General features: G+C 55.6%; 43 protein-coding genes and 1 riboswitch (1 of these 44 running past the window's edge). Of the genes, 21 read left to right on the forward strand and 22 right to left on the reverse strand.

Going from position 1 to position 48,054, the window contains the following annotated elements:
- Positions 1–80, reverse strand: partial view of an envelope stress response regulator transcription factor CpxR gene (gene cpxR, locus BJP35_RS07045; RefSeq protein WP_014172213.1) — the 5' portion only. It extends 619 nt beyond the left edge of the window; 80 of the gene's 699 nt are visible here — the first part of the coding sequence; it begins with the start codon at positions 78–80; its stop codon lies beyond the left edge, outside the window.
- Positions 81–230: 150 nt separating this feature from the next.
- Between cpxR and cpxP the strand changes: the two genes are divergently transcribed.
- From cpxP to BJP35_RS07075, 6 genes are all read left to right on the forward strand, one after another.
- A complete protein-coding gene (cpxP, locus tag BJP35_RS07050) occupies positions 231–737 on the forward strand; it encodes a cell-envelope stress modulator CpxP (protein WP_020883960.1) in 507 nt (168 codons plus the stop codon).
- Between the two features lie 153 nt (positions 738–890).
- On the forward strand, positions 891–1,784 hold the full coding sequence (fieF, locus tag BJP35_RS07055) for a CDF family cation-efflux transporter FieF (protein ID WP_020883958.1): 894 nt from the start codon (positions 891–893) through the stop codon (positions 1,782–1,784).
- Positions 1,785–1,957: 173 nt separating this feature from the next.
- A complete protein-coding gene (pfkA, locus tag BJP35_RS07060; RefSeq protein ID WP_014172210.1) occupies positions 1,958–2,920 on the forward strand; it encodes a 6-phosphofructokinase in 963 nt (320 codons plus the stop codon).
- A gap of 209 nt (positions 2,921–3,129) precedes the next feature.
- Positions 3,130–4,119, forward strand: coding sequence for a sulfate ABC transporter substrate-binding protein (locus tag BJP35_RS07065; RefSeq protein ID WP_032680073.1), 990 nt, complete (start codon positions 3,130–3,132; stop codon positions 4,117–4,119).
- Between the two features lie 109 nt (positions 4,120–4,228).
- Positions 4,229–4,972 carry a CDP-diacylglycerol diphosphatase gene (locus BJP35_RS07070; RefSeq protein ID WP_047742302.1) on the forward strand — a complete coding sequence of 248 codons (744 nt, stop codon included), beginning with the start codon at positions 4,229–4,231 and terminating at the stop codon, positions 4,970–4,972.
- Between the two features lie 73 nt (positions 4,973–5,045).
- Positions 5,046–6,350 (forward strand): SLC13 family permease, encoded by a 1,305-nt coding sequence (locus BJP35_RS07075; protein WP_047742296.1) that lies wholly within the window; start codon positions 5,046–5,048, stop codon positions 6,348–6,350.
- A 33-nt stretch (positions 6,351–6,383) separates the two neighbouring features.
- Here the strand turns inward: BJP35_RS07075 and tpiA are convergent, their stop codons facing one another.
- Entirely contained in the window at positions 6,384–7,151 is a 768-nt protein-coding gene (tpiA, locus tag BJP35_RS07080; RefSeq protein WP_014172206.1) for a triose-phosphate isomerase, read from the reverse strand.
- A 111-nt stretch (positions 7,152–7,262) separates the two neighbouring features.
- A complete protein-coding gene (locus BJP35_RS07085) occupies positions 7,263–7,859 on the reverse strand; it encodes a DUF1454 family protein (protein ID WP_020883954.1) in 597 nt (198 codons plus the stop codon).
- 112 nt (positions 7,860–7,971) lie between these two features.
- Here BJP35_RS07085 and BJP35_RS07090 point away from each other — a divergent pair, with 112 nt between their 5' ends.
- Complete coding sequence (locus tag BJP35_RS07090; protein ID WP_025202755.1) at positions 7,972–8,391, forward strand: DUF805 domain-containing protein; 420 nt, start codon at positions 7,972–7,974, stop codon at positions 8,389–8,391.
- On the opposite strand, the gene fpr is transcribed toward BJP35_RS07090, so the two are convergent.
- The 4 genes from fpr to BJP35_RS07110 form a co-directional block, all read right to left on the reverse strand.
- The gene (gene fpr / locus BJP35_RS07095) at positions 8,392–9,138 is read right to left on the reverse strand and encodes a ferredoxin--NADP(+) reductase (protein WP_014172203.1); all 747 of its coding nucleotides are present in this window, start codon (positions 9,136–9,138) and stop codon (positions 8,392–8,394) included.
- A gap of 96 nt (positions 9,139–9,234) precedes the next feature.
- Entirely contained in the window at positions 9,235–10,245 is a 1,011-nt protein-coding gene (gene glpX / locus BJP35_RS07100; RefSeq protein WP_086462986.1) for a class II fructose-bisphosphatase, read from the reverse strand.
- A gap of 109 nt (positions 10,246–10,354) precedes the next feature.
- Positions 10,355–11,863, reverse strand: coding sequence for a glycerol kinase GlpK (gene glpK, locus BJP35_RS07105; protein WP_014172201.1), 1,509 nt, complete (start codon positions 11,861–11,863; stop codon positions 10,355–10,357).
- A gap of 21 nt (positions 11,864–11,884) precedes the next feature.
- On the reverse strand, positions 11,885–12,730 hold the full coding sequence (locus tag BJP35_RS07110; protein ID WP_014885705.1) for an MIP/aquaporin family protein: 846 nt from the start codon (positions 12,728–12,730) through the stop codon (positions 11,885–11,887).
- A 398-nt stretch (positions 12,731–13,128) separates the two neighbouring features.
- Here BJP35_RS07110 and zapB point away from each other — a divergent pair, with 398 nt between their 5' ends.
- A complete protein-coding gene (gene zapB / locus BJP35_RS07115; RefSeq protein WP_008501806.1) occupies positions 13,129–13,368 on the forward strand; it encodes a septal ring assembly protein ZapB in 240 nt (79 codons plus the stop codon).
- A 59-nt stretch (positions 13,369–13,427) separates the two neighbouring features.
- On the opposite strand, the gene rraA is transcribed toward zapB, so the two are convergent.
- The 7 genes from rraA to priA form a co-directional block, all read right to left on the reverse strand.
- Entirely contained in the window at positions 13,428–13,913 is a 486-nt protein-coding gene (gene rraA / locus BJP35_RS07120; RefSeq protein ID WP_014172197.1) for a ribonuclease E activity regulator RraA, read from the reverse strand.
- A gap of 92 nt (positions 13,914–14,005) precedes the next feature.
- Positions 14,006–14,926 (reverse strand): 1,4-dihydroxy-2-naphthoate polyprenyltransferase, encoded by a 921-nt coding sequence (gene menA, locus BJP35_RS07125; protein WP_014172196.1) that lies wholly within the window; start codon positions 14,924–14,926, stop codon positions 14,006–14,008.
- Positions 14,927–14,994: 68 nt separating this feature from the next.
- A complete protein-coding gene (gene hslU, locus BJP35_RS07130; protein ID WP_014172195.1) occupies positions 14,995–16,326 on the reverse strand; it encodes an HslU--HslV peptidase ATPase subunit in 1,332 nt (443 codons plus the stop codon).
- Positions 16,327–16,335: 9 nt separating this feature from the next.
- Positions 16,336–16,866, reverse strand: a complete 531-nt coding sequence (hslV, locus tag BJP35_RS07135; RefSeq protein ID WP_014172194.1) for an ATP-dependent protease subunit HslV — start codon at positions 16,864–16,866, stop codon at positions 16,336–16,338.
- 94 nt (positions 16,867–16,960) lie between these two features.
- Complete coding sequence (gene ftsN, locus BJP35_RS07140) at positions 16,961–17,971, reverse strand: cell division protein FtsN (RefSeq protein WP_047356277.1); 1,011 nt, start codon at positions 17,969–17,971, stop codon at positions 16,961–16,963.
- A gap of 93 nt (positions 17,972–18,064) precedes the next feature.
- On the reverse strand, positions 18,065–19,090 hold the full coding sequence (gene cytR, locus BJP35_RS07145; RefSeq protein ID WP_020883949.1) for a DNA-binding transcriptional regulator CytR: 1,026 nt from the start codon (positions 19,088–19,090) through the stop codon (positions 18,065–18,067).
- A 119-nt stretch (positions 19,091–19,209) separates the two neighbouring features.
- Complete coding sequence (priA, locus tag BJP35_RS07150) at positions 19,210–21,405, reverse strand: primosomal protein N' (RefSeq protein WP_047742291.1); 2,196 nt, start codon at positions 21,403–21,405, stop codon at positions 19,210–19,212.
- A 200-nt stretch (positions 21,406–21,605) separates the two neighbouring features.
- Between priA and rpmE the strand changes: the two genes are divergently transcribed.
- Positions 21,606–21,818 (forward strand): 50S ribosomal protein L31, encoded by a 213-nt coding sequence (rpmE, locus tag BJP35_RS07155; RefSeq protein WP_003862040.1) that lies wholly within the window; start codon positions 21,606–21,608, stop codon positions 21,816–21,818.
- Positions 21,819–21,866: 48 nt separating this feature from the next.
- Here the strand turns inward: rpmE and metJ are convergent, their stop codons facing one another.
- A complete protein-coding gene (gene metJ / locus BJP35_RS07160; RefSeq protein ID WP_007369220.1) occupies positions 21,867–22,184 on the reverse strand; it encodes a met regulon transcriptional regulator MetJ in 318 nt (105 codons plus the stop codon).
- Between the two features lie 276 nt (positions 22,185–22,460).
- On the opposite strand from metJ, the gene metB reads away from it, so the two are divergent.
- The 4 genes from metB (at position 22,461) to katG (ending at position 29,563) form a co-directional block, all read left to right on the forward strand.
- Positions 22,461–23,621: a cystathionine gamma-synthase gene (gene metB, locus BJP35_RS07170; RefSeq protein ID WP_014172189.1), complete on the forward strand. Its 1,161-nt coding sequence runs from the start codon at positions 22,461–22,463 to the stop codon at positions 23,619–23,621.
- Between the two features lie 2 nt (positions 23,622–23,623).
- Positions 23,624–26,056, forward strand: coding sequence for a bifunctional aspartate kinase/homoserine dehydrogenase II (locus tag BJP35_RS07175; protein WP_020883947.1), 2,433 nt, complete (start codon positions 23,624–23,626; stop codon positions 26,054–26,056).
- Positions 26,057–26,282: 226 nt separating this feature from the next.
- Positions 26,283–27,173 carry a methylenetetrahydrofolate reductase gene (metF, locus tag BJP35_RS07180; RefSeq protein WP_014172187.1) on the forward strand — a complete coding sequence of 297 codons (891 nt, stop codon included), beginning with the start codon at positions 26,283–26,285 and terminating at the stop codon, positions 27,171–27,173.
- A 209-nt stretch (positions 27,174–27,382) separates the two neighbouring features.
- Positions 27,383–29,563 (forward strand): catalase/peroxidase HPI, encoded by a 2,181-nt coding sequence (gene katG, locus BJP35_RS07185; RefSeq protein ID WP_025202761.1) that lies wholly within the window; start codon positions 27,383–27,385, stop codon positions 29,561–29,563.
- 49 nt (positions 29,564–29,612) lie between these two features.
- Here katG and BJP35_RS07190 read toward each other — a convergent pair whose 3' ends face one another.
- The 5 genes from BJP35_RS07190 to argE all read right to left on the reverse strand — a co-directional run bounded on the left by BJP35_RS07190 (position 29,613) and on the right by argE (position 36,421).
- The gene (locus BJP35_RS07190) at positions 29,613–30,716 is read right to left on the reverse strand and encodes a glycerol dehydrogenase (RefSeq protein ID WP_032679239.1); all 1,104 of its coding nucleotides are present in this window, start codon (positions 30,714–30,716) and stop codon (positions 29,613–29,615) included.
- A 12-nt stretch (positions 30,717–30,728) separates the two neighbouring features.
- Positions 30,729–31,391 (reverse strand): fructose-6-phosphate aldolase, encoded by a 663-nt coding sequence (gene fsa, locus BJP35_RS07195; RefSeq protein WP_047742283.1) that lies wholly within the window; start codon positions 31,389–31,391, stop codon positions 30,729–30,731.
- A 128-nt stretch (positions 31,392–31,519) separates the two neighbouring features.
- On the reverse strand, positions 31,520–32,284 hold the full coding sequence (locus BJP35_RS07200; RefSeq protein ID WP_040018280.1) for an AraC family transcriptional regulator: 765 nt from the start codon (positions 32,282–32,284) through the stop codon (positions 31,520–31,522).
- 63 nt (positions 32,285–32,347) lie between these two features.
- The gene (ppc, locus tag BJP35_RS07205; RefSeq protein WP_014172182.1) at positions 32,348–34,999 is read right to left on the reverse strand and encodes a phosphoenolpyruvate carboxylase; all 2,652 of its coding nucleotides are present in this window, start codon (positions 34,997–34,999) and stop codon (positions 32,348–32,350) included.
- A 270-nt stretch (positions 35,000–35,269) separates the two neighbouring features.
- Positions 35,270–36,421 carry an acetylornithine deacetylase gene (argE, locus tag BJP35_RS07210; RefSeq protein WP_020883942.1) on the reverse strand — a complete coding sequence of 384 codons (1,152 nt, stop codon included), beginning with the start codon at positions 36,419–36,421 and terminating at the stop codon, positions 35,270–35,272.
- Positions 36,422–36,509: 88 nt separating this feature from the next.
- Between argE and argC the strand changes: the two genes are divergently transcribed.
- The 4 genes from argC (at position 36,510) to oxyR (ending at position 40,994) form a co-directional block, all read left to right on the forward strand.
- A complete protein-coding gene (gene argC / locus BJP35_RS07215; protein WP_047742281.1) occupies positions 36,510–37,514 on the forward strand; it encodes an N-acetyl-gamma-glutamyl-phosphate reductase in 1,005 nt (334 codons plus the stop codon).
- 6 nt (positions 37,515–37,520) lie between these two features.
- Positions 37,521–38,297, forward strand: coding sequence for an acetylglutamate kinase (gene argB, locus BJP35_RS07220; RefSeq protein WP_086462987.1), 777 nt, complete (start codon positions 37,521–37,523; stop codon positions 38,295–38,297).
- A 78-nt stretch (positions 38,298–38,375) separates the two neighbouring features.
- The gene (argH, locus tag BJP35_RS07225; protein ID WP_014172177.1) at positions 38,376–39,749 is read left to right on the forward strand and encodes an argininosuccinate lyase; all 1,374 of its coding nucleotides are present in this window, start codon (positions 38,376–38,378) and stop codon (positions 39,747–39,749) included.
- Between the two features lie 327 nt (positions 39,750–40,076).
- Positions 40,077–40,994 (forward strand): DNA-binding transcriptional regulator OxyR, encoded by a 918-nt coding sequence (gene oxyR, locus BJP35_RS07230; RefSeq protein WP_014172176.1) that lies wholly within the window; start codon positions 40,077–40,079, stop codon positions 40,992–40,994.
- On the opposite strand, the gene sthA is transcribed toward oxyR, so the two are convergent.
- Positions 40,977–42,377, reverse strand: coding sequence for a Si-specific NAD(P)(+) transhydrogenase (gene sthA, locus BJP35_RS07235; protein WP_014172175.1), 1,401 nt, complete (start codon positions 42,375–42,377; stop codon positions 40,977–40,979). The two genes, oxyR and sthA, sit on opposite strands and share 18 nt — an antisense overlap.
- Before the next feature lie 196 nt (positions 42,378–42,573).
- Between sthA and fabR the strand changes: the two genes are divergently transcribed.
- Together fabR and BJP35_RS07245 are read left to right on the forward strand one after the other, a co-directional pair.
- Positions 42,574–43,212 carry an HTH-type transcriptional repressor FabR gene (fabR, locus tag BJP35_RS07240; protein WP_008501784.1) on the forward strand — a complete coding sequence of 213 codons (639 nt, stop codon included), beginning with the start codon at positions 42,574–42,576 and terminating at the stop codon, positions 43,210–43,212.
- A 9-nt stretch (positions 43,213–43,221) separates the two neighbouring features.
- Positions 43,222–43,581, forward strand: coding sequence for a YijD family membrane protein (locus BJP35_RS07245; protein WP_025202767.1), 360 nt, complete (start codon positions 43,222–43,224; stop codon positions 43,579–43,581).
- 41 nt (positions 43,582–43,622) lie between these two features.
- On the opposite strand, the gene trmA is transcribed toward BJP35_RS07245, so the two are convergent.
- Positions 43,623–44,723, reverse strand: a complete 1,101-nt coding sequence (gene trmA / locus BJP35_RS07250) for a tRNA (uridine(54)-C5)-methyltransferase TrmA (protein WP_041162909.1) — start codon at positions 44,721–44,723, stop codon at positions 43,623–43,625.
- A 104-nt stretch (positions 44,724–44,827) separates the two neighbouring features.
- A riboswitch (cobalamin riboswitch) is annotated at positions 44,828–45,004 on the forward strand.
- 65 nt (positions 45,005–45,069) lie between these two features.
- Between trmA and btuB the strand changes: the two genes are divergently transcribed.
- Both btuB and murI read left to right on the forward strand, forming a co-directional pair.
- Positions 45,070–46,917: a TonB-dependent vitamin B12 receptor BtuB gene (gene btuB / locus BJP35_RS07255; protein ID WP_047742278.1), complete on the forward strand. Its 1,848-nt coding sequence runs from the start codon at positions 45,070–45,072 to the stop codon at positions 46,915–46,917.
- Positions 46,862–47,713, forward strand: a complete 852-nt coding sequence (murI, locus tag BJP35_RS07260; RefSeq protein ID WP_020883936.1) for a glutamate racemase — start codon at positions 46,862–46,864, stop codon at positions 47,711–47,713. The genes btuB and murI overlap by 56 nt, the downstream gene beginning before the upstream one ends.
- Positions 47,714–48,054 lie beyond the last annotated feature (341 nt).

Here is a 48,054-nt window from a genome sequence, read left to right on the forward strand (position 1 = left end):
TTGAAACCTTCCATGTCGAGCAACTCCTTTAAAAGGGATGTGAGCTCTCGGTCATCATCAACTAACAGGATTTTATTCATTGTTTAAATACCTCCGAGGCAGAAATTACGACATCAAGGCTATCTAATCCATGACTTTACGTTGTTTTACACCCCCTGACGCATGTTTGCAGCCTGAATCGTAGACTGTCTCTCGTTGAATCGCGACACGAAAGATTTTGGGAGCAAGTGATGCGCAAAGTTACCGCTGCCGTCATGGCCTCAACGCTGGCGTTCAGTACATTAAGCCAGGCCGCTGTAGCTATCCCCGGCGATAACGGGCCCTCAACGGAGGGGGCAACGCAGCACAGCAGCCAAAGCCATATGTTTGATGGCATAAGTTTAACCGAACATCAGCGTCAACAGATGCGAGATCTGATGCAGAGGGCACGACACGACCAGCCCCCTGTTAATGTTAGCGAAATGGAGACAATGCACCGCCTTGTCACCGCAGAAAAATTTGACGAAAGCGCTGTACGCGCTCAGGCCGAAAAAATGGCACAGGAGCAGGTTGCCCGCCAGGTAGAGATGGCGAAGGTCCGCAACCAGATGTTCCACCTGCTAACGCCCGAGCAGCAAGCGGTTTTGAACACAAGACATCAGCAGCGAATGGACCAGTTGCGTGAGGTTGCACGGATGCAGCGAAGCTCAGAAACAACGTTTTTCAGTAGCAATAGCAGTACCCGTAGTAACCAGTAAACCCTGTTTTCCTTGCCATAGACACCATCCCTGTCTTCCCCCACATGATGTGGGGGTTTTTTTTGCCCTTCATTCTGCTTTGTTAACCGTTTATTCATCCTTTGACTCCCCATGCTTCCGTTATACTAGCGGCATGACATGACAGGAGCGTTTATGAATCAATCCTATGGAAGACTGGTAAGTCGGGCAGCGATTGCAGCGACCATCGTGGCTTCAAGCCTGTTAGTGATTAAAATTTTTGCGTGGTGGTATACCGGCTCAGTCAGTATTCTCGCGGCGTTGGTGGACTCGTTGATGGATATTGCCGCCTCGCTGACGAACCTGCTGGTTGTGCGTTACTCGCTGCAACCGGCGGATGAAGAACACACGTTTGGGCACGGGAAAGCCGAATCGCTGGCCGCGCTGGCGCAAAGCATGTTTATTTCCGGCTCCGCGCTGTTTCTGTTTTTAACCGGTATTCAGCATCTCGTCTCGCCGTCACCGATGAACGATCCCGGCGTGGGCGTGGTCGTGACGATTGTGGCACTTATATGCACACTTGTTCTGGTAACGTTCCAGCGCTGGGTTGTTCGCAAAACGCAAAGCCAGGCTGTACGGGCGGATATGCTTCATTATCAATCTGATGTTATGATGAATGGCGCTATTCTTATTGCGCTCGGTCTGGCCTGGTATGGCTGGCATCGGGCCGATGCGTTGTTTGCGTTAGGGATTGGCATCTATATTTTATATAGCGCCTTACGGATGGGGTATGAAGCGGTGCAATCGCTTCTGGACCGCGCCCTCCCGGACTCAGAACGTAATGAAATTTTTTCTATCGTGACCTCCTGGCCTGGTGTCAGAGGTGCACACGATCTTCGAACGCGGCAGTCAGGGCCGACCCGCTTTATTCAGATTCATATTGAAATGGAAGACAACCTGCCACTGGTTCAGGCTCACGTTATTGCTGAGCAGGTCGAGCAGGCGATTTTGCAGCGCTTTCCTGGTTCAGACGTCATTATTCACCAGGATCCCTGCTCGGTTGTACCCGGACATGTTGAGCTTTCGTAATTGGTTGTAAAAAAGTGAGCCAGGCCAGCATTTTGTGTATAAATTACCGCCATTTGGTCTGACCTGAATCAATTCAGCTGGAAGTGATTGATATACTATTTGCAGTATTCGTTGGTCGATAAATTCTTCCGGCAACAGATTTCAATTTTGCATTCCTAAGTTCAGAGGTAGTCATGATTAAGAAAATCGGTGTGTTGACAAGCGGCGGTGATGCGCCGGGCATGAACGCGGCAATTCGTGGGGTTGTCCGTTCAGCGCTGACGGAAGGCCTGGAAGTTTTTGGTATCTATGATGGTTATCTGGGCCTGTATGAAGATCGCATGGTTCAGCTCGACCGTTACAGCGTGTCCGACATGATCAACCGTGGCGGTACCTTCCTCGGTTCTGCGCGCTTCCCGGAATTCCGTGATGAACACGTCCGTGAAGTGGCTATTGAGAACATGAAAAAACGTGGCCTCGACGCACTGGTTGTTATTGGTGGTGACGGCTCGTACATGGGTGCAAAACGTCTGACTGAAATGGGCTTCCCGTGCATCGGGCTGCCGGGTACGATCGACAACGACATCAAAGGCACTGACTACACCATCGGTTATTTCACCGCACTGGGCACCGTTGTTGAAGCGATTGACCGCCTGCGCGACACCTCTTCTTCCCACCAGCGTATCTCCATCGTGGAAGTGATGGGCCGTTACTGTGGTGACCTGACGCTGGCTGCGGCCATCGCCGGCGGTTGTGAGTTCGTGGTGGTTCCGGAAGTGGAATTCAGCCGTGAAGATCTGGTGGCTGAAATCAAAGCGGGTATCGCAAAAGGCAAGAAACACGCCATCGTAGCCATCACCGAGCATATCTGTGACGTTGACGAGCTGGCGAAGTACATCGAAACCGAAACCAAACGTGAAACGCGCGCTACCGTTCTGGGCCACATCCAGCGTGGGGGTTCCCCGGGTCCATACGACCGCATCCTGGCATCACGTATGGGTGCATACGCCATTGAACTGCTGCTGCAGGGTCATGGCGGTCGTTGCGTGGGTATTCAGAACGAAAAACTGGTTCACCATGACATCATCGACGCCATTGAAAACATGAAGCGTCCGTTCAAGGGTGACTGGCTGGACTGCGCAAAAAAACTGTACTGAGCGGTGACTTTCCCCCGGTCGCGCTGAGTTAACCGGGTCTGCAGTCCACGCTCATAAAGACCGGGTAAGGCGATATCGCCGCCCGGTTTTTTTATGCCAGTCCGTTTTTTATTCCTCTATGTTATAGCCAATCTTTTTTTATTCTTTAATCATTGGTTAGCTTTCTGGCACGCTGCAAGCATCAAAACACTACACAAGAGATCCGGGCGATGAATAAATGGGGCGTGGGGTTAACATTATTGCTGGCATCGACCAGCGTTTTGGCTAAGGACATCCAGTTACTGAACGTGTCATACGACCCGACGCGTGAGCTGTACGAGCAGTACAACAAAGCCTTCGCGGCACACTGGAAACAGGAAACCGGCGACAACGTGGTGGTGCGTCAGTCGCATGGTGGCTCCGGTAAGCAGGCGACCTCAGTCATCAACGGGATTGAAGCCGACGTGGTTACCCTGGCGCTGGCCTATGACGTCGACGCCATCGCCGAGCGTGGGCGTATCGATAAAAACTGGATCAAACGCCTGCCAGACAACTCAGCGCCTTACACCTCGACCATTGTTTTCCTGGTGCGTAAGGGCAACCCAAAACAAATTCATGACTGGAACGATCTGGTTAAGCCGGGCGTTTCCATTATCACCCCGAACCCGAAAAGCTCGGGTGGCGCACGCTGGAACTACCTGGCGGCCTGGGGCTACGCGCTGCATCACAACAACGGTGACCAGGCGAAAGCCCAGGCGTTCGTGAAAGCGCTGTATAAAAACGTTGAGGTGCTGGACTCTGGCGCACGTGGTGCCACGAACACCTTCGTTGAGCGTGGGATTGGCGACGTGCTGATCGCATGGGAAAACGAAGCCCTGCTCGCCACCCACGAACTGGGTAAAGACAAGTTCGAGATCGTTACGCCAGGCGAATCTATCCTCGCCGAACCTACCGTTTCTGTGGTTGATAAAGTGGTTGAGAAGAAAGAGACCAAAGCGGTGGCGGAAGCGTACCTGAAGTATCTCTACTCGCCAGAAGGCCAGGAAATTGCGGCGAAAAACTACTATCGTCCACGCGATCCGGCAGTGGCGAAGAAATATGAAAGCGTCTTCCCGAAACTGAAGCTTTTCACCATTGATGAAGAGTTCGGCGGCTGGGCGAAAGCGCAGAAAGAGCACTTCTCTAACGGCGGAACTTTCGACCAGATCAGCAAGCGATAAACGTTAGCAGGACAGACACGGTGACCCGGCGCGAGAAATCCGCCGGGTTTTTTATTTGGTCATCATTTTGCGTTACTCTTTCGCCACTATCGAAAACAGGGAACGCATTGTGAAAAAAATACTATTACTGATTCTGGTTGTCATCATTCTTGCCGCGGGTGGCTGGTACTGGATGAAAGCGGGTAATCCGAATGCGTTGCGTCATATCGTTCTCGACCAGTGTCTGCCGAATCAACTCCAGCACCGTAACCCGGCCCCGTGCGCGCAGGTGAAGCCTGATGCGGGTTATGTGGTGTTTAAAGACCGCAACGGGCCGCTGCAGTATCTCCTGATGCCGACTTACCGTATCAAAGGAACCGAAAGCCCGCTGTTGACCGAACCGAATACGCCCAACTTCTTCTGGCTGGCCTGGCAATCACGCAACTTTATGAGCATGAAGCGCGGGACCGAGGTGCCGGACAGCGCAATTTCGCTCACCATTAACTCCCCGACAGGCCGTACGCAGAACCATTTTCATATCCATATCTCCTGCCTGCGCCCGGACGTGCGCGAGAAGCTTAATGCCGCGCAGGGGCAAATCAGTACACAGTGGTTACCGTTCCCGGGCGGGCTGGAAGGGCATGAGTACCTCGCCCGTCGCGTGACGGAAAATGAGCTGGTACAGCGCAGTCCGTTTATGATGCTGGCTGAAGAGCTGCCGGAAGCGCGTGACCATATGGGGCGCTTCGCGCTGGCCATGGTGCAGCAGTCGGATGGATCGTTTGTCTTACTGGCGACCGAACGTAACTTGCTGACCCTGAATCGCGCGTCGGCTGAGGAATTGCAGGATCATCAATGCGATATCCTGAAGTGACATCACCATAAATAGCGTTTACTCGTCCTGCCTGTCGCCGTAGACTTGCTGAAAAAAACGACAGGAGACAGGAATGTCGCTCTGGTTAACGCATCCTCTGTTTGTGCCCTCATTGATAGTCGGCGTCACCATCGTGCTGTGGGCGACGTCGCTATTGCCGGAATTTATCACCGCGCTGCTGTTTTTCACGGCGGCGATGGCCGCCAGAATCGCCCCGGCGGAGGTGATTTTTGGTGGTTTTGCCTCGTCTGCATTCTGGTTAGTGTTTAGCGGCTTCGTGCTGGGGGTGGCAATCCGTAAAACCGGTCTGGCGGACAGGGCCGCACGGGCGTTGTCGGCAAAACTCACTGATTCGTGGGTATTGATGGTGGCAAGCGTGGTGGGGCTGAGCTACGCGCTGGCGTTTGTGATGCCGTCGAATATGGGCCGTATCGCGCTGCTGATGCCGATTGTCGCCGCCATGGCCAAAAGGGCCGCCATCCCCGACGGTTCCCGCGCGTGGTATGGCCTGGCGCTGGCCGTCGGGTTCGGAACCTTCCAGCTCTCGGCGACCATCCTGCCTGCCAACGTGCCGAATCTGGTGATGAGTGGCGCCGCGGAGGGCTCGTACGGGATCCATCTGAACTATGTCCCGTATCTGCTGCTGCATACACCCGTCCTCGGGATCCTGAAAGGGGGCATTCTGATCGGCCTGATCTGCTGGTTGTTCCCCGGCAGCCCGAAACCGGCCACCGATCTTACGCCGTCTGAACCGATGGGGCGGGATGAAAAACGTCTCGCCTGGCTGCTGGCGGTGGTGCTGGGGATGTGGGTGACAGAGAGCTGGCACGGCGTTGGACCGGCGTGGACGGGTCTTGCGGCATCGGTCATCGTCATGCTGCCACGCGTTGGGTTTATCACCGGTGAAGAGTTTTCTGCGGGAGTGAACATGCGCACCTGCATTTACGTGGCGGGGATTCTCGGGCTGGCGATTGTAGTGACCCAAACGGGTATCGGTTCCGCGGTGGGGGAGGCGTTATTGCGGATTATGCCGCTTGATGCCAGCAGACCGTTCACCAGCTTCCTGGCGCTTACCGGTATTACCACGGCGCTCAACTTCATTATGACCGCGAACGGTGTACCTGCGTTGTACACCACGCTGGCACAGAGTTTTTCGGACGCCACCGGTTTCCCGCTGTTGTCGGTGATCATGATTCAGGTACTGGGGTATTCCACGCCGCTGCTGCCGTATCAGGCGTCGCCGATTGTGGTGGCAATGGGTTTAGGGAAGGTGCCTGCAAAGGCGGGGATGTTGCTCTGTCTGGCGCTGGCGATTGCAACGTATCTGGTGCTGCTGCCGCTGGATTATCTGTGGTTTAGCGTGCTGGGGAAAGTGTAATTTCCCTCCCCGGTGGGGGAGGGAAGTCGGTTTTTACGCCTGTTTAGCCGCTTCTGCTGCTTTAACGATCACCGCGAAAGCGTCAGCTTTCAGGGATGCACCGCCAACCAGCGCGCCATCGATGTCTGGCTGGGTGAACAGCTCAGCAGCGTTGGATGCGTTAACGGAACCGCCGTACTGAATAATTACCTGCTCAGCCACTTTCGCGTCCGCTTTAGCAATGTGGTCACGGATAAATTTGTGAACCGCCTGTGCCTGCGCAGGGGTCGCTGATTTGCCGGTACCGATCGCCCAGACTGGTTCGTACGCGATAACCGCGCCTTCGAATGCTGCAGCACCCTGCGTTTTCAGCACGGCGTCGATCTGACGAGCACACACTTCTTCCGTTTTGCCTGCTTCGTTTTCGGCTTCGGTTTCACCGATGCACAGAACCGGGATCAGACCCTGCTCTTTCAGCACCGCGAATTTCTTCGCGATAAATTCGTCGGATTCTTTGTGATAAGTGCGACGCTCAGAGTGGCCGATGATGATGTATTTCGCGCCGATATCTTTCAGCATTTCAGCAGAGGTTTCACCGGTGAATGCGCCTGACAGGTTAACGTCAACGTTCTGTGCGCCCAGAATGATGTGGCTGCCGTCAGCGGCATGTTTAGCCAGATCCAGGTACATATCCGGCGGAGCGATAGCAACCGCGCAGCCCGTCACGCCCGCCAGCTCTTTACGCAGGTTCGCAACCAGTTCGTTTACCATGTGGCGGCTGCCGTTCAGTTTCCAGTTACCCATCACTAAAGGATGTCGCATTTCAATTCTCCACGCTAAATTAGCGAATTAAGGAATATGGCCGCCCTGTCGGGCAGCATGGTCTGTGAATCAGTATAGAGATTTTCCCTCGAAAGGCTTTGCTTTTTGTCATTAATTCGCCCCGCCGAGTGTGTCTGATAGTGCCAGCTTAATCGGTTCAACAGCGAAGGTCAGTCCTTTTTCACCGTTATCTGCCACCACATAGCGTATGGCCCCTTCGGTATCGGCGTAGTAACGCTTATTTTTACCGGCGGTGAGGAGTTTTTGCAGCTTTTGCTGGCTTTGCTTTTTGGTCAGCGCGGGCGTAAAAGCCTGCAGTATCGCGCTCATGTACTCGAGCGCTTTTGCCTTAGCGGCTTTCTGCTCTGGCCCCTGAATCGGCAGCCAGGTTATTTGCATGCTTTTGATTTTTAGCGTGCCGCGCTCCAGCGCAGTGGAGGCATATAAATTCTCGTTAATCTTGCTCGCAGCTCGGGTCAGGGTTGGCGTATCCCGGGAGCTGTCAATGGCGCGGAATTCATCCAGCGGTAGCGTGGGGTTGGTTTTATTGAAGGTTTCACGAAACTGGCTGATTGACTGATCGAACGAGGGCGCACCTGCCAGCAGATAGGGGGCTGTCGTCGGGGCAGTGGTTTCGGCGGCGTGCAGGGGGACACCAGCGATGAGCATCGCTAAACACAGGAAAAGAGAACGTGCCGAACTTTTCATCAACATTGCCCCTGGCCGTAAGTGTTCATGATTAAATCGATATCTGGTCGGCTTGTCAAAAGGTCACAACTCCAGGGTAAAATGCGCGCTATATGATAATAAGGAACCTTACATGACCATACAGCAGTGGTTGTTTTCATTCAAAGGGCGTATTGGACGCCGTGACTTCTGGATCTGGATGGCGACGTGGATCGTTGCCATGCTGCTTCTGTTTTTCGTGGCCTTCAACGCATGGCTCAGCACACAAACGGCGGCGTTTGCACTGGTCTGTTTACTGTGGCCAACCGCGGCCGTGGTGGTGAAACGTCTGCACGATCGCGGCCGTTCCGGCGCGTGGGCTTTTCTGATTATTCTGGCGTGGATGCTGGTGGCCGGGAACTGGTCGATACTTCCGTCCATCCTTCCCTGGGTGGTGGGCAGACTGCTACCAACCATTATTTTTGTCATGATGGTGGTCGATCTGGGCGCGTTTATCGGCACCCAGAGCGAAAACAAATACGGCAAAGACACCCTTGAGGTGAAATACCGCTGATCACCAGTAGTGTTCGGCAGTCATATGGCCCGGCCGGCGGCGAAGATGTTTCGTCATCTGCCGGGTATCCTTCAGAAGCTGCTGCGTGTCGCGAACCATCTGCGGGTTGCCACACAGCATGACGTGGCTGGTTTCAGCGCTCATCGGCAAGCCAATTGCGTCTTCCAGTGCACCACTCTCAATCAATGCCGGTACGCGGCCCGTCAGTGAACCCGCTGCGGTTTCGCGGCTGACCACGGTCTGAATTTTCAGTTTCCCGCCGTACTGCTTTTCCAGCGCCTGCATCTGCGGAAGATAGCTCAAGTCTGCGGCATAGCGCGCGGCGTGAACCAGCACGATGTTTTTAAAGCGCTCAAGGTCTTTGCCGTACTGCAAAATAGAGAGATACGGGCCAATGGCCGTGCCGGTTGCCAGCATCCAGAGGGTGTCGCAGTCCGGGATTTCGTCCAGTACGAAGAAACCGGCCGCTTCACTGACAATTTGCACATCGTCACCGGGCTTAAGCGCGGCAAGGCGTGGGCTGAGTTTGCCGTCCGGGACGGTGACCAGATAGAACTCGAGATCCGGGTTATCGGGGGCATTAACGTAGGAATAGGCGCGCTGCACGCGCTCGCCGTCAACATCCAGCCCCAGCTTCGCAAATTGCCCGGCCGTAAACGGGTGGACGGGAGCATGCAGGGTAAGACTAAATAGCGCATCGGTCCAGAACTGTATTTTTGTGACTTTACCTGTTACCCAGTCCGCCATGATCTTCTCCTGTGCTTTTTCTCTGTTCTATCTTCCGGACTTGTGGTGAAGATTTCCAGCCCATTTGGGCCGGAAAGCTCTATCGATCAAACGGTTTTACAGAATGTGCGCCTGCACGTCAGGGTCTTTACGATCCAGATAGTGAACAGACCGAATGCGGCGAATGGTGCGCGATTTACCGCGGATCAGCAGAGTTTCAGTGGTGGCCATATTGCCCTTACGGGTGATGCCATCCAGCAGGTCACCTTTGGTGATGCCGGTTGCGGAGAAGACAACGTTGTCGCTGCGCGCCATGTCATCCAGCGCAAGCACCTTGTTGGCTTCAATACCCATCGCTTCGCAGCGTGCCAGCTCTTCTTCCCCAATACGGCGATTCTCTTCGCTGTCGCCTTTGACTTCATGACGGGGCAACAGACGGGCCTGCATGTCGCCATCCAGAGCGCGGATCACCGCGGCGGAGACCACACCTTCCGGCGCGCCGCCGATGCCGTAAAGCACATCCACTTCGCTGTCTGGCATGCAGGTCAGGATAGATGCTGCCACGTCGCCATCCGGGATGGCAAAGACGCGCACGCCGAGCTGTTGCAACTGGGCAATGGTGGCATCGTGGCGCGGTTTCGCCAGAATGGTCACGGTGAGCGCGCTAAGCGGTTTTTCCAGCGCCTTGGCAACGTTACGCAGATTCTCTTCCAGCGGCAGGCTCAGGTCGATAGCCCCTTTGGCGCCGGGGCCGACAATCAGCTTTTCCATGTACATATCCGGTGCGTTGAGGAAACAGCCTTTGTCCCCTACCGCCAGCACGGCCAGCGCGTTGGCCTGGCCCATTGCCGTCATGCGGGTACCCTCAATCGGGTCGACGGCGATATCCACGGCATCACCTTTGCCGGTGCCCACTTTCTCACCGATATAGAGCATTGGCGCTTCGTCGATCTCGCCTTCGCCAATGACGATGGTGCCATCGATATTGACCTGGTTAAGCACAATGCGCATGGCATGGACAGCCGCACCGTCTGCGGTATTTTTGTCGCCACGGCCGAGCCATTTATAGCCCGCCAGTGCGGCAGCTTCGGTGACGCGGGAAAACTCGATAGCCAGTTCACGTTTCATGAGGTACTCGTGCAATCAAAAGGAATTGCACGAAGTTTATCACAGAGTGGGAGTGGGTGCGGTCGGTCCCCTCTCCCCGGCGGGGAGAGGGGAAGGGTGAGGGGAGAAATTACTGCTCGTGCTCTTCCCACGCCAGGGCGCGTTTCACCGCTTTCTTCCAGCCGCTGTAGCGGTAGTTACGCTCAGTGGTTTCGATGCCAGGGCGGAATTCGCGTTCGATAACCGCTTTTTCCTGCAGTTCATCCAGATTCTGCCAGAAGCCGACAGCCAGACCTGCGAGGTACGCCGCACCCAGCGCGGTGACTTCACGAACTTCCGGGCGCTCTACGCGGGTGCCCAGAATGTCGGACTGGAACTGCATCAGGAAGTTGTTGGCAACGGCGCCGCCGTCCACGCGCAGGGCATGCAGACGAATGCCGGAGTCAGCCTGCATCGCTTCCAGTACGTCGCGCGTCTGATAAGCAATGGATTCCAGCGTCGCGCGGATAATGTGGTTCGAGTTTACCCCACGGGTCAGGCCGAAAATCGCGCCGCGTGCATACGGGTCCCAGTAGGGGGCGCCCAGACCGGTAAAGGCCGGAACCACATACACGCCGTTGGTGTCCTTCACTTTGGTTGCGAAATACTCGGAGTCAAACGCATCGCTGATGAGTTTCATCTCGTCACGCAGCCACTGAATAGACGCACCTGCCATGAACACCGCACCTTCCAGCGCATAGTTCACTTCACCGCGTGGACCGCAGGCGATGGTGGTCAGCAAGCCGTTTTCTGATTTCACCGCTTTCTCACCGGTGTTCATCAGCATAAAGCAGCCGGTGCCGTAGGTGTTTTTCGCCATCCCTTCCTTAACGCACAGCTGGCCAAACAGCGCCGCCTGCTGGTCACCGGCAATACCGGCAATTGGAATACGCGTGCCGCCTTTGCCGCCGATATTGGTCTGACCGTAAACTTCAGAAGATTTGCGGACTTCTGGCAACATCGCGCGCGGGATATCCAGCGCGTCCAGCATCTTGTCATCCCACTCCAGGGTATTGATGTTGAACAGCATGGTGCGCGAGGCGTTGGTGTAATCAGTGACGTGGACACGCCCCTGGGTCATCTTCCAGATAAGCCAGGTGTCGACGGTACCGAACAGCAGCTCACCGCGTTTTGCACGTTCACGTGAACCCTCAACGTGGTCGAGGATCCATTTCACTTTGGTACCGGAGAAATACGGGTCAACGACCAGACCGGTTGCGCTACGTACATAGTCTTCCATACCGTCGCGCTTCAGCTGTTCGCAGATTTCTGATGTACGGCGGCACTGCCAGACGATGGCATTGTAAATGGGCTTACCGGTTTCGCGCTCCCAGACGATAGTGGTTTCACGCTGGTTGGTAATACCGATAGCGGCAATCTCGTCGGAACTGATATCGGCTTTCGCCAGCACTTCTACCAAAGTGGAGCTTTGTGAAGCCCAGATCTCCATAGGATCGTGTTCGACCCAGCCTGGGCGAGGATAGATTTGCTCAAATTCGCGCTGTGACACGCTGACGATATTCGCGTCATGATCCATTACGACAGCGCGGGAGCTGGTAGTGCCCTGGTCGAGCGCAACGATATATTTTTTTTCGGTCATGGTATGTGTCCCGTAGTCAGATTACAGCGAAGCTTTTTGTTGTGCGGTAGAAGTCGTTTCCTTCTCCTCTTCCACACAGGTGTCGCACGGTAAATGGCGACCAATTAATTTGCGGTAGCTAAATGCACCCAGCGCAGCCCCGACAACCGGTGCAAACAGCGGTACCAGGAAGTAAGGGATATCTTTACCGCCGGTGAAGGCCACGTCGCCCCATCCTGCGATAAAGGCAAAAGCTTTAGGTCCGATATCACGCGCCGGGTTCATCGCAAACCCGGTCAGCGGGCCCATGGATGCGCCGATCACCGCAATCAGCAGGCCAATCAGTAGTGGTGCCAGCGGGCCGCGCGGAATGCCGTTTCCGTCGTCGGTCAGCGCCAGGATAACGCCCATCAGAATAGCGGTAATCACCATTTCAACTGCGAACGCCTGCACAAAATTGATATGCGGGTTGGGATAGGTTGAGAAAATGCCTGCCAGATCCAGACTTTCGACACTGCCACGCACCATATGATGTGTCTGTTCGAAGTCGATGAAAAGATTGTAATAAAGCCCGTAAACTAACGCCGCTGCGCAAAACGCGCCGGCAAACTGAGAAAGGATGAAGGGAACAACTTTGCGTCCGTCGAAGCACGCGAACAGCCACAGCGCGATGGTCACCGCCGGGTTAAGATGTGCGCCGGAAACCCCTGCGGTCAGGTAGATGGCCATCGCCACGCCCAGACCCCAGATAATACTGATTTCCCACTGACCGAAACTGGCACCCGCCACTTTCAGTGCAGCAACACAGCCCACTCCGAAGAATATCAACAACCCGGTACCAAGGAACTCGGCAATGCACTGGCCTTTTAAGGTTGATGTCTGACTCATAATCGGAATCCTGAAGAAATTGATGTTTATTGTTAGCATGACCGCCCGTGACAGCCACGATGCCCTGTAGACATAGTGTTAATTTATCGTTAACGAGCAAAAACGAGAAATATCGAAATCAAAATGTGTGGTCTGCGTCAATAAAATGAGCGTTTTCGCGCCATAAAGCGCATTTTTACACCAATAGCAAAATGTGAGCTGAATCATTTCATTAACGAATGAGTTAACAATTTAGGGGTATATGCCGCGAACGCACCAGGACGAGGCCGAAAAGTGTTGCAAACCACGATCTGCGCGGTCTGCCGCTGGACAGGGGCGACGGGGCTTCATACAATCGGCATATCTGTTGTGCGCGTTTACGTTAAAGCGTCGCCTTGCAATTCAGGAGAGGTAGGATCATGTCTTTAGAAGTGTTTGAGAAACTGGAATCGAAAGTACAGCAGGCGATTGACACCATCACGCTGCTGCAGATGGAAATTGAAGAGCTGAAAGAGAAGAACAACAGCCTGGCGCAGGAAGTTCAGAACGCCCAGCACAGCCGTGAAGAACTGGAGCGCGAAAACAACCAGCTGCGTGAACAGCAGAATGGCTGGCAGGATCGTCTGCAGGCGCTGCTGGGGCGTATGGAAGAAGTGTAATTTCTTTCGGGAAATGCAGAACAGGCCGGGTAAGGCGTCGCCGCCACCCGGCTTTTTTATTACTCGATATCCAGCGGATCTTCGGAAAGGATAATCCCGGTGTTATCGGCATAGAGATGGTCACCGGAGAAGAAGGTCACGCCGCCGAAATTGACGCGCACGTCGCTTTCGCCGATACCTTCACCTGCAGCACCCACCGGAATGGCCGCGATAGCCTGAATGCCAATGTCCAGGTCTTCGAGATCGTCCACCTGGCGCACTGAGCCATACACCACAATGCCTTCCCACTCGTTCTGTACGGCAAGACGGGCGAGTTCAGCATCAATGAGGGCACGACGTACGGAGCCCCCGCCATCAACCAGCAGAACGCGGCCACGGCCGTTCTGTTCGAGCAGATCATAGAGCAACCCGTTATCCTCGAAACATTTCACCGTGACGATTTGTCCGCCAAACGACGACCGCCCACCAAAGTTGGAGAACAGCGGTTCAACGACGTTGACATCTTCCTGGTAGATGTCACAAAGCTCGGAGGTATCGTATTTCATAGGTTTAACGCTCAGTTGCTGCGAATGTGTTCAGTATATCGTGCTAAATGCGTTGTTGGCAAAATCATCAATTGTTAATTGATATTTGTCAGTTAACCCAGCGTCTGACTTAAGACAATCCCGATGACGAACAACAGGTTAGTCAGCAGTGCCCCTTTTACCGTACGCTCCAGCATTGGCGGCATGGCCGCAGGGCTGAGTTCACGCATGACGAATCGCGCCTGCTTAATCAGCAGCGGTGCGGCGAGTACAAACAGCCAGCCCCATATGCTGTGCAGCGAGATAACGTTAAACAGCGCCAGGCACAGCAGAGCGCCCAGCAGCAGACACGCATGATAACGGCGTGCATTAACGGGCCCCAGACGCACGGCCAGCGTGTTTTTGCCGTTCTCACGGTCGCTGTCGATATCGCGCAGGTTGTTGATGTTAAGCACCGCCGTCGCCAGCATGCCGCAGGCGGTTGCCGGCAGGAACAGGGCCGGGATCAGGGTATGTGCCTGTAAGTATCCGCTCCCCATCACGCTCAGCCAGCCGAAGAACACAAGCACGGAGATATCACCCAGCCCAATATACCCGTAAGGGCGGGTACCGACGGTATAGGTAATGGCGGCAATAATGGCGAGCAGACCCAGTACCAGGAAACCAATGAAATCGCTGGGGGTTTTAGACGCGACCGTTACCAGCGCCAGGCCGGAAAGACAAATCAGCGCCACGGTGATGATCAGCGCGCGCTTCATCTGCGCCTGGGTAATGACCCCTTTCTGCATACCGCGCAGTGGCCCGATACGGTCGGGTTTGTCGCTGCCTTTAACCGCATCGCCATAGTCGTTGGCGAGATTGGAGAGAATTTGCAGCAGACCGGCGGTAATCAGTGCCAGCCCGGCAACCAGCGGATCGAAATAGCCTTGCCACCAGGCAAGCGCAGTACCGACGATAATGGCGGCAAAGGCCAGAGGAAGAGTTTTAGGGCGCAGACTTTCGAGCCACGCCTGAGTACGGCTGATGTCAGTCATAGTAATTTAGCCAATAAAAATGGGGGCATTAGCCCCCATTAAACGTGATGAGAATGCAGTAACCGCGATTATAGGATAAAACGGCTCAGATCTTCATCTGCCACTAACGCATCCAGGTGTTTACCCACATATTCTGCGTCAATGGTAATGCTTTGACCGTTCAGGTCGCTCGCATCATAAGAGATATCTTCCATCAGGCGCTCCAGCACGGTGTGCAGACGACGGGCACCGATGTTCTCGGTGGTTTCGTTGACCTGCCAGGCGGCCTGGGCGATGCGTTTGATACCGTCTTCAGTGAACTCGATGTTCACACCTTCGGTTGCCATCAGCGCTTTGTACTGTACGGTCACAGAGGCATTTGGCTCGGTCAGGATGCGTTCGAAATCTTCAGTGGTCAGCGCCTGCAGCTCCACGCGAATCGGCAGACGACCCTGCAGTTCCGGGATCAGGTCAGACGGTTTCGCCACCTGGAATGCGCCAGAGGCGATAAACAGGATGTGGTCCGTTTTGACCATACCGTGTTTGGTGGAGACGGTGCAGCCTTCAACCAGCGGCAGCAGGTCGCGCTGAACGCCTTCACGGGAGACATCCGGGCCTGAGGATTCGCCACGCTTACAGATTTTGTCGATTTCGTCGATAAACACGATACCGTGCTGCTCAACCGCGTCGATAGCATCCTGCTTCAGCTCTTCCGGGTTCACCAGTTTCGCCGCTTCTTCTTCGATCAGCAGCTTCATCGCGTCTTTGATTTTCAGCTTACGCGCTTTCTGCTTCTGGCCGCCCAGGTTCTGGAACATGGACTGCAGCTGGCTGGTCATCTCTTCCATGCCAGGCGGTGCCATGATTTCCACACCCATAGGGGCAGCAGCAAGATCGATCTCAATCTCTTTGTCGTCCAGCTCGCCTTCACGCAGTTTTTTGCGGAACGCCTGACGCGCCGCTGACGGCTCAGCCTGCTGTTCAGCCTGGCCCCAGTTGTTTTTCGCCGGTGGGATCAGGACGTCAAGAATGCGCTCTTCCGCCATCTCTTCGGCGCGGTAGCGGTTTTTCTCAATCGCCTGGACGCGCACCATTTTGATCGCCGAGTCGGTCAGATCGCGAATGATGGAGTCCACTTCTTTACCCACATAGCCCACTTCGGTGAACTTGGTGGCTTCGACTTTGATGAACGGGGCGTTAGCCAGTTTCGCCAGACGACGGGCGATTTCGGTTTTACCTACACCGGTCGGGCCGATCATCAGAATGTTTTTTGGCGTCACTTCATGGCGCAGCTCTTCTTCGAGCTGCATGCGGCGCCAGCGGTTACGCAGGGCAATAGCCACGGAACGCTTGGCGTTGTCCTGGCCGATAATATGTTTGTCCAGTTCGCTGACAATTTCGCGTGGGGTCATTTCAGACATGGGAGATCCTTACGCTTTAGACGGTAATTCTTCGATGGTGTGGTTGTGGTTGGTATAGATGCAGATATCACCTGCAATATCCAACGCCTTCACCGCGATATCGCGCGCGTTCATGTCGGTATTTTCCAACAGCGCACGGGCTGCAGCCTGGGCGTACGGGCCACCAGAGCCAATAGCAATCAGGTCGTTTTCAGGCTGAATGACGTCACCGTTACCGGTGATGATAAGCGAAGCGGTTTCATCGGCCACCGCCAGCAGCGCTTCAAGTTTGCGCAGCATGCGATCGGTACGCCAGTCTTTCGCCAGCTCAACGGCGGCCTTCACCAGGTGACCCTGGTGCATTTCCAGTTTGCGTTCAAACAGTTCGAACAGCGTGAAGGCGTCAGCCGTGCCGCCTGCAAAACCGGCGATCACTTTGTCGTTGTATAAACGACGAACTTTCTTCACGTTGCCTTTCATTACGGTATTACCCAGCGTGGCCTGGCCATCACCGGCGATTACCACGTGGCCGTTACGGCGTACACTTACTATTGTTGTCACGAGCAGACCCCCTGGTTACAGAATCGGGAAACAGAAGCCCTGAGCCTGTGCTCAGGGCTGAATAGAATGATAGATGGGGGGGAATTTGGGGGTTTCAACCCCCGGTAGCGAGTCGAATGCAGTTTGTGTGTCCCGCCACTTTCAAACGGGAAATGGTTCCGTCGGCATTTTCTTTGCCTTTGACCGGGCCAATCACCACGCGATTCCAGCCGTTATTGGTGGTAATGCGTGAATCAAACCCTTCAAAAGCCAGCTGTGCGCGCACCGTTTCCGCCTGCTCAGCACCTTTGAATGAACCACATTGGACCATCCAGCGGCGTTCGTCTTTTTTCTCAGCAGTCTGCTTCGGCGCATCGGTCTCTTTGGTTACCGGTGCGGCCTGCTGCGTTTTCGGCTGCTGCGCAGTGGTATGCGCCGGCGTCTGCAGCAGATCCTGATACGGCTGAGCCGCCTGTTTCTGCGGCTGGGCTTTCGGCGGTTGCTGCACTGGCTGGGACTGCGCCGTTCGTGTTTGCTGCTGATACGGCTGTTCCGTCACCCGCGGCTGCGTTTTAGGCTGCTGCACTGGCTGGGTTTGCGCCCACTGCTGTTGTTGCTGTTGTTGCTGTTGTTGCTGTTGGAGCTGCTGCTGCGCCTGACGACGCTGCAGCGTTTGCTGACGCTGTTCCGGCGTCTGCTCGTTCCACGGCACTTCGTTCAGCTGTGTAGGCTGCTGGCGCATATCGGCCTGCATTTGTGCCAGCAACTGACGCTGTTCATCCGTCAACTGGCTGGCATTTTGCACTTCGCCACCCGCTGAAGGTTCGGTCGGCGCACGTACGCCAGGCTGACGGCTTTCCAGCTCTTTGATATAGCGCCAGCGCTCTTCAGGCTTCGGCGGAAGGCCGTTTCCGGCAACCTTGCTGGCCTGAAGCGCCTCGGACTCTTCTTTTTTATGGTGCGTGATAAAGTACAGACCACCAATAAAGGCCACGACTACAGCCGCAGCAATAGCGACCATCGCTGGCGAGACAGCAGGCAGGTTACGTTGCTTTTTCCTTGAGCTACTCTTTTTGCGTCGCGAAGGTGCCGGCTGGCCGCGACGTACATAATCTCGTTGTGCCACTATCGTTTCGCTGTATTTATTCGTTCGTCAGCCCGCCATGTTACTTAAGCGGCGGGGCTTTGACCAGATAAGGGTGTCTGAAAGACATTTACTTTAAGTCAATGCCTGGGTAGAACCGCGCACAATCAATTCACAGTCCAGCAACCGCGAGCCGCTGTTAACTGTTTGACCATGCAGCTGATCCAGCAGAAGAAGCATCGCTTCACGCCCAATATCATAGCGCGGCTGCGCCACGGTCGAGAGTGGAGGATCGCAAAATTCTGACAGCGAAATATTATCGAATCCGATGATCGACAAATCTTTCGGTATGCGCAGGCCGCGGCGCTTCGCATACGATAATGCCCCCAGTGCCATCACATCGCTGTGACAGAACACCGCGGTCGGCGGCTCGGGCAGATCCAGCAGCTTCTCCAGTGCCTGTCCACCGGCTTCAAAGGTGAAATCCCCGCGAGCAATGTAGTGCGGATCGACGGTGACGCCGGTACGGCGCAGCGCCTGAACGTAGCCCTGCAGGCGGTAGTGGCACAATGGCATCTCTTCTGGGCCGGCAATGCAGCCAATACGCTTGTGCCCCAGTTCCTGAAGATAGTTGACGGCGTTGAACGCGGCGGTCAGGTTATCAATATGTACCGTCGGCAACTCCAGCTCGGGTGCAAACTCGTTGGCCATCACCATCGGCGGTAAATTGCGCTGCTCTTCAATGCTGGCATCAAACGGCAGGCGAGACCCAAGCAGCAACATGCCGTCGATCTGCTTGGTGATAATGAGGTCGATAAAGGTTTTTTCCTGCTGGTTCTGGTGAGCACAGTCGCCAATTAGCACCAGATAACCTTGCTCTGCCGCCGTCACTTCGATACCGCGAATAATCTCGCTGAAGAAGGGATCGCAGATGTCCGGCACAATCACCAGGATGGTGCGCGACTCATTGCGTTTAACGTTTCGTCCCATCGCCTGCGGGAAATAGCCCACTTCCAGCGCAGCCTGCTCTACCCGGTTACGGGTCGCCTGGGAGACTTTATCCGGGTTCATTAATGCGCGGGACACGGTTGCCGTAGAGACTTGTGCTTTCTGGGCAACGTCTTTCATGGTCGCCGTGGCAACCTCTTTCCTGGACTTCAACGTCTTCTCCTCGCCTGAACACCGAACTTCTGACGCCACCATTTTTACAGATAGTTAATGGAATCGGTTACAGAATTTTCATAAAAAGTGTGAGGAGCGTTAAATTTTTCGATCCGTCTTCAGCCTTCGATAGGATCAACGTCCAGCACCCACTTCACTTTGCGCGCTTCCGGTAGGGTATTGATCAGCACCAGCGCGCCGCTGACGATATGTTGCAGGCGGATGCGCGAAGGGTGCTGGAGCAAAATCTGCCAGCGGAAACGTCCACCACGCTTTGGTGCCAGCGCCGGCACCGGCCCCAGTATCCACAGCGGGTTATCCACCAGCGGACTGGCCTGCAGGAGGTTTCTCAGCTGCTGCAGGAAAAGCGGTGCCTGCTGGTTGTTGTGATCTTCTGCGCGGATGATGACGTGGCTGGTCCACGGCGGAAGCTGCATCGTCTGGCGTTCTGCCAGCGCTTGCTCCGCAAACGCGTCATAGCCTTTATGCAGCAGGGTTTGCAGTAACGGATGTTCAGGATGGTGGGTCTGTAAAACCACTTCACCCTGTTTGCCTGCGCGACCGGCACGTCCGGCAACCTGGGTATAAAGCTGGGCAAAACGTTCTGCTGAGCGAAAATCGGCCGAAAACAGCGCGCCGTCTACGTCCAGCAGGGCGACCAGCGTTACGTCCGGGAAGTGGTGCCCTTTGGCCAGCATCTGCGTGCCAATCAGAATGCGTGCGCCACCGCGATGCACTTCCGCCAACTGCTGTTCCAGCGCCCCTTTGCGGCTGGTGGTGTCACGGTCGATGCGGGAAAGAGGAACGTCAGGGAAGAAAGGCTTAAGGGCCTCTTCCAGTTGCTCCGTCCCCAGACCGACCGGCACGATATGCGTTGAGCCACATGACGGACACTGGCGTGGTACCGGCCGCTGGCTGTCGCAGTGGTGGCAGCGCAAATGGCGCTGGGCCTGATGGAACGTGTAGTAGTGGTCGCAGCGCGGGCATTCGGCAATCCAGCCGCAGTCGTGACACAGCAGCGCCGGGGCAAACCCGCGGCGGTTAAGGAACAAAATGACCTGATTACCGGCCTGCAAATGCTGGCGCATCCGGGTGATAAGCGCAGGCGCTAACCCCGCCTGCACCTGCTGGCCTTTTAGATCCAGCACATGCTGAATAGCAGGGCGCGCGTTCCCTGCGCGCCGCGTCAGGCGCAGCATGTGGTATTTACGCTGGCGAACGTTATGCAGCGTTTCGAGGGCGGGCGTCGCGGAGCCAAGAATAATCGGGATTTGCTCGCTGTGGGCGCGATAAACGGCCAGATCGCGGGCGTGATAGCGCCAGCCTTCCTGTTGCTTATAGGAGCTGTCATGCTCTTCATCGATGACGATAACGCCGAGGTTTTTAAACGGCGTAAACAGTGAGGAACGGGTGCCAATCACAATCGCCGCTTCGCCGTTTTTGGCTTTCAGCCAGGCGCTGAGGCGCTCGCTGTCGTTCAGGCCCGAATGTAACACTTCAACCGGCGCATTAAACCGCTCGCGAAAACGGGCGATGGTTTGTGGTGTAAGGCCGATTTCCGGAACCATCACCAGCGCCTGTTTACCCTGCGCAAGCACGTTTTCCAGTACGCTGAGATACACTTCTGTTTTGCCGGAGCCGGTGACCCCTGCCAGTAGCCAGGCGGAGAAATGATCGGAGGCGCTGTGAATGGCCCCTACGGCGGTGGCCTGCTCGGTGTTGAGTCGCAGACGATCCCCTGAAACGGAGAAACTGTCCCGCCAGTCATAAAGGGCAGGCGCCTCGCTTGCCAGTTCGCTCAGCCCTTTTTTGCGCAGGGCCTGCAGCGCCGTTTCGCTCACCTCAAGCTCGTCAACCTGATGCCGCCAGATTTTCCCCTGACGCAGGGCCGCCAGCGCCTGCTGCTGTTTCTGCGAGCGTTTCAGGCTATTGATATCGACCGCCTGACCCTCTTCAGTGGCAAACCAGTACCACAGGGGAGCGTGGCTGGCACTTTTACCCTGACGAAGCATAATAGGCAGGGCGTGGAACAGGACATCGCCGATAGGGTGATGGTAGTAATCTGCCGCCCACAGCAGGAGCCGCCAGGTGCTGGTGGAGAAAACGGGCTCGCTGTCCAGTACCTCTGCGACGGCTTTCAGCTCATTGAGTGGCAATTCGCTCTTATCGCTCACCGACACCACAATCCCAATACGCTGCTGTTTGCCAAATGGCACGGTCACGCGACAGCCCGCTTTGGCGCTCATACTGTCAGGCAGCAGATAGTCAAAGGTGCGGGGAAGCGGAACGGGCAGGGCAACGTGAGCGACGGGCATCGAATCTTCCTGACTTGAAAAGTGGCGCGTTAGTATACACATTAGTGAAAGCGGCGTGCGGATCAGTTTGCATACGTTGGTCAAATTCTGTATGATTCGCCGCCTTTGGTGTACTTTACGCCAAAGAACTTACATTCAACATCGCGTGGTGTCTGGCGTTAGGGCTGGAAGAGCGACGCGGCCTTAACTGAGGTTCTCCCATGAAAAAAGATATTCACCCGAAATACGAAATGATTACTGCAAACTGTTCTTGCGGTAACTCTATCCAGATCCGCTCTACCGTGGGTCACGATCTGAACCTGGACGTGTGCGGCAAATGCCACCCGTTCTACACTGGTAAGCAGCGTGATGTTGCAACCGGTGGCCGTGTTGACCGCTTCAACAAGCGTTTCAGCATCCCGGGCGCTAAGTAAGTTTCCCGAAAAAAAGGCACCGCAAGGTGCCTTTTTTGTATCCGCTTCTCAGTATTCCCACGTATCCGGGTCGATACCCAGTTCACGCATGATCACCTTCGCCTCTTCCGGAATTTCATCACTACGCTCTTTGCGCAGATCTTCATCGTTTGGCAACGGTTGACCGGTAAACGCATGCAGAAACGCTTCGCACAGCAGTTCGCTGTTGGTCGCGTGGCGCAGGTTGTTCACCTGACGACGCGTACGTTCATCGGTGAGGATCTTCAACACCTTCAGAGGAATGGAAACCGTAATTTTCTTTACTTGCTCACTCTTCTTACCGTGCTCAGCGTATGGGCTGATATATTCGCCGCTCCATTCAGCCATGAGATACCTTTAATCCTCTCAGTCATTAATCTAAAGGTGCAAAACCCGTCATCGCCAGTTTTGACCGTAATCCAGCGTAGTTTACCGTAGAGACGATACCGTGGCACGGATATTGCCGCTGCAGCGTGCACTAAAGCATATAATTTTAACGGCTATTTGCGCATTGCTCAATCTATACGCAAAGAAGTTTAGATGTCCAGATGTATTGACGTCCATACTTTCAGTGTTTACTCTGGTGCCTGACTTTTCACCTCTTTTAGCCAGGAAGCCTTCACCATGACGCGTAAACAGGCCACCATCGCAGTGCGTAGCGGATTAAATGATGACGAGCAGTACGGCTGTGTTGTCCCGCCAATTCATCTTTCCAGTACTTACAATTTTACCGGTTTTAATGAACCCCGTGCGCATGACTACTCCCGTCGCGGCAACCCGACGCGTGACGTGACCCAGCGCACGCTGGCGGAGCTGGAAGGCGGTGCAGGCGCCGTGTTAACCAACACCGGGATGTCTGCGATTCACCTGGTGACGACGGTATTTCTGAAGCCGGGCGACCTGCTGGTGGCACCGCACGACTGTTACGGTGGTAGCTATCGTCTGTTTGACAGCCTCGCAAAACGCGGATGCTACCGCGTGCTGTTTGTCGATCAAAACGACGAACAGGCGCTGAAACAGGCGCTGGCAGAGAAACCGAAGCTGGTGCTGGTGGAAAGTCCAAGCAATCCATTGTTGCGCGTCGTCGATATTGCGAAAATTTGTCAGCGCGCAAGGGATGCGGGAGCGATAAGTGTAGTGGATAATACCTTCCTCAGTCCGGCCCTTCAGAACCCGCTTGCGCTGGGTGCCGATCTGGTATTGCATTCATGCACTAAATATCTGAACGGTCATTCTGATGTGGTAGCGGGCGTGGTGATTGCAAAAGATCCCGACGTTGTCACCGAACTGGCATGGTGGGCCAATAACATTGGCGTCACTGCGAGCGCTTTCGACAGCTACCTGTTGTTGCGCGGTATCCGCACGCTGTCGCCGCGCATGGAAGTGGCGCAGCGCAATGCTCAGGCGATTGTCGATTTCCTGAAGACCCAGCCGCTGGTGAAAAAGCTCTATCACCCGTCGCTGCCGGAAAACCAGGGGCACGAGATTGCCGCGCGTCAACAAAAGGGATTTGGCGCGATGTTAAGTTTTGAACTGGACGGTGACGAGCAAACGCTGCGTCGCTTCCTGAGCGGGCTGTCATTGTTTACGCTGGCGGAATCATTAGGGGGGGTTGAAAGCTTGATCTCCCACGCCGCGACCATGACGCACGCAGGTATGGCACCAGAAGCACGTGCCGCCGCCGGTATTTCTGAGACGCTGCTGCGTATCTCGACCGGTATTGAAGATTCTGAAGATTTAATTGCCGATCTGGAAAATGGCTTCCGGGTCGCAGCCAAGGGGTAATCATGAGTGTGATAGCGCAGGCAGGGGCGAAGGGTCGTCAACTGCACAAGTTTGGTGGTAGTAGTCTTGCTGATGTGAAGTGTTACCTGCGTGTCGCAGGGATCATGACAGAGTATTCGCAGCCGGGGGACATGATGGTTGTCTCCGCGGCTGGCAGCACCACCAACCAGTTGATTAGCTGGCTCAAACTGAGTCAGACCGATCGCCTCTCTGCGCATCAGGTGCAACAGTCCTTACGTCGTTACCAGAGTGAGCTGATTGCCGGCTTACTGCCAGCGGACGTCGCGGACGGATTGATTAGCGCCTTTACGCATGACCTTGAGCGTCTGGCTGCCCTACTGGACAGCGGTATTACCGACGCGGTGTATGCCGAGGTGGTCGGCCACGGTGAAGTGTGGTCTGCGCGCCTGATGGCGGCCGTGCTGCAACACCTGGGCGTGGATGCGGCCTGGCTTGACGCGCGTGACTTCCTGCGTGCCGAACGCGCCGCTCAGCCACAGGTGGATGAAGGCTTGTCATATCCGCTGCTGCAACAACTGCTGGTTCAGCATCCGGGCAAACGTATTGTGGTGACCGGCTTTATCAGCCGCAGCAGTGCCGGTGAAACCGTGCTGCTGGGACGTAACGGCTCTGACTACTCAGCGACGCAAATTGGTGCGCTGGCAGGCGTTTCCCGCGTCACCATCTGGAGCGACGTGGCCGGTGTCTACAGTGCTGACCCGCGTAAAGTGAAAGATGCCTGCCTGCTGCCGCTGCTGCGTCTGGACGAGGCCAGCGAGCTGGCACGCCTGGCGGCACCGGTTCTGCATGCGCGTACGCTACAGCCGGTTTCCGGGAGCGACATCGACCTGCAGCTGCGCTGTAGTTACACCCCGGATCAAGGCTCTACCCGCATCGAACGCGTCCTGGCGTCCGGTACGGGGGCGCGAATTGTGACCAGCCATGACGACATCTGCCTGATTGAGTTCCAGGTCCCGGCGGGCCAGGATTTCAAACTGGCACACAAAGACATCGACCTGATCCTCAAACGCGCCCAGGTGCGTCCGCTCGCCGTTGGCGTGCATAACGATCGCCAGCTGCTGCAGTTCTGCTACACCGCTGAAGTGGCGGACAGCGCCCTGAAAATTCTTGATGAAGCGGGCCTGCCGGGCGAGCTTCGCCTGCGTCAGGGTCTGGCGCTGGTGGCGATGGTGGGGGCGGGCGTTACCCGCAACCCGCTGCACTGCCATCGTTTCTGGCAGCAGCTGAAAGGCCAGCCGGTTGAATTCACCTGGCAGTCGGAAGAGGGCATCAGCCTGGTGGCCGTACTGCGTAAAGGACCTACCGAGAGCCTGATTCAGGGGCTGCATACCTCTCTGTTCCGTGCGGAGAAACGCATCGGGCTGGTGCTGTTTGGTAAAGGTAACATCGGCTCACGCTGGCTGGAGCTGTTCGCGCGCGAGCAGGTGACTCTCTCAGCGCGTACCGGGTTTGAATTTATTCTCGCGGGCGTGGTGGACAGCCGCCGCAGCCTGCTGAACTACGAAGGGCTGGATGCCAGCCGGGCGCTGGCCTTCTTTAACGATGAAGCGGTTGAACAGGACGAAGAGTCGCTGTTCCTCTGGATGCGCGCGCACCCGTATGACGATCTGGTGGTGCTGGACGTGACCGCCAGTGAACAGCTTGCCGATCAGTATCTTGATTTCGCCAGCCACGGTTTCCATGTTATTAGCGCCAATAAGCTGGCGGGGGCGAGCAGCACGGACAAGTACCGTCAAATCCACGACGCGTTTGAAAAGACAGGCCGTCACTGGCTGTATAACGCCACGGTGGGCGCTGGCTTGCCGGTTAACCATACCGTGCGTGATTTGATTGAAAGCGGCGACAGCATTCTGGCGCTGAGTGGCATCTTCTCCGGCACGCTCTCCTGGCTGTTCCTGCAGTTTGATGGCACCGTGCCGTTCACTGACCTGGTGGATCAGGCATGGCAGCAGGGCTTAACGGAACCTGACCCACGCGTTGACCTCTCCGGTAAAGACGTTATGCGTAAGCTGGTGATCCTGGCGCGCGAAGCCGGGTATGACATCGAACCTGATGCCGTCCGCGTTGAGTCGCTGGTGCCTGCTGGCTGTGAGGACGATTCTGTTGACCATTTCTTCGAGAACGGCGAAGAGCTGAACGAGCAGATGGTGCAACGTCTGGAAGCGGCAAACGAGATGGGGCTGGTGCTGCGCTACGTGGCGCGTTTCGAAGCGAACGGAAAAGCACGTGTGGGTGTCGAGGCGGTTCGTCCTGAACATCCGCTGGCGGCACTGCTGCCGTGCGATAATGTTTTCGCCATTGAAAGCCGCTGGTACCGTGATAACCCACTGGTGATCCGTGGCCCGGGTGCGGGGCGCGATGTGACCGCCGGGGCCATCCAGTCTGACATCAACCGTCTGGCTAAACTGCTGTAATCCTTCTTGTTCCCTCTCCCGGTGGGAGAGGGACAGGGTGAGGGCATCAGACCGCACTCACCCGCCATCATGAATTCCCTTCATCTTCCCTGAGCATTCCTCACCATTCCTGGCGATTATTTCTGTTGACGTCCCTCCGCTTTTCCGTCATTTTTACATCTGGACGTCTAAACGTATAGAAGTTCGAAATACAACACACAATGACACGCGATTGATGAGGTAAGGTATGAGCTTTTTTCACGCCAACCAGCGGGAAGCCCTGAATCAGAGCCTGGCCGAAGTAAATGGTCAGATTAACGTCTCTTTTGAATTTTTCCCGCCGCGCACCAGTGAAATGGAGCAAACCCTCTGGAGCTCTATCGATCGCCTGAGCAGCCTGAAACCGAAGTTTGTCTCCGTCACCTACGGTGCCAACTCCGGTGAGCGTGACCGTACGCACAGCATCATTAAAGGCATTAAGGACCGTACGGGTCTGGAAGCGGCTCCGCACCTGACCTGTATCGACGCGACGCGCGATGAGCTGCGTGCCATTGCCCAGGACTACTGGAACAACGGTATTCGCCATATCGTCGCCCTGCGCGGTGACCTGCCGCCGGGGAGCGGTAAACCGGACATGTACGCCACCGATCTGGTCGCGCTGCTGAAAGAGGTCGCAGACTTCGACATTTCCGTTGCCGCTTACCCTGAAGTTCACCCGGAAGCGAAAAGCGCCCAGGCGGATCTGCTTAACCTGAAGCGTAAAGTGGACGCCGGTGCGAACCGCGCCATTACCCAGTTCTTCTTTGATGTGGAAAGCTACCTGCGCTTTCGTGACCGCTGTGTGTCCGCGGGCATCGACGTCGAAATTATCCCGGGAATTTTGCCGGTCTCTAACTTCAAACAGGCGAAGAAATTTGCCGATATGACCAATGTGCGCATTCCACACTGGATGTCTAAAATGTACGAAGGGCTGGACGATGACCCGGAAACACGCAAGCTGGTGGGCGCAAACATCGCGATGGACATGGTGAAGATCTTGAGTCGTGAAGGAGTGAAGGATTTCCACTTCTATACGCTCAACCGCGCGGAAATGAGTTACGCCATTTGCCATACGCTGGGTGTTCGGCCTGGCGCATAACAAATAGAAGCCCTCTTCGGAGGGTTTTTTGATTTATAAGGGTTTTATTTCCCCGCCATATCAGCAATGCTGCCTTTGACGTACAGAACGCACATACTTTCAATGGGAAATTAAACGGAATTAACTATCGAATCTGTGGGTTATCTCAACTATACCTTATCAACAAGGGCGTATATCGTAACCGTAACACTGTAAAAGGGAGCATAGCGATGAGCACGTCAGACGACAGCAATAATGCGGCATCAATCGGCAAGTGCCCGTTCCATCAGGGCAGCGTCGATCACAGCGCGGGGGCAGGCACAGGCAGCCGCGACTGGTGGCCAAAACAACTCCGCGTCGATCTTCTTAATCAACATTCCAACCGTTCTAACCCTCTGGGTGAAGACTTTGACTACCGCAAAGAATTCAGCAAACTTGATTACTCAGCGCTCAAGGGCGATCTCAAAGCACTTCTGACCGACTCTCAGCCGTGGTGGCCAGCCGACTGGGGCAGCTATGCGGGCCTGTTTATCCGTATGGCCTGGCACGGCGCAGGTACCTATCGCTCCGTTGACGGTCGCGGTGGCGCAGGGCGCGGTCAACAGCGCTTTGCCCCCCTGAACTCCTGGCCAGATAACGTAAGTCTGGATAAAGCGCGCCGTCTCCTGTGGCCTATCAAGCAAAAATACGGTCAAAAAATTTCCTGGGCTGACCTCTTCATCCTTGCCGGTAACGTGGCGCTGGAGAACTCTGGCTTCCGTACCTTTGGTTTTGGGGCCGGGCGTGAAGATGTCTGGGAGCCGGATATGGACGTGAATTGGGGTGATGAAAAAGCCTGGCTCACCCACCGTGACCCGGAAGCACTGGCGAAGCGCCCACTGGCAGCCACCGAAATGGGGCTGATTTACGTTAACCCGGAAGGGCCAAACGCCAGCGGTGAACCGCTGTCAGCGGCCGCGGCGATCCGTGCCACCTTTGGCAACATGGGGATGAACGACGAAGAGACCGTTGCGTTGATTGCAGGCGGTCATACCCTCGGTAAAACCCACGGTGCAGGTGAGGCGACCCATGTCGGCGCCGACCCGGAAGCCGCGCCAATTGAAGCGCAGGGTCTGGGCTGGACCAGTACGCACGGTACCGGCGTTGGCGCAGATGCGATCACCTCCGGGCTGGAAGTCATCTGGTCACAAACGCCGACCCAGTGGAGTAACTACTTCTTCGAGAACCTGTTCAAATACGAGTGGGTGCAGACCCGCAGCCCGGCGGGTGCGATTCAGTTCGAAGCCGTGGATGCACCAGACATTATGCCTGATCCGTTCGACCCGTCGAAAAAGCGCAAACCGACGATGCTGGTCACCGATCTGACGCTGCGTTTTGACCCCGAGTTCGAGAAAATCTCCCGCCGCTTCCTGAACGATCCGCAGGCCTTTAACGAAGCCTTTGCCCGCGCGTGGTTCAAGCTGACCCACCGTGATATGGGGCCAAAAGCGCGTTACATTGGTCCGGAAGTGCCGAAAGAAGATCTCATCTGGCAGGATCCACTGCCGCAGGCGGTGTTCAACCCGACCAAAGAGGACATCGAGAGTCTGAAAGCGGAAATCATTGCCTCGGGTCTGTCCGTGAGCGACCTGGTTTCCGTTGCCTGGGCGTCTGCATCGACCTTCCGCGGTGGCGATAAGCGTGGCGGCGCCAACGGTGCGCGTCTGGCACTGGCACCCCAGCGCGACTGGGAAGTTAACGCCGCAGCGGTTCGCGCGTTACCCGCCCTGGAAGCTATTCAGCGTACCACCAACAAAGCGTCACTGGCCGATATCATCGTGCTGGCAGGTGTGGTGGGTGTTGAACAGGCGGCGAAAGAGGCCGGCGTTTACGTCAATGTACCGTTCACGCCGGGCCGCGTTGATGCGCGCCAGGATCAGACGGATATCGAGATGTTTAACCTGCTCGAACCGATTGCCGATGGCTTCCGTAACTACCGTGCACAGGTTGATGCCTCCACTACCGAGTCCCTGTTGATTGATAAGGCCCAGCAGCTGACGCTCACTGCACCAGAACTGACGGTGCTGATTGGTGGTCTGCGCGTACTGGGGGCGAACTTCGATGGCAGTCAGAACGGCGTGTTCACCCATCGTGAAGGCGTGCTGAGCAACGATTTCTTCGTGAACCTGCTGGACATGAATACCCAGTGGAAAGCGACCGATGAATCAAACGAGCTGTTTGCCGGCAGCGATCGCGCCAGCGGTGAAGTGAAATACACCGCCACGCGTGCCGATCTGGTATTCGGTTCGAACGCCGTGCTGCGCGCGCTGGCCGAGGTTTACGCCAGCAGCGACGCCCATGAGAAATTCGTCCGCGACTTTGTTGCCGCTTGGGCGAAGGTGATGGATTTGGATCGGTTTGATCTGCAGTAAATACAATCCCCGCTTCGGCGGGGATTTTTTTATTATCCGGCCATACCGGTTACGCCCACTCCCGCAGGAACCGTTGCCCGTACTGATCGGCCACCAGCAGCGCCGCGTAAACCTGATCAGGTGACACCCCGCCTGGCATGTTGTGAATGGTTTCCCCCTCTGCGCAGGCAGCCTCGGCAATCAGCCGCATTTTAAGCGGAATATCCTCTTTAATATTCAGTTGTGCCAGCGTGATGGGCAAACCTACGCTGTGACACAGCGCCGCGACGGTTTCAATTTCCTCTACCGGGGCATTTTCCAGCACCAGTTGCGTCAGCGTCCCAAACGCCACTTTTTCACCGTGATAGAACGAATGTGCCTCCGGCACGGCGGTCATTCCGTTGTGAATGGCGTGTGCGGCCGCCAGTCCACCGCTTTCAAATCCAACGCCGCTCAGATAGGTATTGGCTTCAATGATGCGCTCCAGCGCCGGTGTGACCACGTGCTGCCCGGCTGCGAGCATCGCTTTCTCACCCTCTTCAATTAACGTGTTGTAGCACAGCTCGGCAAGGGCTAGCGCAGCCTGGGTACATTTTCCGCCCGCCATGGTGATCGCGCCACTACGGGAACAGGCGCGCGCTTCAAACCAGGTGGCAAGGGCATCGCCTATCCCGGCGGCCAGCAGACGCGGCGGAGCGCCAGCCACCACCCGGGTGTCGACAATCACCATGTTCGGGTTATGCGGCAGCATCAGGTAGCGATCGAATTCACCGCTGTCGGTATAAATGACGGAAAGGGCGCTGCAAGGGGCGTCGGTGGAAGCGATAGTCGGGGCGATGGCAACAGGCACGTCCATAAAATGCGCCAGCGCTTTGGCGGTATCCAGCGTTTTCCCGCCGCCGATACCGAGCACCGCCATACAGTCGGCGCCGTCGGCCCGTTTTTTCAGGCGATCGATTTCGTTTTGCGAACATTCGCCCCCGAAGGGCGCGATTTCAGCATGAATTTCCGCTTTTTTAAAACTCTCAAGCAAGGTCTCTTGTGCAAAACCCAGCACAAACTTATCGCCCACAACCAGCCAGCGTGTTGCCAGTGGTTTCAGATAGTCGCCGAGACGGGTGAGAACATCAGCGCCCTGGATATATTTCCCCGGCGATTGAATGATACGGTCCATAACAGATCTCCCTTAGAGGTTGAGGTTACCAAACGCGTTTTTCCAGTCGTGCTCAAACTTCTCTATGGCTGACTCTACCGCCGGGGTGCCGAGCATTTGTTGCGCTACATCTAAAGGAAGCGTGATTGCTTCACATCCGGCGAGCAGGCAGTCCAGCGCCTGACGTGGTGTTTTGAAGCTGGCGGCCAGCACGTTGCTTTCTGGGGCGTGGCGTTCGAGCAGGGATTGCAGCTCCTGTACCATACGAATGCCGTCCCCGCCCTGAGCGTCGACGCGGTTAACATACGGTGCGACATATTTCGCTCCCGCCAGCGCGGCCAGTAAACCCTGGGCGGCGCTGTAAACGGCCGTGCCCAACGTGGTTATGCCCTCTTTTTTCAGCATTTTTATCGCTGTAAGGCCCTGCGCGGTCACCGGGATTTTCACCACGATGTCAGGAATGGCGTTACTCAGGCGTTTGGCTTCTGCCACCATCCCTTCGGCTTCACGGCTCATAGTCTGGGCAAACAGCGTACCCTGTGGCCCGATGGCGTTTTGCAGACGCGGCAGTACGTTCCAGAGGGTTTCGCCGCTGGCGGCTACAATGCTCGGGTTGGTGGTGACGCCGGCAATCGGAAAAATGCGCGCCAGGCGCTCAACCTCTGCCACGTTGGCGGTATCCAGATACAGTTCCATTATTTTTCCTTAAGTCAGAAAGGTTAACCTAAGGATAAGGTGGGGCTGCTGGCCGGGGATACAGGTCAATTTTGCCAAATACTGGACAAATGTAATGTGCTTAGTGAAGTGAGAGGGCGATCACAATGCTAGTTTTTGGCAGTCAGCTGGCTGTGATACTGGCGGCGGTACTCGGAAGGGGAGCGTTCGGTATGCTTACGAAAGAGGCGGCAGAAGTAGTTGCTGTCTGTAAAGCCGCAGCGGGCGGCAATGTCTTTGATTTTTAGATCATAACCCTTGAGCAACTGGCGCGCGTGTTCCAGACGCGTTTGGGTCAGGTATTCATTGAACCCCACGTTCCCGGTCTTCTGAAACAGATGTGAAAGGTAGTTGGGTGAAATATAAAACGCCCGCGCCACGGAATCGCGGGTCAGCGGTGAGGCGTGATGTTCATCGAGATAGCGCCGGATGGCTTCAAACAAAGCACGACTGCGGCTGTCAGTATGAATGTCGCTGCCAAGAAGATCGCGACAGTGGCTGAGCATACTCAGTACCACCAGTCTGGCCGTTTCCTGTTCATCAGGCTGCATCTGCAGCTCGGCCAGCGTTTGCAGGAGAAACGCTCCGGTTCGGGGGCCGCGCCGGGCAACCTGCTGGTGCTGTATAAGCACGTTATCCCGATAAAGACGAAGCGACAGCTGCTGTTTACCGAAGCTGATGCTGAGCGCGTGACCGGTATGAAGTAACCCCTCCGCAGAGGAAGAAAACCACGCTTCGCAGGCATTATCGAGGTTAATGACCAGGCAAGGCGTTGTGCGGGAGTGTGGGTCGGGCGGGGCGACAAACCGTACGTCACGTAGCGCGACGGTGCCATTAATGAGGTCGGTCAGAAGGGTGCTGATGTCGTGGTGCATGGCGTGAATACCGGATATCGCCCGGCAGCGTTAGCGCTGCCGGGCCTGTATGAAGCCAATGGATTAGCCTGTGTTACGCATACCTGCCGCAACGCCTGCAATCGTCACCATCAACGCCTGTTCGACGCGTGGATCCGGCTCTTTACCTTCTTCTTCCGCCAGACGTGAACGGTGCAGCAGCTCCGCCTGCAGGACGTTCAGGGGGTCGGTGTAGATGTTACGCAGCTGGATGGACTCGGCAATCCACGGCAGATCCGCCATCAGGTGCGAGTCGTTAGCAATGTCCAGCACCACTTTGATGTCGTCTTCCAGCAGTTCGCGCAGCTCTTTACCCAGCGTCCACAGCTCAGGCTTCACCAGACGCTGATCGTAGTATTCCGCCAGCCACAGGTCTGCTTTCGAGAAGACCATCTCCAGCATACCCAGACGGGTGGAGAAGAATGGCCAGTCGCGGCACATGGTTTCCAGTTCGTTCTGTTTGCCATCTTCCACCACTTTCTGCAGCGCCGCGCCTGCGCCCAGCCAGGCGGGCAGCATCAGACGGTTCTGGGTCCAGGCGAAGATCCACGGGATGGCACGCAGAGACTCTACACCACCGGTCGGGCGGCGTTTAGCCGGGCGTGAACCCAGCGGCAGTTTACCCAGCTCCTGCTCAGGGGTAGCTGAACGGAAGTAAGGCACAAAATCTTTGTTTTCACGCACGTAGCCGCGGTACAGATCGCAGGAGATATCTGACAGCTCGTCCATGATATGGCACCAGGACTCTTTCGGCTCTGGTGGTGGCAGCAGGTTCGCTTCCAGAATTGCACTGGTATAGAGCGACAGGCTGCTGATGGTCACTTCCGGCAGGCCGTACTTGAAGCGGATCATTTCGCCCTGTTCGGTCACACGCAGGCCGCCTTTCAGGCTTCCCGGCGGTTGTGACAGCAGTGCCGCATGCGCTGGCGCGCCACCACGGCCAATCGAGCCGCCGCGTCCGTGGAACAGCGTCAGTTCGATGCCCGCTTTTTCACAGGTTTTGATCAACGCATCCTGTGCCTGATACTGCGCCCAGGATGCCGCCATGACGCCCGCGTCTTTTGCGGAGTCGGAATAGCCAATCATCACCATCTGTTTGCCCTGAATAAAGCCGCGGTACCAGTCGATATTCAGCAGCTGCGTCATGACGTCGTTGGCGTTGTTCAGGTCATCAAGGGTTTCAAACAGCGGTGCAACCGGAAGGGCATAGTCGATACCGGCTTCTTTGAGCAGAAGGTGAACGCCCAGCACGTCAGACGGCGTTTTCGCCATGGAGATCACATAGGCAGCCACCGATCCTTTCGGCGCATCAACGATCGCTTTACAGGTGTTGAGCACCTCGCGGGTTTCGTTGCTTGGCTCCCAGTTACGTGGCAGCAGGGGACGCTTGGAGTTCAGTTCGCGGATCAGGAAGGCTTGTTTGTCCGCTTCGGACCAGCTTTCATAGTCGCCGATGCCGAGATAGCGGGTCAGTTCGCCCAGCGCTTCGGTATGACGGGTGCTTTCCTGACGGACGTCAATACGCACCAGCGGCACGCCGAAACACTTCACGCGACGCAGGGTGTCGAGCAGTTCGCCATTCGCGATGATGCCCATTCCGCAGGCCTGCAGTGATTTATAGCAGGCATACAGCGGCTCCCAGAGCTGCTCGTTCTGGCTCAGCAGGCCTTCCGGCTTCGGCAGGCGCTGGCCTTTCAGACGCGCTTCCAGCCAGGCCTGCGTCGCCATCAGCTGGCCACGCAGTTTTTTCATCAGGAAACGATACGGCTCGCTGGCACCTTCTTCGCCGGCCAGCGCGCGCAGTTCAGGCGTGGCCTCTACCATCGACAGCTCGGAGATCAATACCTGAATATCTTTCAGGAACAGGTCGGTTGCTTTCCAGCGGCTCAACAGGAGCACGTGGCGGGTAATTTCCGCGGTGACGTTCGGGTTGCCGTCACGGTCGCCGCCCATCCAGGAGGTGAAGCGTACCGGCACAAAATCGACTGGCAGGCGGTAATCCAGATTCGCTTCCAGCTGCTCGTTCAGCTCACGCAGGTAGTTCGGCACCCCTTCCCACAGGCTATTTTCCACCACCGCAAAGCCCCATTTGGCTTCGTCGACCGGGCTTGGACGATGCTTACGAATTTCATCGGTGTGCCAGGACTGGGCAATCAGCTGGCGCAGACGGCGCATCAGCTGGTTGCGCTCGTAGTCAGCAATGTCTTTGTTATCCAGCTGCTTGAGGCAGTTGTTCACTTCCACCATTTTGTGGATCAGGGTGCGGCGAGTGATTTCGGTTGGGTGAGCGGTCAGAACCAGCTCCAGCGAAAGGGACTCCACCGCTTTTTTGATGATGTCTTCGTTGAGGTCTGGCTGGTCTTTCAGTTTACGAAGCGTACGGGCAATGACTTCCGGGTTGCTGGCAGCTTCGCCATTCGGCGAAATGCTGTGGTATTGCTCAGCGGTGTTTGCCAGGTTCAGAAACTGGCTGAAGGCGCGGGCAACGGGCAGCAGCTCATCGTTAGAAAGGTTCTGCAAGGTGGTGAGCAGCTCCTGACGACTGGCCTCGTTACCTGCACGGGAAGATTTTGACAGCTTGCGGATGGTTTCAACGCGGTCGAGGATGTTTTCCCCCAACGCATCTTTGATGGTATCTCCAAGCACTTTGCCGAGCATACTGACATTACTACGCAACGCGGAATATTGTTCGTTCATAAAAACCCAGTCACCCCATCATTTTTGTTTATGCCCAATCGAAAATCTTTTGGACAATATTTTGTCATCTCCCTTTATAAAGCCACGTAAAACCCCCGTCGTCAATTGCTGCGAAAACGGTTCAGCAAACGAATAAATGTGGGTAATTTACGAAATTTAATTCGCTTTGCGTCAGATAAGAGATGCTTATGGGAATGTGACGAAGATCGCGGGATTTGTTGCCCTTACCCTGACCCTCTCCCACCGGGAGAGGGAACCCTCAGGGGCATTTTAATGCCAGCAGAAGTGATGCACGACCTGGGTAATCAGTTCACGGGTCGGTTTGATAAAGCGCGTTTCCAGATATTCATCCGGCTGGTGGGCCTGGTTGATGGAACCCGGGCCAAGCACCAGTGTAGGACACAGGGTCTGAATAAACGGTGCTTCGGTGCAATAGTTCACCACGTCGGTTTTCTCGCCGAGCAGCTTTTCCACGACTTCAACCAGTTGATGATCCGGCGGACATTCGTAGCCAGGGATCGGCGGATGAAGCTCGGAGACCGTCAGGCGACCCGGCCAGCGCTCGCTGACCGGTGCCAGCGCTTCGGTCAACAGGCCATCGAGATCGCTCAGCGTCATGCCCGGTAGCGGACGGATATCCATATGCAGTTCGCAGCAGGCGCAGATACGGTTGGATGCATCGCCACCGTGCAGGCTGCCGAGGTTCAGCGTCGGGTAAGGCACGGTGAATGCGTCGTAGTGATAACGCTCTTTCAGCGAGTCGCGCAACTGCATGATGCGGCCGATGGCGTCGTGCATCAGTTCGATGGCGTTGACGCCGCGCGCCGGATCGCTGGAGTGGCCTGACTGGCCCAGCACGCGCACCGCCGTGGAGATATGGCCTTTGTGGGCGCGGATTGGCTGCAGTGACGTTGGTTCACCAATAATGGCGCAATCCGGGCGAATCGAGGTGTTTTCAGAGAAGTAGCGCGCCCCGGCCATGCTGGTCTCTTCATCGGCAGTGGCCAGAATGTAGAGCGGTTTCTTCAGCGTTGTCACGTCCACGTCACGCAGCGCATCGAGGATAAAAGCAAAAAAGCCTTTCATGTCGGCGGTGCCCAGACCGTAAAGCTTGTTGTCATGCTCGGTCAGGGTGAACGGATCGCGCGTCCAGCGGCCATCGTCAAAGGGAACGGTATCGGTATGACCGGCCAGCAGCAGGCCGCCGGCACCCTGTCCGGTACTGGCGAGCAGGTTAAATTTATGGCGTGTTCCGGGAACGGGCTGAACCTCAACGTTAAACCCAATATCGCTAAACCAACCTGCCAGCAGATTGATTAAAGACTCATTGCTCTGATCCAGCGCTTCTTCGGTCGCACTGATGGAGGGTGTGGCAATCAGGGCGCGGTAAATCTCGATAAATGGCGGTAAGTTCATTTTCATTGTTGACACACCTTAGGTCGTGATAGTATCAATATTCATGCAATAAATGTGAATAAAAATACATTAACGTTGAGCATAAAGGAACCCGATGTTGAATACGCTGATTGTAGGCGCTAGCGGTTATGCGGGCGCAGAGCTTGTAAGCTACGTGAATCGCCATCCTCATATGACCATAACCGCTTTGACCGTGTCAGCGCAAAGCAATGATGCAGGAAAGTTAATTTCCGATTTGCATCCGCAACTTAAAGGCATTGTTGATCTGCCGCTGCAGCCAATGTCTGACATCCGCGCGTTCACCGACGGTGTCGACGTGGTGTTTTTAGCTACCGCGCATGAAGTCAGCCACGACCTGGTTCCGCACTGTCTGGCGGCCGGCTGTGTGGTGTTCGACCTCTCCGGCGCCTTCCGTGTGAATGACGGCGCGTTCTACGAAAAATATTACGGTTTCACCCATCAACACCCTGAACTGCTGGAAAAAGCGGTTTACGGCCTGGCGGAGTGGAGCACAGATAAACTGAAAGAAGCGGATCTGGTTGCCGTGCCGGGCTGTTATCCGACGGCGGCACAGCTTTCTCTGAAGCCGCTGATCGACGCAGACCTGCTGGATCTGAACCAGTGGCCGGTGATCAACGCCACCAGTGGTGTCAGCGGCGCGGGGCGTAAAGCCGCTATCGCTAACAGCTTCTGCGAAGTGAGCCTTCAGCCGTATGGCGTGTTCAATCACCGCCATCACCCTGAAATCACGACGCATCTGGGTGCGGATGTCATCTTCACGCCGCATCTGGGCAGCTTCCCGCGAGGGATCCTCGAAACCATCACCTGCCGCCTGAAACCCGGCGTGACCCACGAACAGGTGAGCAAAGCCTTTACGCAGGCCTATGCGGACAAACCGCTGGTGCGTCTGTACGACAAAGGCGTGCCGGCGCTGAAAAACGTGGTTGGCCTGCCATTCTGCGACATCGGTTTTGCCGTGCAGGGTGAGCACCTGATTGTGGTGGCTGCGGAAGATAACTTACTTAAAGGCGCTGCCGCACAGGCAATGCAGTGTGCAAATATTCGTTTCGGTTTCCCGGAAACCCAGGCTCTTATTTAAGGTGTGATGATGAACCCATTAATTATCAAACTCGGTGGTGTACTGCTGGACAGCGAAGAAGCGCTGGAGCGTCTTTTTACCGCGCTGGTGAACTATCGCGAATCACACCAACGTCCGCTGGTGATTGTGCACGGCGGCGGCTGCGTGGTTGATGAGCTGATGAAAGGGCTCAACCTGCCGGTGAAAAAGAAAAATGGCCTGCGCGTCACGCCTGCTGACCAGATTGACATTATTACCGGTGCCCTGGCGGGGACGGCGAACAAAACGCTGCTGGCGTGGGCGAAGAAACACCATATCGCCTCTGTCGGCCTGTGTCTGGGCGATGGTGACAGCGTAAAAGTGACCCAGCTCGACGAAGAGCTCGGACACGTTGGACTGGCACAGCCTGGTTCGCCTAAGCTGATTAACATGCTGCTGGAAGGAGGATTCCTGCCGGTGGTGAGCTCTATCGGGGTGACCGAAGAGGGCGAGCTGATGAACGTCAATGCAGACCAGGCGGCAACGGCTCTGGCGGCTACGCTGGGCGCGGACCTGATTCTGCTCTCTGACGTAAGCGGTATTCTCGACGGCAAAGGCCAGCGTATTGCGGAAATGACCGCAGCGAAAGCCGAACAGCTTATCGAGCAGGGCATTATTACCGACGGCATGATCGTCAAAGTCAATGCGGCGCTGGATGCCGCGCGTACGCTCGGACGTCCGGTGGACATCGCCTCCTGGCGCCACGCGGAGCAACTCCCGGCGTTGTTTAACGGCACGCCGATTGGCACGCGTATTCTGGCGTAAGCAATTTACCGATTCTGCAGGCCCGGTCAGCGCAGCGCAGCCGGGCAATGAAATTCAAAGATATTAAGGAAGCATGTTATGGCACTTTGGGGTGGGCGTTTTACACAGGCAGCGGATCAGCGGTTCAAACAGTTCAACGACTCTTTGCGCTTCGACTACCGCCTGGCCGAGCAGGATATCGTCGGCTCTGTGGCCTGGTCCAAAGCGCTGGTCACCGTGGGCGTCCTGACCGCAGACGAACAACTGCAGCTGGAAGAGGCGCTGAATAACCTGCTGGAAGAGGTGCGTCTGGACCCGCAGCAGATCCTCGCCAGCGATGCGGAAGATATTCACAGCTGGGTGGAAGGGAAACTCATTGATAAAGTCGGCCAGCTGGGTAAAAAACTGCATACCGGGCGTAGCCGTAACGACCAGGTCGCGACTGATCTGAAATTGTGGTGTAAAGATACCGTTGGTGAACTGCTGGCAGCCAACCGTCAGCTGCAGGGCGCGCTGGTGGAAACCGCGCAGAACAACCAGGACGCGGTGATGCCGGGTTATACCCACCTGCAGCGTGCGCAGCCGGTAACCTTTGCGCACTGGTGTCTGGCCTACGTTGAGATGCTGGCGCGTGATGAAAGCCGTCTGCAGGATACCCTGAAGCGTCTGGACGTGAGCCCGCTGGGCAGCGGTGCGCTGGCAGGGACGGCCTATGAAATCGACCGTGACCAGCTGGCAGGCTGGCTGGGCTTTGCTTCAGCCACCCGTAACAGCCTGGACAGCGTCTCTGACCGTGATCACGTGCTGGAGCTGCTTTCCAATGCGTCTATCGGCATGGTGCATCTGTCGCGCTTTGCCGAAGACCTGATTTTCTTCAACTCCGGTGAAGCCGGGTTTGTTGAGCTGTCTGACCGCGTGACGTCAGGCTCCTCCCTGATGCCACAGAAGAAAAACCCGGATGCGCTGGAGCTTATCCGCGGTAAGTGTGGCCGTGTGCAGGGCGCGCTGACCGGCATGATGATGACCCTGAAAGGGCTGCCGCTGGCGTATAACAAAGATATGCAGGAAGACAAAGAAGGGCTGTTCGACGCGCTCGATACCTGGCTGGACTGCCTGCATATGGGCGCGCTGGTGCTGGATGGCATTCAGGTGAAACGCCCGCGTTGTCAGGAAGCGGCGCAGCAGGGCTATGCAAACTCGACCGAGCTTGCCGATTACCTGGTGGCGAAAGGCGTACCGTTCCGTGAAGCGCACCACATTGTCGGTGAAGCGGTGGTTGAAGCCATTCGTCAGGGTAAGGCACTGGAAGCGTTGCCGCTGACCGACCTGCAGAAATTCAGTGCGGTTATCGGTGATGATGTGTATCCGATTCTGGCGTTGCAGTCTTGTCTGGATAAGCGTGCAGCGAAAGGCGGCGTGTCACCGAAGCAAGTCGCGCAGGCGATTGCGGATGCGAAAAACCGGCTGGTTTGATGAGTGCGGGCTGGTGCCCTCACCCCGGCCCTCTCCCACGGGGAGAGGGAGTAAACACTAAAAATGGCAACTTCGGTTGCCATTTTGCTTTTATCCCCGGCCTTTTTTACGCAAAAAAAATGCGGACCACGGGGTCCGCAAAAGTTCACGTTGGCTTTAGTTGTTCGAGTTTTGAGAGAAACTCGCTGACGGTGCGGGGACGTCAAGGGTCAAACACGTGCCGCCTCGTCTATGTGGTGTATTATTCAACAGAATGCTTGATAGGGATAATCGTTCGTTGCTATGCTATCTATCGCCATGAACTATCGTGGCGACGGAGGATGAATAATGAATATTCGTGATCTTGAATACCTGGTAGCGTTAGCCGAGCACCGCCATTTTCGCCGCGCGGCAGATTCCTGCCACGTCAGCCAGCCTACCCTGAGCGGCCAGATCCGCAAGCTGGAAGACGAGCTGGGCGTGATGCTGCTGGAGCGCACCAGTCGTAAGGTACTGTTCACCCAGGCAGGTCTGCTGCTGGTGGATCAGGCGCGCACCGTGCTGCGCGAGGTCAAAGTGCTCAAGGAAATGGCAAGCCAGCAAGGGGAGGCGATGTCCGGCCCGTTGCATATTGGCCTGATCCCAACCGTTGGCCCGTACCTGTTGCCGCACATCATTCCAATGCTGCATCAGACGTTCCCGAAACTCGAAATGTATCTGCATGAAGCGCAAACCCATCAGCTGCTGGCGCAGTTAGACAGCGGCAAGCTCGACTGTGCCATTCTGGCGCTGGTCAAAGAGAGCGAAGCTTTTATCGAAGTGCCGCTGTTTGATGAGCCCATGATGCTGGCGATCTATGAAGATCACCCGTGGGCGAACCGCGATCGCGTGCCGATGGCCGATCTGGCCGGTGAAAAACTGCTGATGCTGGAAGATGGTCACTGCCTGCGCGATCAGGCGATGGGCTTCTGCTTCGAAGCGGGTGCTGACGAGGATACCCATTTCCGCGCAACCAGCCTTGAAACGCTGCGGAATATGGTGGCGGCGGGCAGTGGGATCACATTGCTGCCGGCACTGGCCGTGCCGCGCGAACGTAAACGTGACGGCGTGGTTTATCTGCCATGCATTAAACCAGAGCCACGTCGTACCATTGGTCTGGTTTATCGTCCGGGTTCACCGCTGCGCAGCCGCTATGAGCAGCTGGCAGAGGCCATCCGTGGTTCGATGGATGGCCATTTTGACAATGCGTTAAAACAGGCGGTTTAAGCCGTTCAGTGCCGCGACCCGATAGGCTTCCGCCATGGTCGGGTAGTTGAAGGTGGTGTTAACGAAGTACTCGATGGTGTTACCACCACCTTTTTGCTCCATGATCGCCTGGCCGATATGAATAATCTCCGCCGCGCGTTCACCGAAGCAGTGAATACCGAGGATCTCTTTCGTCTCGCGATGGAACAGGATCTTCAGCGTACCCACGCTCATTCCCACGATTTGCGCCCTCGCCAGATGTTTAAACTGTGCGCGACCCACCTCGTAAGGCACCTTCATTGACGTCAGCTGCTGCTCGGTTTTCCCGACGGAGCTGATTTCCGGGATGGTATAAATACCTGTCGGAATATCTTCGATCAGATGTGCCGTCGCTTCGCCTTTCACCAGCGCCTGCGCCGCGATGCGTCCCTGATCGTATGCTGCAGAAGCCAGGCTTGGATAACCGATAACATCACCGACGGCATACACATGCGGCAGGGCTGTCTGGTACATGCTGTTCACCTTCAGCTGACCGCGGCTGTCGGTTTCGAGCCCGATATTTTCCAGAGCCAGAGAATCAGTGTTACCGGTACGGCCGTTGGCGTACAGCAGGCAGTCTGCTTTCAGCTTCTTGCCCGATTTCAGATGCATGATCACACCGTCGTCGCAGCCTTCAATTTTCTCGTACTCTTCGTTGTGGCGAATCACCACGCCGCTGTTCCAGAAGTGGTAAGAGAGCGAGTCTGACATTTCCTGATCGAGGAAGGCCAGCAGGCGGTCGCGGGTGTTGATCAGGTCAACTTTCACGTCCATGCCCCGGAAGATCGACGCATATTCGCAGCCAATCACCCCTGCGCCATAGATAATCACATGACGGGGTTCGTGGTGCAGGCTCAGGATGGAGTCGCTGTCGTAAATGCGCGGGTGGGAGAAGTCCACGTCTGCCGGATGGTACGGGCGTGAACCACAGGCGATGACAAATTTTTCCGCCGTGATGGTTTCGACTGACCCGTCGTGGCATTCGAGCGCCAGGGTGTGTTCATCAACAAAGTGCGCATTGCCCTGCAAAATTTCACAGTGGTTACGCTCATAAAACCCCTGGCGCATCCGTGTCTGCTGGTTAATAACGGTATCCGCATGATTCAGGATGTCAGCAAAGGAGGAACGAAGAAGTCGGGAGTGGTCGCTGTAAAGAGGGTTCTGGTTAAATTCAATAATGCGGCTAACGGCATGGCGGAGGGCTTTGGAAGGGATGGTGCCCCAATGGGTGCAACCGCCGCCAACGTTATGGTAGCGCTCTATCACCGCTACTCTGGCTCCCTGTTTCACCAGTCCCATAGCAGCGCCTTCGCCGCCGGGGCCGGAACCTATCACAATTGCGTCGTAATCGTAGGAATGTGGCATGGTAAGGCTTACCTGTTCTTATACATAAAAGCAACAGAATCATAACATCATTGCCCGAGTAACCCAATTATCGTTGTGCTTTTTTCCGGCAGTGGAGCACAAACCGTACGTAAACAATCATTCACAAAGCCAGGCAAACAGATTAATTTTATTCTCTGGTATAGTGCCATCAGGCCTTTGGAAGGATTCAACTATCGTGATGGGCGTAAGAGCACAACAAAAAGAGAAAACCCGGCGTTCGCTGGTGGAAGCCGCATTCAGTCAACTGAGTGCCGAGCGTAGTTTTGCCAGTTTAAGCCTGCGTGAAGTTGCGCGCGAGGCCGGGATTGCGCCAACGTCCTTCTATCGTCATTTCCGTGATGTGGATGAACTGGGTCTGACCATGGTCGACGAGAGCGGGCTGATGCTGCGTCAGCTTATGCGCCAGGCGCGGCAGCGTATCGCTAAAGGGGGGAGCGTGATCCGCACCTCTGTGTCGACCTTTATGGAATTTATTGGCAATAACCCCAACGCATTTCGCCTGCTGTTGCGGGAACGTTCCGGAACATCAGCCGCGTTCCGTGCCGCTGTAGCGCGTGAAATTCAGCATTTTATCGCGGAACTTGCCGACTATCTTGAACTCGAAAACCATATGCCGCGTGCGTTCACTGAAGCACAGGCTGAGGCGATGGTGACGATTGTTTTCAGCGCGGGTGCCGAAGCGCTGGATGTCAGCATCGAACAACGCAAGCAGCTCGAAGAGCGACTGGTATTACAGCTCAGGATGATCTCCAAAGGCGCGTACTACTGGTATCGCCGTGAACAAGAGAAACTGGCACATCAAACCGAAGAGTGAAGGTGAGTAATGAAACAGTCAGGTCAGGATAAGGGTACGCTGTTGCTGGCATTGATCGCTGGCTTATCAATTAATGGCACGTTTGCGGCTGTGTTCAGCTCGATCGTTCCATTTTCTATTTTCCCGCTCATTGCGCTGGTGCTGACGGTGTATTGTCTGCATCAGCGTTACCTGAACCGCACCATGCCGGTCGGGTTGCCTGGGCTGGCCGCGGCCTGCTTTATTCTTGGCGTGTTGCTGTATAGCACCGTGGTGCGTGCAGAGTATCCGGATATCGGTTCTAACTTCCTGCCGGCGGTACTTTCCGTGGTACTGGTGTTCTGGATTGGCTCGCGCATGCGTAGCCGCAAGCACGAGCTGCCGGAGTAAGAGAGTGGGGTTGCAGGCAGGTTGACCTGCCTGCCATCACGTTACTTCGCGGTAAGAAGTACGCCGCACTCCATATGGTGCGTATACGGGAACTGATCGAAGAGAGCCAGACGTTCAACATTGTGCGTCTGGCTTAATGTTTCGAGATTCTTGCACAGCGTTTCCGGGTTACAGGAAATGTACAAAATACGCGGGTACGCCTGCACCATCTTCTCGGTTTCGCTGTCCAGGCCACTGCGCGGCGGATCGACAAAAATCGTCTCACACTGATAGCTCTTCAGATCGATCCCCTCCAGGCGATTAAACTGTCGTACGCCATTCATGGCCTGCGTGAACTCTTCTGCAGACATACGAATGATCTGCACATTGTCGATGTGATTGGCGGCAATGTTGTACTGTGCAGCGGCAACGGACGGCTTGGCAATCTCCGTCGCCAGGACGCGCTCAAAGTTACGTGCCAGCGCCAGGGAGAAGTTGCCGTTCCCGCAGTACAGCTCTAGCAGATCGCCCTTTGACCCTTCGGTCGCCTTCAGCGCCCAGTCCAGCATCTGTACGTTCATTGCTGCGTTTGGCTGGGTAAAGCTGTTCTCAACCTGGCGGTACACCATCTCTTTTCCCGCCACCGACAGACGTTCGTCGATGAAATCCTGATCCAGCATGATTTTGGTTTTTGTCGCACGACCAATCAGGTGAACGTTGATGTTCTGCGCGCGCAGGGCATCGCGCAGCGCTTCTGCCTGCTCGCGCCATTCGTCATTCAGCGCTTTGTGATACAGCAGAGAGACAATCGCCTGGTTGCTTTGTGTGGTCAGATAATCAATCTGGAACAGCTTGTGGCGCAGCACAGGGTTGTTGCGTACGCCGTCGATCATCAGCGTCATGAGCTGGTTGATGAGTTCACTCGCCGCCGGGAAGCTGTTAACCCGAATGCGGGACTTCGTCTGCTGATCAAAAATGATGTGGTACAGGTCGTCACCGTCGTGCCAGATGCGGAACTCCGCACGCATGCGGTAGTGGCTAACGGGCGAGCGGAACACCTCAGGAACGGGCGCGTTGAAAGGCGTCATCATACTTTGCAGGCGGACAACTTTCTCTGCCAGCTGTGCGTCGTACTGTTCTGTTGGGAGGTGTTCGGGGGTCATGATGCGTCCTGAGTGATAAAGAATTACGCGGGGATTGTAGGGATTGTGCAGTGGATGTCCAGATTTAATGGCCAATAGCTATCTGGACATCTATACGTGTCTAATTGTAGCATTCTGTTTCCGGTCTCCTGAGAGTGAAAAGGGAATCCAGTGAAAATCTGGAGCTGACGCGCAGCGGTAAAGACTGGCGGGATGAGAATTGTAGACACTGTGAAAATGGGAAGTCTTCATCCGCAAAACGCCACCTAGCCCGAAGACCTGCCGGGATCACGTCGCATTTGGTTTCGTCATCGCGTGCTATAGATGAAGCCTGCGGCATCCTTCTTATATTGTGGATGCTTTAACAATGATTAAAAAAGTATCGCTGTTGACGGCGTTGTCCGTCACGGCATTTTCGGGCTGGGCGCAGGATAGCGCCGACTCGTTGGTGGTGACAGCAAACCGTTTTGAGCAACCTGTTAATACCGTTCTTGCACCAACGTCTGTGGTGACGCGCGAGGATATTGATCGCTGGCAGGCAAACACCGTCATTGACGTTATGCGTCGCTTGCCTGGCGTGGACACTGCCCAAAACGGCGGAATGGGGCAACTTTCCTCTCTTTTTATTCGGGGAACTAATTCCAGTCATGTTCTTATTCTTGTCGACGGGATCCGTCTTAACCAGGCTGGGGTAACGGGGTCGTCCGATCTCAGTCAGTTCCCGATCGCCCTGGTGCAGCGCATTGAATATATTCGCGGGCCACGCTCTGCAGTCTATGGTTCTGATGCGATTGGTGGCGTAGTGAACATTATTACTACCCGCGCGAAGGACGGCACGACGTTGAATGCGGGCGTAGGCTCGCATGGCTACCAAAATTACGGTGGTAGCACCCAGCAAACCCTGGGTGACAGCACGCGCGTGACGCTGGCGGGTGATTATACCTATACCAAAGGCTTTGACGTGGTCGCGGATGGCAACAACGGTGGTTTGGCCCAGACCGATCGTGACGGCTTTATGAATAAAACCCTCTACGGTGCGCTGGAGCATGCTTTCTCTGATCAGTGGAGCGGGTTCGTTCGCGGCTATGGCTACAGCAACCGTACCGCCTATGACGGCTATTACAGTTCATTTACGCCTGATGTTTTGGTTGATACTCGCCAGCTCTATAGCCAGACCTGGGACGCTGGGCTGCGCTTTAATAATGACATTTTCCATTCACAACTTCTCACCAGCTACAGCCACAGCAAAGATTATAACTACGACCCGCATCTGGGACGTTATGATTCCAATGCCACGCTGGATGAGATCAAACAGTACAACGTGCAGTGGACTAACTCCGTTGAGGTGGGCCATGGCAATATTGGCGCAGGTGTCGACTGGCAGAAGCAGAGCACCGAACCAGGAACAAGCTATGTCACAAACGGCTATGACCTGCGTAACACCGGCGTCTACCTGACTGCGCTGCAGCAGTTTGGCGACTTTACCCTGGAAGGGGCAGCGCGTAGCGACGATAACTCTCAGTTTGGTCGACATGGCACCTGGCAGGGCAGTGCGGGCTGGGAGTTCATTGAAGGTTATCGATTCATTGCCTCGTATGGCACTGCCTATAAAGCACCCAACCTCGGGCAGTTGTATGGTTTCTATGGCAACGACCATCTTGATCCTGAGGAGAGTAAACAGTGGGAAGGCGCGTTCGAAGGCCTGACGGCTGGCGTAAACTGGCGCGTATCGGCCTATCGCAATGACGTTGATAACCTGATCGACTTTAATAACAACCTTCAGGAATACTACAACGTAGGCAAGGCGCGTATTAAAGGGGTTGAAGCCACAGCGTCCTTTGATACAGGTCCACTGACTCATACGGTCGGTTACGATTACGTGGATGCACGCAATGCGGTAACAAACCAGCTATTGGATCGCCGGGCTAAGCAGCAGGTGAAGTATCAGCTTGATACGCAGGTCTATGAATTCGACTGGAGCCTGACTTACCACTACCTGGGAACACGTTACGACACTGACTTTGGTACCTACCCGTCTGAAAAGGTGAAAATGGGCGGCGTAAGCCTGTGGGATGTCGCAGTTTCATATCCTGTCACCTCTCACCTTACAGTTCGTGGTAAAATAGCCAACCTGTTCGACAAAGATTACGAGACAGTTTATGGCTACCAAACTGCAGGACGGGAATACACCTTGTCTGGCAGCTACACCTTCTAATCCGCGTCCCACCGTGCTGGTATTTGATTCCGGCGTCGGTGGGCTTTCGGTCTATGATGAGATCCGACATCTGCTGCCGGATCTCCATTACATTTACGCCTTTGATAACGTCGCGTTCCCGTATGGGGAAAAGAGTGAAGACTTTATTGTTGAGCGTGTGGTTGAAATCGTCACCGCGGTACAAAAGCGTTATCCCCTCTCGCTGGCGGTCATCGCCTGTAACACGGCCAGTACAGTATCGCTTCCTGCATTGCGCGAAAAATTCCAGTTCCCGGTTGTGGGCGTTGTTCCTGCAATAAAGCCTGCCGCGCGTCTGACGGCAAACGGCATTGTTGGTTTACTGGCAACGCGAGGCACGGTGAAGCGACCTTATACGCGCGAGTTAATCGACCGCTTTGCCAACGAATGCCAGATTGCGATGCTCGGTTCGGCGGAACTGGTCGAGATCGCCGAAGCGAAGCTGCACGGAAAGGCAGTGCCGCTCGAAGAGTTGCGCCGTATTCTCCGCCCGTGGCTGCGGATGCCGGAGCCACCGGACACCGTTGTGCTGGGGTGCACCCATTTCCCTCTATTACAGGAAGAGTTATTAGAAGTTCTGCCTGAGGGCACGCGGCTGGTGGATTCGGGGGCGGCTATAGCCCGACGTACGGCCTGGTTGCTGGAACATGAAGCTCCGGATGCAAAATCTGCCGATGCAAACATCGCTTTTTGTATGGCCATCACTAATGAGACCGAGCAACTTTTGCCCGTTTTACGCCGTTATGGCTTTGAAACGCTCGAAAAACTGGCGCTGTAGCACGATTTTGAGCAAAAAAGAGACGGTTGAACGTTTTTTTTAAAAGAGGGGTTGTCAACGTCTGAGAACTCCCTATAATGCGCCTCCACTGACACGGAACAACGGCTTGCAAGCCGCCGGGTTAGCGGGGTTCAGAGATGAACACCAACAGAGAAAAGCAAAAATAAATGCTTGACTCTGAATGAGGAAAACGTAATATACGTGACCTCGCGATGGTGAGCTGTAAGCCGCGTCGCAACTGCTCTTTAACAATTTATCAGACAATCTGTGTGGGCACTCAAAGTGACATGGATTCTTAACGTCCTCGGACGAAAAATGAATACCAAGTCTCTGAGTGAACT

Origin of the sequence: Enterobacter sp. J49, assembly GCF_002148625.1 — a bacterium.
In the GTDB taxonomy this organism is placed as follows: Bacteria; Pseudomonadota; Gammaproteobacteria; order Enterobacterales; family Enterobacteriaceae; genus Enterobacter; species Enterobacter ludwigii.

What these genes read in the sequence shown, in the direction of transcription:
- cpxP (WP_020883960.1), top strand. Translation starts at nt 231, where the DNA reads ATGCGCAAAGTTACCGCTGCCGTCATGGCCTCAACGCTGGCGTTCAGT.
- fieF (WP_020883958.1), top strand. Translation starts at nt 891, where the DNA reads ATGAATCAATCCTATGGAAGACTGGTAAGTCGGGCAGCGATTGCAGCG.
- pfkA (WP_014172210.1), top strand. Translation starts at nt 1,958, where the DNA reads ATGATTAAGAAAATCGGTGTGTTGACAAGCGGCGGTGATGCGCCGGGC.
- BJP35_RS07065 (WP_032680073.1), top strand. Translation starts at nt 3,130, where the DNA reads ATGAATAAATGGGGCGTGGGGTTAACATTATTGCTGGCATCGACCAGC.
- BJP35_RS07075 (WP_047742296.1), top strand. Translation starts at nt 5,046, where the DNA reads ATGTCGCTCTGGTTAACGCATCCTCTGTTTGTGCCCTCATTGATAGTC.
- tpiA (WP_014172206.1), bottom strand. Translation starts at nt 7,151, where the DNA reads ATGCGACATCCTTTAGTGATGGGTAACTGGAAACTGAACGGCAGCCGC.
- BJP35_RS07085 (WP_020883954.1), bottom strand. Translation starts at nt 7,859, where the DNA reads ATGAAAAGTTCGGCACGTTCTCTTTTCCTGTGTTTAGCGATGCTCATC.
- BJP35_RS07090 (WP_025202755.1), top strand. Translation starts at nt 7,972, where the DNA reads ATGACCATACAGCAGTGGTTGTTTTCATTCAAAGGGCGTATTGGACGC.
- fpr (WP_014172203.1), bottom strand. Translation starts at nt 9,138, where the DNA reads ATGGCGGACTGGGTAACAGGTAAAGTCACAAAAATACAGTTCTGGACC.
- glpX (WP_086462986.1), bottom strand. Translation starts at nt 10,245, where the DNA reads ATGAAACGTGAACTGGCTATCGAGTTTTCCCGCGTCACCGAAGCTGCC.
- glpK (WP_014172201.1), bottom strand. Translation starts at nt 11,863, where the DNA reads ATGACCGAAAAAAAATATATCGTTGCGCTCGACCAGGGCACTACCAGC.
- BJP35_RS07110 (WP_014885705.1), bottom strand. Translation starts at nt 12,730, where the DNA reads ATGAGTCAGACATCAACCTTAAAAGGCCAGTGCATTGCCGAGTTCCTT.
- zapB (WP_008501806.1), top strand. Translation starts at nt 13,129, where the DNA reads ATGTCTTTAGAAGTGTTTGAGAAACTGGAATCGAAAGTACAGCAGGCG.
- rraA (WP_014172197.1), bottom strand. Translation starts at nt 13,913, where the DNA reads ATGAAATACGATACCTCCGAGCTTTGTGACATCTACCAGGAAGATGTC.
- menA (WP_014172196.1), bottom strand. Translation starts at nt 14,926, where the DNA reads ATGACTGACATCAGCCGTACTCAGGCGTGGCTCGAAAGTCTGCGCCCT.
- hslU (WP_014172195.1), bottom strand. Translation starts at nt 16,326, where the DNA reads ATGTCTGAAATGACCCCACGCGAAATTGTCAGCGAACTGGACAAACAT.
- priA (WP_047742291.1), bottom strand. Translation starts at nt 21,405, where the DNA reads ATGCCCGTCGCTCACGTTGCCCTGCCCGTTCCGCTTCCCCGCACCTTT.
- rpmE (WP_003862040.1), top strand. Translation starts at nt 21,606, where the DNA reads ATGAAAAAAGATATTCACCCGAAATACGAAATGATTACTGCAAACTGT.
- metJ (WP_007369220.1), bottom strand. Translation starts at nt 22,184, where the DNA reads ATGGCTGAATGGAGCGGCGAATATATCAGCCCATACGCTGAGCACGGT.
- metB (WP_014172189.1), top strand. Translation starts at nt 22,461, where the DNA reads ATGACGCGTAAACAGGCCACCATCGCAGTGCGTAGCGGATTAAATGAT.
- BJP35_RS07175 (WP_020883947.1), top strand. Translation starts at nt 23,624, where the DNA reads ATGAGTGTGATAGCGCAGGCAGGGGCGAAGGGTCGTCAACTGCACAAG.
- metF (WP_014172187.1), top strand. Translation starts at nt 26,283, where the DNA reads ATGAGCTTTTTTCACGCCAACCAGCGGGAAGCCCTGAATCAGAGCCTG.
- katG (WP_025202761.1), top strand. Translation starts at nt 27,383, where the DNA reads ATGAGCACGTCAGACGACAGCAATAATGCGGCATCAATCGGCAAGTGC.
- BJP35_RS07190 (WP_032679239.1), bottom strand. Translation starts at nt 30,716, where the DNA reads ATGGACCGTATCATTCAATCGCCGGGGAAATATATCCAGGGCGCTGAT.
- fsa (WP_047742283.1), bottom strand. Translation starts at nt 31,391, where the DNA reads ATGGAACTGTATCTGGATACCGCCAACGTGGCAGAGGTTGAGCGCCTG.
- BJP35_RS07200 (WP_040018280.1), bottom strand. Translation starts at nt 32,284, where the DNA reads ATGCACCACGACATCAGCACCCTTCTGACCGACCTCATTAATGGCACC.
- ppc (WP_014172182.1), bottom strand. Translation starts at nt 34,999, where the DNA reads ATGAACGAACAATATTCCGCGTTGCGTAGTAATGTCAGTATGCTCGGC.
- argE (WP_020883942.1), bottom strand. Translation starts at nt 36,421, where the DNA reads ATGAAAATGAACTTACCGCCATTTATCGAGATTTACCGCGCCCTGATT.
- argC (WP_047742281.1), top strand. Translation starts at nt 36,510, where the DNA reads ATGTTGAATACGCTGATTGTAGGCGCTAGCGGTTATGCGGGCGCAGAG.
- argB (WP_086462987.1), top strand. Translation starts at nt 37,521, where the DNA reads ATGATGAACCCATTAATTATCAAACTCGGTGGTGTACTGCTGGACAGC.
- argH (WP_014172177.1), top strand. Translation starts at nt 38,376, where the DNA reads ATGGCACTTTGGGGTGGGCGTTTTACACAGGCAGCGGATCAGCGGTTC.
- oxyR (WP_014172176.1), top strand. Translation starts at nt 40,077, where the DNA reads ATGAATATTCGTGATCTTGAATACCTGGTAGCGTTAGCCGAGCACCGC.
- sthA (WP_014172175.1), bottom strand. Translation starts at nt 42,377, where the DNA reads ATGCCACATTCCTACGATTACGACGCAATTGTGATAGGTTCCGGCCCC.
- BJP35_RS07245 (WP_025202767.1), top strand. Translation starts at nt 43,222, where the DNA reads ATGAAACAGTCAGGTCAGGATAAGGGTACGCTGTTGCTGGCATTGATC.
- trmA (WP_041162909.1), bottom strand. Translation starts at nt 44,723, where the DNA reads ATGACCCCCGAACACCTCCCAACAGAACAGTACGACGCACAGCTGGCA.
- btuB (WP_047742278.1), top strand. Translation starts at nt 45,070, where the DNA reads ATGATTAAAAAAGTATCGCTGTTGACGGCGTTGTCCGTCACGGCATTT.
- murI (WP_020883936.1), top strand. Translation starts at nt 46,862, where the DNA reads ATGGCTACCAAACTGCAGGACGGGAATACACCTTGTCTGGCAGCTACA.